At 57.7% G+C, this 57,671-nt stretch carries 45 protein-coding genes and 3 pseudogenes (1 of these 48 running past the window's edge); 14 read left to right on the forward strand and 34 right to left on the reverse strand.

Annotated elements, in window-relative coordinates; all coding sequences use genetic code 11:
* Positions 1–128: 128 nt before the first annotated feature.
* From ACRQ1B_RS23495 to gmd, 15 genes and pseudogenes are all read right to left on the reverse strand, one after another.
* Positions 129–744 (reverse strand): annotated as a pseudogene (locus ACRQ1B_RS23495) (IS5 family transposase); the annotation flags it as partial.
* 187 nt (positions 745–931) lie between these two features.
* Positions 932–2,785, reverse strand: coding sequence for a hypothetical protein (locus tag ACRQ1B_RS23500; RefSeq protein WP_432296562.1), 1,854 nt, complete (start codon positions 2,783–2,785; stop codon positions 932–934).
* Between the two features lie 144 nt (positions 2,786–2,929).
* On the reverse strand, positions 2,930–4,771 hold the full coding sequence (locus ACRQ1B_RS23505; RefSeq protein ID WP_432296563.1) for a hypothetical protein: 1,842 nt from the start codon (positions 4,769–4,771) through the stop codon (positions 2,930–2,932).
* Positions 4,772–4,799: 28 nt separating this feature from the next.
* Entirely contained in the window at positions 4,800–5,669 is an 870-nt protein-coding gene (locus ACRQ1B_RS23510; RefSeq protein WP_432296564.1) for a glycosyltransferase, read from the reverse strand.
* 59 nt (positions 5,670–5,728) lie between these two features.
* Positions 5,729–6,637, reverse strand: a complete 909-nt coding sequence (locus ACRQ1B_RS23515) for a glycosyltransferase family 2 protein (RefSeq protein ID WP_432296565.1) — start codon at positions 6,635–6,637, stop codon at positions 5,729–5,731.
* A complete protein-coding gene (locus ACRQ1B_RS23520; RefSeq protein ID WP_432296566.1) occupies positions 6,630–8,018 on the reverse strand; it encodes an ABC transporter ATP-binding protein in 1,389 nt (462 codons plus the stop codon). The genes ACRQ1B_RS23515 and ACRQ1B_RS23520 overlap by 8 nt, the downstream gene beginning before the upstream one ends.
* Complete coding sequence (locus tag ACRQ1B_RS23525) at positions 8,008–8,808, reverse strand: ABC transporter permease (protein WP_432296567.1); 801 nt, start codon at positions 8,806–8,808, stop codon at positions 8,008–8,010. Before ACRQ1B_RS23525 ends, ACRQ1B_RS23520 begins: the two co-directional genes overlap by 11 nt.
* Positions 8,809–8,841: 33 nt before the next feature.
* Entirely contained in the window at positions 8,842–9,987 is a 1,146-nt protein-coding gene (locus tag ACRQ1B_RS23530; RefSeq protein ID WP_432296568.1) for a glycosyltransferase family 4 protein, read from the reverse strand.
* Positions 9,966–10,850 (reverse strand): NAD-dependent epimerase/dehydratase family protein, encoded by an 885-nt coding sequence (locus ACRQ1B_RS23535; protein WP_432296569.1) that lies wholly within the window; start codon positions 10,848–10,850, stop codon positions 9,966–9,968. Before ACRQ1B_RS23535 ends, ACRQ1B_RS23530 begins: the two co-directional genes overlap by 22 nt.
* 2 nt (positions 10,851–10,852) lie before the next feature.
* A complete protein-coding gene (locus ACRQ1B_RS23540; protein ID WP_432296797.1) occupies positions 10,853–11,575 on the reverse strand; it encodes a class I SAM-dependent methyltransferase in 723 nt (240 codons plus the stop codon).
* A gap of 66 nt (positions 11,576–11,641) precedes the next feature.
* Positions 11,642–11,965, reverse strand: a pseudogene (locus ACRQ1B_RS23545) (acyltransferase); the annotation flags it as partial.
* Between the two features lie 951 nt (positions 11,966–12,916).
* Positions 12,917–13,294 (reverse strand): annotated as a pseudogene (locus tag ACRQ1B_RS23550) (glycosyltransferase family 2 protein); the annotation flags it as partial.
* A 170-nt stretch (positions 13,295–13,464) separates the two neighbouring features.
* Entirely contained in the window at positions 13,465–14,235 is a 771-nt protein-coding gene (locus ACRQ1B_RS23555; RefSeq protein WP_432296570.1) for a glycosyltransferase family 2 protein, read from the reverse strand.
* Positions 14,222–15,157 (reverse strand): GDP-L-fucose synthase, encoded by a 936-nt coding sequence (gene fcl, locus ACRQ1B_RS23560; protein WP_432296571.1) that lies wholly within the window; start codon positions 15,155–15,157, stop codon positions 14,222–14,224. Before fcl ends, ACRQ1B_RS23555 begins: the two co-directional genes overlap by 14 nt.
* Before the next feature lie 3 nt (positions 15,158–15,160).
* Positions 15,161–16,243 carry a GDP-mannose 4,6-dehydratase gene (gene gmd / locus ACRQ1B_RS23565; RefSeq protein ID WP_432296572.1) on the reverse strand — a complete coding sequence of 361 codons (1,083 nt, stop codon included), beginning with the start codon at positions 16,241–16,243 and terminating at the stop codon, positions 15,161–15,163.
* Positions 16,244–16,813: 570 nt separating this feature from the next.
* On the opposite strand from gmd, the gene ACRQ1B_RS23570 reads away from it, so the two are divergent.
* Genes ACRQ1B_RS23570 through ACRQ1B_RS23585 form a run of 4 tightly spaced genes read left to right on the forward strand, consistent with a single transcriptional unit; the run spans position 16,814 to position 21,235 of the window.
* Complete coding sequence (locus ACRQ1B_RS23570; RefSeq protein WP_112728581.1) at positions 16,814–17,728, forward strand: ABC transporter permease; 915 nt, start codon at positions 16,814–16,816, stop codon at positions 17,726–17,728.
* Positions 17,729–17,740: 12 nt separating this feature from the next.
* Positions 17,741–18,664, forward strand: a complete 924-nt coding sequence (locus ACRQ1B_RS23575) for an ABC transporter permease (protein ID WP_432296573.1) — start codon at positions 17,741–17,743, stop codon at positions 18,662–18,664.
* Complete coding sequence (locus tag ACRQ1B_RS23580; RefSeq protein WP_432296574.1) at positions 18,657–20,291, forward strand: ABC transporter ATP-binding protein; 1,635 nt, start codon at positions 18,657–18,659, stop codon at positions 20,289–20,291. The genes ACRQ1B_RS23575 and ACRQ1B_RS23580 overlap by 8 nt, the downstream gene beginning before the upstream one ends.
* The gene (locus tag ACRQ1B_RS23585; RefSeq protein WP_432296575.1) at positions 20,288–21,235 is read left to right on the forward strand and encodes a 2-hydroxyacid dehydrogenase; all 948 of its coding nucleotides are present in this window, start codon (positions 20,288–20,290) and stop codon (positions 21,233–21,235) included. Before ACRQ1B_RS23580 ends, ACRQ1B_RS23585 begins: the two co-directional genes overlap by 4 nt.
* Before the next feature lie 193 nt (positions 21,236–21,428).
* Here the strand turns inward: ACRQ1B_RS23585 and ACRQ1B_RS23590 are convergent, their stop codons facing one another.
* Entirely contained in the window at positions 21,429–22,148 is a 720-nt protein-coding gene (locus ACRQ1B_RS23590) for a GntR family transcriptional regulator (RefSeq protein ID WP_306833369.1), read from the reverse strand.
* Between the two features lie 178 nt (positions 22,149–22,326).
* Here ACRQ1B_RS23590 and ACRQ1B_RS23595 point away from each other — a divergent pair, with 178 nt between their 5' ends.
* The 6 genes from ACRQ1B_RS23595 to ACRQ1B_RS23620 all read left to right on the forward strand — a co-directional run bounded on the left by ACRQ1B_RS23595 (position 22,327) and on the right by ACRQ1B_RS23620 (position 30,278).
* Positions 22,327–23,517 (forward strand): L-talarate/galactarate dehydratase, encoded by a 1,191-nt coding sequence (locus tag ACRQ1B_RS23595; RefSeq protein ID WP_432296576.1) that lies wholly within the window; start codon positions 22,327–22,329, stop codon positions 23,515–23,517.
* A gap of 125 nt (positions 23,518–23,642) precedes the next feature.
* Positions 23,643–25,160: an aldehyde dehydrogenase (NADP(+)) gene (locus tag ACRQ1B_RS23600; RefSeq protein ID WP_432296577.1), complete on the forward strand. Its 1,518-nt coding sequence runs from the start codon at positions 23,643–23,645 to the stop codon at positions 25,158–25,160.
* Between the two features lie 24 nt (positions 25,161–25,184).
* Complete coding sequence (locus tag ACRQ1B_RS23605; protein WP_432296578.1) at positions 25,185–26,090, forward strand: 5-dehydro-4-deoxyglucarate dehydratase; 906 nt, start codon at positions 25,185–25,187, stop codon at positions 26,088–26,090.
* Positions 26,091–26,283: 193 nt separating this feature from the next.
* A complete protein-coding gene (locus ACRQ1B_RS23610) occupies positions 26,284–27,804 on the forward strand; it encodes an ABC transporter substrate-binding protein (protein WP_432296579.1) in 1,521 nt (506 codons plus the stop codon).
* A 74-nt stretch (positions 27,805–27,878) separates the two neighbouring features.
* Positions 27,879–28,934: an Ldh family oxidoreductase gene (locus ACRQ1B_RS23615; protein ID WP_432296580.1), complete on the forward strand. Its 1,056-nt coding sequence runs from the start codon at positions 27,879–27,881 to the stop codon at positions 28,932–28,934.
* A gap of 204 nt (positions 28,935–29,138) precedes the next feature.
* Positions 29,139–30,278 carry a polysaccharide biosynthesis/export family protein gene (locus ACRQ1B_RS23620; RefSeq protein ID WP_432296581.1) on the forward strand — a complete coding sequence of 380 codons (1,140 nt, stop codon included), beginning with the start codon at positions 29,139–29,141 and terminating at the stop codon, positions 30,276–30,278.
* A gap of 24 nt (positions 30,279–30,302) precedes the next feature.
* Here ACRQ1B_RS23620 and ACRQ1B_RS23625 read toward each other — a convergent pair whose 3' ends face one another.
* The 14 genes from ACRQ1B_RS23625 to tssA all read right to left on the reverse strand — a co-directional run bounded on the left by ACRQ1B_RS23625 (position 30,303) and on the right by tssA (position 49,173).
* Positions 30,303–31,199, reverse strand: coding sequence for a serine/threonine-protein kinase (locus ACRQ1B_RS23625; RefSeq protein ID WP_432296582.1), 897 nt, complete (start codon positions 31,197–31,199; stop codon positions 30,303–30,305).
* Positions 31,189–32,661, reverse strand: coding sequence for a type VI secretion system-associated protein TagF (gene tagF / locus ACRQ1B_RS23630; protein WP_432296583.1), 1,473 nt, complete (start codon positions 32,659–32,661; stop codon positions 31,189–31,191). The genes ACRQ1B_RS23625 and tagF overlap by 11 nt, the downstream gene beginning before the upstream one ends.
* Positions 32,662–32,672: 11 nt before the next feature.
* Positions 32,673–36,164 (reverse strand): type VI secretion system membrane subunit TssM, encoded by a 3,492-nt coding sequence (gene tssM, locus ACRQ1B_RS23635; RefSeq protein WP_432296584.1) that lies wholly within the window; start codon positions 36,162–36,164, stop codon positions 32,673–32,675.
* Positions 36,161–37,693 carry a type VI secretion system protein TssL, long form gene (tssL, locus tag ACRQ1B_RS23640; protein ID WP_432296585.1) on the reverse strand — a complete coding sequence of 511 codons (1,533 nt, stop codon included), beginning with the start codon at positions 37,691–37,693 and terminating at the stop codon, positions 36,161–36,163. The genes tssM and tssL overlap by 4 nt, the downstream gene beginning before the upstream one ends.
* On the reverse strand, positions 37,690–39,030 hold the full coding sequence (gene tssK, locus ACRQ1B_RS23645; RefSeq protein ID WP_432296586.1) for a type VI secretion system baseplate subunit TssK: 1,341 nt from the start codon (positions 39,028–39,030) through the stop codon (positions 37,690–37,692). Before tssK ends, tssL begins: the two co-directional genes overlap by 4 nt.
* A complete protein-coding gene (locus tag ACRQ1B_RS23650) occupies positions 39,020–40,240 on the reverse strand; it encodes an FHA domain-containing protein (protein ID WP_432296587.1) in 1,221 nt (406 codons plus the stop codon). The genes tssK and ACRQ1B_RS23650 overlap by 11 nt, the downstream gene beginning before the upstream one ends.
* Positions 40,230–41,288, reverse strand: coding sequence for a type VI secretion system baseplate subunit TssG (gene tssG, locus ACRQ1B_RS23655; RefSeq protein ID WP_432296588.1), 1,059 nt, complete (start codon positions 41,286–41,288; stop codon positions 40,230–40,232). The genes ACRQ1B_RS23650 and tssG overlap by 11 nt, the downstream gene beginning before the upstream one ends.
* A 23-nt stretch (positions 41,289–41,311) precedes the next feature.
* Positions 41,312–43,093 (reverse strand): type VI secretion system baseplate subunit TssF, encoded by a 1,782-nt coding sequence (tssF, locus tag ACRQ1B_RS23660; protein ID WP_432296589.1) that lies wholly within the window; start codon positions 43,091–43,093, stop codon positions 41,312–41,314.
* Positions 43,086–43,595: a type VI secretion system baseplate subunit TssE gene (tssE, locus tag ACRQ1B_RS23665; RefSeq protein WP_432296590.1), complete on the reverse strand. Its 510-nt coding sequence runs from the start codon at positions 43,593–43,595 to the stop codon at positions 43,086–43,088. Before tssE ends, tssF begins: the two co-directional genes overlap by 8 nt.
* The gene (locus ACRQ1B_RS23670) at positions 43,588–44,415 is read right to left on the reverse strand and encodes a type VI secretion system accessory protein TagJ (protein WP_432296591.1); all 828 of its coding nucleotides are present in this window, start codon (positions 44,413–44,415) and stop codon (positions 43,588–43,590) included. The genes tssE and ACRQ1B_RS23670 overlap by 8 nt, the downstream gene beginning before the upstream one ends.
* Positions 44,412–45,803: a type VI secretion system contractile sheath large subunit gene (gene tssC, locus ACRQ1B_RS23675; RefSeq protein WP_432296592.1), complete on the reverse strand. Its 1,392-nt coding sequence runs from the start codon at positions 45,801–45,803 to the stop codon at positions 44,412–44,414. Before tssC (ACRQ1B_RS23675) ends, ACRQ1B_RS23670 begins: the two co-directional genes overlap by 4 nt.
* A 77-nt stretch (positions 45,804–45,880) precedes the next feature.
* Positions 45,881–47,362: a type VI secretion system contractile sheath large subunit gene (gene tssC, locus ACRQ1B_RS23680; protein WP_432296593.1), complete on the reverse strand. Its 1,482-nt coding sequence runs from the start codon at positions 47,360–47,362 to the stop codon at positions 45,881–45,883.
* A gap of 129 nt (positions 47,363–47,491) precedes the next feature.
* Positions 47,492–48,013 (reverse strand): type VI secretion system contractile sheath small subunit, encoded by a 522-nt coding sequence (gene tssB / locus ACRQ1B_RS23685; RefSeq protein ID WP_432296594.1) that lies wholly within the window; start codon positions 48,011–48,013, stop codon positions 47,492–47,494.
* 89 nt (positions 48,014–48,102) lie between these two features.
* Positions 48,103–49,173, reverse strand: a complete 1,071-nt coding sequence (tssA, locus tag ACRQ1B_RS23690; RefSeq protein ID WP_432296595.1) for a type VI secretion system protein TssA — start codon at positions 49,171–49,173, stop codon at positions 48,103–48,105.
* Between the two features lie 233 nt (positions 49,174–49,406).
* On the opposite strand from tssA, the gene tssH reads away from it, so the two are divergent.
* The 4 genes from tssH to ACRQ1B_RS23710 all read left to right on the forward strand — a co-directional run bounded on the left by tssH (position 49,407) and on the right by ACRQ1B_RS23710 (position 54,260).
* Positions 49,407–52,190 carry a type VI secretion system ATPase TssH gene (gene tssH, locus ACRQ1B_RS23695; protein ID WP_432296596.1) on the forward strand — a complete coding sequence of 928 codons (2,784 nt, stop codon included), beginning with the start codon at positions 49,407–49,409 and terminating at the stop codon, positions 52,188–52,190.
* Positions 52,191–52,229: 39 nt separating this feature from the next.
* Complete coding sequence (locus ACRQ1B_RS23700; RefSeq protein ID WP_112727612.1) at positions 52,230–52,706, forward strand: Hcp family type VI secretion system effector; 477 nt, start codon at positions 52,230–52,232, stop codon at positions 52,704–52,706.
* A gap of 87 nt (positions 52,707–52,793) precedes the next feature.
* Positions 52,794–53,387 (forward strand): hypothetical protein, encoded by a 594-nt coding sequence (locus ACRQ1B_RS23705; RefSeq protein ID WP_432296597.1) that lies wholly within the window; start codon positions 52,794–52,796, stop codon positions 53,385–53,387.
* Between the two features lie 216 nt (positions 53,388–53,603).
* A complete protein-coding gene (locus ACRQ1B_RS23710) occupies positions 53,604–54,260 on the forward strand; it encodes a peroxiredoxin (protein ID WP_432296598.1) in 657 nt (218 codons plus the stop codon).
* A 222-nt stretch (positions 54,261–54,482) separates the two neighbouring features.
* On the opposite strand, the gene lplAB is transcribed toward ACRQ1B_RS23710, so the two are convergent.
* The 4 genes from lplAB to ACRQ1B_RS23730 form a co-directional block, all read right to left on the reverse strand.
* Positions 54,483–55,532, reverse strand: coding sequence for a lipoate-protein ligase LplAB (gene lplAB / locus ACRQ1B_RS23715; RefSeq protein ID WP_432296599.1), 1,050 nt, complete (start codon positions 55,530–55,532; stop codon positions 54,483–54,485).
* Between the two features lie 37 nt (positions 55,533–55,569).
* A complete protein-coding gene (locus ACRQ1B_RS23720) occupies positions 55,570–56,406 on the reverse strand; it encodes a MetQ/NlpA family ABC transporter substrate-binding protein (protein WP_432296600.1) in 837 nt (278 codons plus the stop codon).
* Between the two features lie 135 nt (positions 56,407–56,541).
* On the reverse strand, positions 56,542–57,450 hold the full coding sequence (locus tag ACRQ1B_RS23725) for an ABC transporter ATP-binding protein (protein WP_432296601.1): 909 nt from the start codon (positions 57,448–57,450) through the stop codon (positions 56,542–56,544).
* Positions 57,447–57,671 carry the final stretch of an ABC transporter ATP-binding protein gene (locus tag ACRQ1B_RS23730; protein ID WP_432296602.1) on the reverse strand. Its footprint extends 579 nt past the window's final position, so only the last 225 of its 804 coding nucleotides appear in the window; the start codon falls outside the window, past its right edge; it ends in the stop codon at positions 57,447–57,449. Before ACRQ1B_RS23730 ends, ACRQ1B_RS23725 begins: the two co-directional genes overlap by 4 nt.

Here is a 57,671-nt window from a genome sequence, read left to right on the forward strand (position 1 = left end):
GCCGACGCCCTCGCCAACATTGCGGACACACCGATCAGCAGGCTGGAGCAATTGCTGCCGTGGAACTGGACACCCAAGACGCTGAGTGCTCAGGCGGCCTGACCTGCGGCCTCCGCCGGATGCTTACCCCAGGGGCTGAAGCTGAATGTCTGCTTTCGATTGGCCTTTGCAGGAATATTCGCCCAGCATTTGCGTTGCTTGGCAAAGTTACGAATGGCATCGGTGTCGTATGCCTTGTCGGCAAGGATCGTCGCGCCGGGCTGCAGGTCGCTCAACAGCTTCTCAGCCATCGGTGCATCGGCGGCTTAGCCAGCGGTGAGTTCCAGCCGAACCGGTCTGCCATCTGCGTCGACAAGAGCATGGATTTTTGTCGTCAGGCCGCCGCGCGAACGTCTCATGCAAGGATCGGCAGAGCCCCCTTTTTAGCGTTGGCACCATGCTGGTGAACCCGGACACAGGAACTGTCGATCATCACGATGTCTCCATCGTAACGCTTTGAACGGCGTCCAGAAGACGATCCCAAACGCCCGCCTTGCGCCAGCGGGAAAACCGATTGTAGAGCGTCGTGCGCGGTCCATAACGCTCCGGCACGTCGCGCCAGGACGATCCGGTTCTGAAGCGCCACAGGATGCCATTGATCACTCCGCGGTCGTCAACACGTTCAATTTCACGGGTATTGGTCGGCAGAAGTGGTGCAATGACGTCCCATTCTTCGTCGCTCAGTTCGTGACGGCGCATGGCAATCTCCTTTCACGGAGATTGAAACACACACAGTCGCCAAGATGACCCCCCTTTATGGGGACACTGCCTAGATGGCCTGTTGAGGTTCCACACCCAGGCGCCTTTTATCAATAAATCGTTTCTAGTCAGCCGTAGGAGAAATGATTAAACCTTGTGAGCTTGCAGTCAACGCACTCCGCTCTATCGTGGTTTAATTCGATCTGCGAAGGTCGATGGTCGTTTTGTAGCCTGCAGGGCCATCAAGGTCGGTCACAAGGCAGTCGGCAGTTCCAGGCTGTTGTCGCAGATCAGTCGTCTCCTCATAGAACGGGCGGATAGGTTGCAGGCTACGCCAGCCTATTTTTTTACCTGTTAAAGCGACTTGGACAAATGTATCCAAGTGTGGATCTTTCAAATTGAGATGAACACCACGGCATTCCGTCAAGGCGGACCCATAAGCAAATATGTCCCAATTGCGCGTAGGCTTGGGCAAATGATGCGAATACGGCGCGGGGTAAAGAACCCCATCAGGGTTGGCTGCTTCGATCGGGCGAGCGATCGCAAAGCCCAGATGAATTGCAAGGAGGAGCATTGCTGTAAGGCGGAATTTTGCTGCGACTTTGAAGATTACAGGCAGTGTCATTAGAACGAAAAGTGCTGGACTTGCCATACCCAGTGCCTTTCCGGCACTCCAGAAGTAACCGTTGAAAAATACGTAGGATGGAATGGCGAAGCAGGCCAACAAGCCAAGGATGATCGGAAGTTTCGTTCTGTTTTTCGCTGCCGCAAGAAAGGCGCAGGACAACAAGCACAGGATGTAAAGGGCTGCAGCGCCCTTCCACAGAAACAATGTGCTCTCATCCAACCCCTTCCACGGCAGAAGATAAGACATTCCGGCCGCTCCCATAAAAAGGTCTATGGGCAAGGACATGTATTGGTAGAAACTGAAAGGCGTCTTCATGACCATGGGAGCGTAGTAATCGACATCGCGCCCGAGAAGTTGGGCATCGTGATAGACGGCCCATTCAAGAAGTGGTTGTTGGGCAAACTTCCCCTGACTGAATAAGAAAGATAGGGTGGCATCGTAGTAAAGTGCTGCAACTCCGGTTGCGAGTATTGCCGGACCCAGGGCCCAGATCGCCGGAAGGATATCCCTCTGCCAGGCGAAATGCGCAAGCGTCGCAACGATACCCGCCACTGCTACAATGCTAACGATTTCGGGGTATATGTAAAATAGGCCCGACAATGACATCCCAAACGCAATCAACAATGAACCGGAAAAATTTCGGCGAGACACGCAGGCACAGCCTAGCGCGAAGGTCATATAGGCTAGCGGCATGCCTGCCATTTGACTCCATGCATTAAGATCCAGAGGATGCTGATAAAGTGGACCCAGTGAAAATATGGCGCCAAGTATAAAAGCGAAAATACCTCGCTTCGGTGCGAGTTGAAGGATCAGGAAAGCAACCGAGCAAGCCATCAACAGCTGAAGAAAAGCCATGTATGGATAATAAGCTTCATTGGCTGTATCAAAGAGAGGCCAATACGAGCTGGCATGTACGATATTCACGCCTGGCCGCATATCAAGAGCGTAGCTGGTGAAGCCGTTCATGTTTCCCTGTGACAACCATTCTCCAACCGGATGCTTGATCTGATCGTAAGTAAACAGGCTGTATGTCGTGGACATCTTCAGATAATTCATCTGGTCCCAGGGATTTACCTGGAGAGAATAGAATTGAGGCCCACCTACCCATTTTGGCGCAATGCCTAGTAAGATCACAGCCATAACCAGCAAGATTGGGGTTGTATTTTTTCGATCAAAAAGTTTGCGAATGTCTTTGAAGGTGCTGATCAGGCAAGTAAGCGCAACTGCAATCGACACCCAGAAACACGCCGTGACGCTGAAGCCATACCTATAAAGCAAGGTAACCATAGTAGCGAGGGTGCCGAATCCGAGTAAAGGAGCTGCATAATGGCGGCCGGTAAGGTCAATGCTTCGAGTAACCACGAAGCCGATGATGAAGCAGGCAGCGAGCAGTCCGGTAATGTATAGGAGATCCAGCACGGTATATCCGTCGAATAAATAAGAGTTTATGATATTGACGCGTCAACGCGCCCATCGTGTAACCCGGTTGTACCAATAGGCGTCGCACAATATAAGCCGAGTCGGCTCGCGGTGGTTGTCATTATTGCGTCCTGCTGAAGCTTGTCATGCCCTGACCCTCTTTACCCGCTGCGTCAGGCATCCCGCGAGCCACGTTGTGGACACGAAAAGCCAAACGATGACAAGTGCAATGGAGACCTGAATAAAAAGCAGCATTCTACCTTGATGCTGAATTTCAACGCTATGCAAGCCTGGTTCCGCAATAAAAACGAGATTCCCATTATACAAGGTCATGACCTTGGCCTGCGCCTGGCCGCGTAGTACTACCTTAGTAAATTTGGAGCTGGCGATATTTGTGATCAACGCGCAAGATTTGTCGCAGCGCACAGTTTGTGGCGCGTTCCATTCTGTAAAGTTGAAATAGATACGATCTCGGTCTTTCAGCGCAGCGTCATCGGCCATCGTGTTGATAAGAGGCATTGAATAAGCGCCAGCGCCGTAGAAAGTCGCTGGATATTGTTCAAAGTTAGATGTCTGCGTCAGGTAATCAGCTTGACGCGCGACTTGGTCTTCCATGGTCATATTGATGTGCGGATAGCCGACATACTGGTCATAAGTGGTTGCGCATTTTTGCATAATGCACAGCATCGAAATAGCGGTACAAACAGCTAAAAATCGAATGTTATAAGATGGTCTACTCTCGTCTTTCGCTCTTAAGGCGACCCCGCAGACCAACAGCATTGCAATGATCAGTGTAAATGTACCAGCAAGCCGATAAATAAACTGAATTGGATGCATGATTTTGGCAACAGGGCTGTCAAGAGCCGTTACCCTAAGCTCGTCGGGTCGTTCTATGTCATATGGAATATCCGGCGGAACGACGCATAATATGAAAAGAACCAGAATAATTAGAAGTGCGGTGATATAATAAATCGCATATTTCTTCCTTGATACATGCAATTTATAGGCGAGGTAGCATGCAGCGATCGCCGACACGATCGGGAAGGGGGCGTCGAGGAAGGGGGTCGAAACGTTTTGCAATCCTTGCGCTATTACGCGTGGATCTGTATAGAATAAGCCGAGCCTACCTCTAAATGAATCAATAGAATAGGGAAAATAAATTAGTATACCGGAAGACTTCATTATGGTGTTTATTGTCAGATCGTCTTTGTATTTTAGCGTCGCGACCACCCAAGGCAGAAGAACCGTGATGACAATTGCAGTTAAAGCTCCCGCATATAAAATCTGCTTTCGGTCTATAACTTTCGCCAGGGCAGGAAATAAAACAACGAGTAACGGTATGCTGAAAAGGGTAAACGTATAGAAAGTTATTGGATGCGAGCCAAGCGATAGTGTCGCCAAGCAGAATCCGAAAACAAGTGCAGATACTCCCAATTTTGTCCGGCTTATGCAGCCATATGCGATGAATGGAATGGCTAGCAGCAGGAATTGGCACGCGAAGAACTCGGTGATCGCGGATCGTGTATAAATGTTTGTCAGTTGATATACAGATGCATTGACGAGCAGAGAGAGAAGTACAGCTGCAGTCAAATTTTGCGTCAACCTAGCAAAAAAAAGGCAATAGGCGACAGCCGGAAGAATGAACAACGCGGCCGCGGTGAAGCGTACTGCATATTCTGCGCCAGTTAGCAGCGCAATCAAAGACATAATGGGGTAAAAGAAAACGCCGTAAAAAATCGGCATTGGTTCCCCAAAATTCTGAATGATATCCATGGTGTTTGGAAACCATCCGTTTTGGGCGAGATACTGCGTATAATAGCCGATGATCCAGACATGGTTTGTCCAGTCAATCGCAAAGGAAGCCCCCCAAAAAAGGGGTGTGACCTGCATGATGATCAAAAAAAATAGGGTTACGGACGCTGCAATGGTAGAGGCAGGGGGCCGCGTTATGCGGCTTGGATATGCTAACCTGTCTGTCGTACCCATACTACCTCTTTATTATGACTCAGATGGATCAGCTTATTCTTCTCATAAGATATGTACTGATTTTATGAAATAAATTGGCTGAGGTGGTGGCAGGCGCCGCGGAACCTATCGTCGGGAATGCATCGCGCATTGTCTCAACAAATTTGCTGTGCATCCTATATTTCTGCATCAGATCAGGTAACGCATCCTGGCCTCCCCATTTTCGGTAAGCATACATTATCTGTTTCGCTTCCGTCATGGTCAAAAAGGGGAAATTCTCTTGAATAACCCGGTATGCCTCGGCCATGATTTCATCCGGATTTGTTGAGGAGAGACCTCCAGTGCCAAAGCGAACAAAAGTCCGCTCGACTTTCAGGCACGGAATGTCCGCCTTGATTGCCCGATGAACCCATTGTGCATCCGCGCAGATGCGATAGTTGAGATCGTAAAATCCGACCTTGTCATAGGTTTCTCGCGACGCAAACATCGAATTATGGCCAAAAGGGATGCCGCTGATCAGTGAGGTCTGACCGTAAGGTTCATCGGCGCGAATGACCCCATCTATCTCGGTCAGGCCTGCAATGATGCCGGATCCTTGCCGCATGTTATCCTTCACGGTAGCAAGTGTTCCTTCGCAATAGACATCATCTGACCCTAGGACGCCAATCATCCTTCCCCGCGACCGCGCGACACCTTTGTTTATGGCGTCATATACACCGCGATCCGGTTCAGAGATTACGTTGATTTTCGCTGTCTTGAAGCTGTGAACTATTGCTAGCGTATTATCAGGTGAGGCGCCATCAATAACAACGATCTCCGTCTCGGCGCCAGATTGTGACAATATCGACTGCAGACACTGGCCGATTACTTTCTCTGATTTGAAAGTCGGAACCACAACCGTGATGTCGAACTCGCTCATACTCATCTCGCCTGATTAAGTGAATTGCGTTGTAATATTGGCCGAGAATATCTGCGCTTTCAGTCGTACCACTTTATCGGCCTACGGTTGATCTGAATATGGCGCGCCAGATATAGAATATGCGGCACTTGAAGCAAAAGCCGCCTTAGGCGGGTGGTATAACGTCTTCGTACCAGTGCCATCTCTTGTTTTCCGACATTAATCGCAGAATGTGTTTTTTGGCTCGCATGGACACGAAATGCGCCTAGGAACTCAGGCAGATGATGGATCTGAGCGCCTGCCGCTTGAAACCGAAGGATGAGATCCCAGTCCATCGCGAACTGGAGGCTCGTGTCTATACCGCCAACTTTGTCCCAGATACGCCGGCGCCAGAAAAGGGTTTCTTGAGGCACATAATCGACGAGATAAGTGACGTTCTCAGCGTGATCTGGCAGTCGCCAATCCCCGACAATGCGATCGTTTTCGTCGATCACCAAGCGATCGCCATAAACAACATCAACTTGTGGATGATCATGGAAGAAATCTGCCACGCGTTGGAGCGTGTTGGGCATCATCAGATCATCTGAATTTAGGTAGCACATTATATCGCCCGATGACCGGCTAAACCCACGTGCTATGGCGTCAGCTTGGCCATGATCCTCTTCATAATATGCTTGGAGACATGTCCAGCCGAACGTCGCGATGATGGTAGCAGTTTCGTCCGTGGAGCAGGCATCTTGGATAATGTACTCTAGGCTCGAATAGTTCTGGCCTACTACGCTGTTTATGGTCGCAGCGATAAAGTGCCCCTGATTGTAAGAGGGGGTGACAACCGAAATCATCGGCTGGTTGTTGCTCGTCTGGGTCGCAGTATGCGCCTCGGGCTGACGGATAAGAGGCCCCTCGTAAAGATGGAAAAGGCCAAGAGAAATCCCAAGCTTTTTCTTGATATAGACAATGATGCGCCGGCGGATGCCAATTTTAGTCATCGGACGAGCCCGGGCCAACCATGGCCAGATAGCAATGGGATGGTATGTCCGACAGCCCATAAAACGGTTGTGCGGTGTACCCGCCGCCATTGCGACCCACTACAGAGAAGCTGAGTGCATTGGTAAGTACGCTATGGCGCGCCGCCGTAGCTTCTAGTTCCAAGGCGGGAATGGAATTGCGCTCCGCATATATTTCGGCTGGAAAGCTGGAGAAACCGAGATCTACGAGATACTCGCCGACTGCGATATCGAGCTTAATGTCGTGAGCGACCCGGATTATGCCATCATTCGCCACAAAATTAGGTACCGCTGAATTCGTTTGGGCTGTGTGACGACCATGGACAATGGTCCCTTTGTCCGTGCGGATCACAAAACCGCCGCAGGGCACACCGATACCAGCCGTCATCCGGTATTCTACGAGGAGCTGCATAGTTTCGCCTTGTCGAAACACATTCTTTGGAACTCCGAATTCGTCTTGGAGACGGGATCGGGTGCATACAGCCTTGCCATCGCCACTCTGCCGTTCCGCATCAACGAGTGAGAAAACGCCATCAGTCGGCCACTGTATTTCTGCAAGAGCGGTGTCGGTTTCGAAGGTCATGGTGGTGGGCACCAAGTTTTCATCATGTTTGCGGCTAAGCTCCGGTGCCGGAACATGCCCCAGTTCGTAATAGCGATTGACCGCTTCGGTTGCATCTCCACAGAACAGTGCCTTGCCGTGATCCAGCAAAAGTGCGCGATCGCAGTAAAAGATGATGTCTTCGGAACTATGTGTGACAAGAATCACCGTTGTTCCGTTGGCTTTCAACTGGTTGAGGCGATCGTAGCATTTTTTGCGAAAAAAGATGTCACCGACGGCCAGCGCTTCATCAATGATGAGGATGTCTGGGTTGATGGCAGTCTGCACCGCGAAGGCCAAGCGGACGAACATGCCGCTCGAATAAGTCATAACAGGTCGGTCGATGAATTCACCGATATCCGCGAATTTTTCGATTTCCGGCATGGCTTGGGTGATTTCTGTCGCCGACAGCCCAAGTATCTGTGCGTTAAGACGCGCATTTTCTCGCCCTGTGAATTCAGGGTTAAAGCCGGCTCCAAGCTCGAGCATGGCACCGACGCGTCCACGCACCTCGATTTGTCCCGAAGTCGGAGGGACGATGCCGGAGATGACCTGAAGCAAGGTTGATTTGCCGCTGCCATTTCGGCCGATAATGCCAAAAAATTCGCCGCGCCGGATTTCAAGATCTAGCGGCTCGAGCGCAGCGAAGCTGGAGTGATTTGACAACCTGAACATGGCGCTGCGAAGTCGAGCGGCACTGCTGTTGTACAAGTTATAGGTTTTCGAAACTGCCCGAGCTTCAATCGCAATTTCAGAGAACATCCGCAAAGCCTATTCTGAGCCGCTGAAAAAATGCATAGCCCGCAAACATGATGAAAAGCGATATAAAACAGTAAGTTATCAGGGAGAAGAAATCGATCGAACCACCAAAAAGCATAGACCGGATTGTTTCCACCGGAATTGTCAAAGGATTTATCGCCATCAGGAATCGGAATTGCTCAGGCACAATCTCTTTCGGATAACATATAGGGGCGGTGAAAAGGATGATGGTGCTCAGGAATGGCATGATCTGATTGACGTCGCGAAAATATACGCCGAGAGCAGCGATGAACCAGCCGATGCCTAAGCACATGCAAAAAAGCGCTGTCATCGGCACAACAATGCCGACTGTAATCGCCGGAAGATAGCTCTGCCAAAAAAGAGTAAGCATTGCGATTAGCGCAAACGCGATGGCAGCCAGTACGAGTGCGCTTAGCACAACGACCACGGGCAGAAGTGCAAGGGGAAAAACGACCTTCTTCACGTAGGATGTGTTCCCAGTGATGACTGCTGGGCAGCGTATTAATGTCTCAGCAAGCACCGCGTATATCGATAGACCAGTGAACAGGATCAAGCCGACTGGCACTGCGTTGTCGGAAAAACTCGCATCATGCCACCGAACTCTCATCACCACTTGGAACACAAATGAATAGACTAGCAGCATGCAAATCGGCTGTAATATCAACCACAGAAAGCTGAACGCCGACTGACGGAAACGCATAGTGATATCGCGATGTACAAGACTGTAAATCAGTCCGCGGTAACGCCCTGCTTGTGCAAGTAAAGTGATCACTGTGCTCTCCTGATCGATGCATACACGTGCATATCAGCTACCTGTTCTTACGTGGTCGACGATACTCAAAAACGTATCAGCAAATACGCGGCGATGGGCCTCGTAGTCGATTTTCACATTTTTGGCTGCGCCACTGCGGAGGCGTCTTTTAAGGGCTTGGGCAAGGTCAGAGGCATCATGTGGATCAAAGAAATCCGCGTTCTGCTGAAGCTGTTCGCGGTGAACGCCGAGATCTGACGCCAGTACGAATTGCGACTTCGACTTTGCTTCTTCTATGACAGTGGACCAGCCTTCGAACAATGACGGCTGCAGCAACGCCAGAGCAGTTTCTATGAGCGCGTATTGGTCCTCTTTACTTATAAAACCAAGAAAACGGATTTGCTGTTCGAGGCCAAGCGCCGCCACACGGGCCTTAAGGTTGTTGACATGTTCAGGGTCACGGCGATCAAGTTCTTTACCGGAAAAGGCTACTGTTACCGCGACACCTTCCTGCGCCAGTTGATGGACTGCGTCGATGACGATTTTGTGGTTCTTATGGATCCAGAACTGGTTGGGGCAGTAAAAGAATGCCTGCGGTATTTCAAGCCGCTGCAGAACCTCGTGCGGATTTTGACTTACTGGCGCTGGTGCGACAGCGAATGGCATGACATGCTTGGTATTTCGAGAACCAGGATAATATCGCTCGAAATCGGCTAGGGCATTCTGACTGCTAAAGAGGATGTGCTCGAAATTATCGATATAATACTGGTGCTGTGCGGCACGGTATTTCAACTCCTCTTCTGAAAACAGATTGGGCAGGGCCCTTTCCTGCAAGTCCGGTATCCAGCATATCGTTCGTGCCCTCTCTTTTGTGTCGATTGGAAAAGGAAAGATCGCGTCGAAAGCGGGCTTGGGTTTCAAAAAAGAGGGTAAAAGTTTCGACATCAGTCTCAGGCGCCTGGAAAGGCCACCGTCGACGCCGTTCATCATAAGCGAAGAAATCCACTTGATCCGTTTGTATCCTGAGGTTTCCACGATGAATTCAAACGAATTCTGGCTATGGCTGAGGATCATCACATCGGGTTGACGATCATCGGCTAGAAGCGACAGCGATGCGACCAAATTGGAAATATAATAGTTGCCGCCGGTCCAACCCTCGTCATAATTGAAAGGAATAATTATCCGTGTTCTTTTTGCCATTGAGCGGTGGTCCTTACTCCGGTTTCGATCGTGGTCTGGATCTTAAACCCAAGACTTTCTAGCGATCCGATGTCCGCTCGCCAACAGTCCGGATCGCCTTCCCTCTTCTGACCCACAAAACTAATTTTCTTGTCTCCGCCTAGGCTATCTGTCAGAAGCGACACAATTTCGCGTACGGAAACAGCGATGCCGCTACCGACATTGATGGCTTCACCAGCAAAGGCTGCGTTTTGAACGATGGTGAGAATCGCCTCACACAAATCGCTGATGTAAATGAAGTCGCGTGTTTCCTCGCCGGTGCCGAACAATTCGATTTCTGGCTGTTGTTTCCATTTCCTAAATGTGTCCCAAAGCAACTGCTTGCGCAGGCCCGGTCCGTAGGTGGAAAAAATCCGCAATGAAACCGTCTTCGTTCCGTAGAGTTTCGTGAACTGGCGGCAAAATTGTTCAGCCGCCAGCTTGTGAAAACCATAGGGAGACAGCGGGTTGAGAGCCGCCGTTTCACTTATGGGCAGAATAGTAGGATTCCCGTAGACCGCCGCACTCGAAAGATGCACGAAACGCGTATTTGGACTTGCGCGATTGATCGCGGAAAGCATCTCGTACACATCGACCGAATTGCGAGAAAAATCATTGAGAGGGTCAGCAAACGAATTTTGTACGTGCGCCGCGCCTGAACAATTGACGCACACATCTGGCTGTTCAGTCTCAAACATCTCGGCGATGTGCCGGGACCGCACAGAGACATCGGCATTTCCGTCGGTGCCAGACAAGTTATAGCAAACAACGGCTCCAAAGCGTTGCGCAGCGGAAGCCAGATGTGAACCGATGAAACCTCGCGAGCCGACGATCAGTATTTTCACGATTATTGCTCCGGCGATTTGAGCGCGATGAACGTGTAGGGTCGCCCTGCAATATCTCTTTCACTCAATGTCTCTATATCCGCAAGTTTGTGAGGCTCGTAATTGATCGGGCTGTCGGCAAACTTCAATGTTTTCGTGAGTTGCAGACCACTTTTTTCGATGAAGTCCTCATATTCATCGACGCGATACGCATTTTCCCCGCCGTAAAATTTTTGAAGTGGGTGACCTGCTAGAAAAAGCTGCTTGTCTTCTTCATCGAATATGACGTGTTCCCGTACGAAAAGGGCCATGCCGCCGGGCTTCAGAAGATTTGCGATATTGTTCAGGGCCAGATAGGGGTCAGCGAAATGGTGCAGCGCCTGACGGCAAAGAACTACATCGTACTTCTCATCGGAAGAGTAGGTCAGAATGTCAGCTTGAGCCCACCGCAAGCGTTCCTTAATCGTCTGATCAATACGCGTTCCCGCTTCCGCCATGGCCACGATCGCCTCGATGCCGCCAATATTGCTGTTTCCCGGCTCGATGGCCATGGCTTGGTGGCCAGCTATTGCAAATGCGGCCGCGCAGACGCCGTTGCCGGCGCCAACGTCAAACAGGTCGACAGGCCTTTGGTAACGAGCGTCAATCAGTGCCGATATTTCGCGGAATTCTTCGGATGCAATGTATTTCTCAAGCGATACGCCGTGGTCCTTGAATATATAGCTTTCTCTTAGTGTCGCATCCATCGCCGGGTCGCCGTGAATGGCAGCTAGCGTTTCTTCCCAATTCCATTTCTGGCGGGGGACATAGGAAATAAAGCGTGCGGGATTGCCACCAACCACCGTAAAGGGTGCAACATCCTTGGTAACGACGGATTTTGCCGCAACCACTGCACCTTCGCCAATTGTTACGCCCTTCATGATACTGACGCCAAAGCCAACCCAAGCCCGGTCTTCAATCCGGACAGGGGCACTGGTTACATTCTGCCAATCTTTGAATATGCCCTGTCTACCGGCCTCTACACCAGCCAGCCAGTCATATGCATCGCCGGCCCTTAGTTCGGGGTCGAGCGGATGAGAATTGTTGTCTACAATTGTGACATCCCAGGAAATGAGAACCTGATTTCCAATATGGATACCGTCAGGCTGTGTGCAAATCATCGTGGTGCCGTGGCCGACCGAGCTGTAGTCGCCAATAGTGACTGTTCCCACGCCGCGTTCGAATACATACACACCACCTACGTGACTATGATTGCCTACAAGAAGGTAATCACGGTCTTCTGGGCTAACTCTGACCTCCACGCGAGTATGCTCTAGCCGTGTGCCAATGCCGACTCGATAATAAGATCGCTGCAGATGACCCGTTGCTATAACCTGCTTGATGTCTCGGCCTGCCGAGTGGAGCTTGCTAGACAGCCTACGCACTATGGTAGCTAAGCGCCGGACAACTGCGTGCCGAATGCGGCGGCGCCCTTCGCGGGAGCCAAGTGACTTCCCGACAATTTTCAGACGATCGGAAGATGGCGATATCGGATTTAGCTCTTCTCCAGCAACAGCCTTACGCGCAAACTCAAGCAAGGACGGATATTCCAATTGCTCTAGCAGAGCCATTTCTTCCACGCGGATATCCTTGCCAAGGTCCGTCATGAACTTTTTGCGAAACGGTTCCGGAACATGAGCCTCATAAAAATTGAGTGGCGATATATAGCCTGCAGTCACATTCGCAAATTCGTTAAATTTACCGAAGCGTTCTAGCAGCTCTATAGAAATGCGACGAATGCTTAAAAAATCGAACGCTTTTCGATCATTTAGCTGCGTGGTTGAGCCTGAGCGCTGAAAGTAAGCGTAAGAGATGGAGGGAGCGATAAAAACATTCTCTGCCACAAGCATCAGATGGATCGCGAAAGGGTGGTCTTCATAAAAAAGACCTTCAGCGAAGACGATTCCTTCTTTTAGGAGCAGATCCCGTCGGCATACCAGCCTCCACGGTGGGGCTGTCCAGCAAGACACGCTCGCAAACAGATTTTGATCCAGAGACGGGCGGCAAATCTGGCCGACGAACTGCTGGTTCACGGTGGAGACCGGTCTGGTTTGTCCATCCTCGGTGACCGTGGCAAAATTCAAGACAACAACGTCAGGCAAGTGTTTGGCTATGATACTGCCTATACGGGCAGTAGCACCGCTGAAAAGCCAGTCGTCACTGTCTACAAACCAGATGTAATCACCTTTGGCGAGCGCGATGCCGGAGTTGCGAGCCGCGCCCTGACCACGGTTTTCTTGATTGACAATTCTGATGACCGGATATCGGGCTGCCAGCCGCTCGGCGGTCGCAAGCGAATCGTCTGTCGATCCGTCATTGATTATGATGATCTCATACGAACTGGCGTTGTTTTCGATGATCGAAGTCACGCATTTTTCAAGAAGATGACCGGTATTATATACCGGCACAATAAAAGAAAAATTCATCTTTGTTTCGCCTCGGATGAGATTTTTGACGATATGTTTGCCGCTTTAACTATCTTTTGTGCAATGGCTGGCCACGAAAACGACGACAACTGATTTGCCGCGCAACCTTGTAGGCGGGGCGTGTGGCTTCATGAAGCGCATTGATTTTTTAACTCCGCCAGATATCAGACTCAGTGACGCATCTTATTTAGAAGCGTTTTGTACCAAACCGCGTAAGGCTGGGCGAGCCACCACTTTAATGGCACGCTCCCGTGATGTCTGCGAACGGTTTCTATGGCCTCTCTATAGTGTCGCTGTCTGAATGTGCTTGTCTTGGTCTCTTCATGAATTCGGTTGACCGCCACGAATTTATCAATGTACGTCAGGGGGGCTATCCGTCTGAAAAGGCGCCACCACAAGTCATAGTCCATTGTCATATGCAGTTTGCCATCTAGTCCATTCACGGCCTCCCACGCACTTCTCCGCATCAAAGTAGCGGGTTGTGAGATAATGCAGCGAACTGCAAGCCTTCGTTCTGAGAATGGCTCGGTCCAAACCGGCGTTTGTTGGCGGGTTCTCTCGATGTAATTCCAGGCTTTGCCGTAAACAGCAGGTGTTTGTGGATTGCTCTTAAGGGCGGCTAACAGGTGTGGGAGTCCATTCGGCAGGAGCCAATCGTCACTGTTCAACCAGCTTACAAACGGCGCTTTGCCGCGGGCAATGCCCTCATTGATTGCCGCAGCCTGCCCCTCATCACGGTGGCTGCGCCAGCCTGCAAGCCGGTGCTCCCATCGCTTTATGACATCGACAGAATTATCCGTGGAACCGCCATCCATAACGAAAACTTCCAAGGGCAAGTTCTGTTCGAATATCGAACGCAGCGCGCAATCGAGAAAGGCTCCCTGATTAAAAGAGGGAACCGCGATGGTCACAATCGGATCGTTCGAGTCAGTTTGCTGCATAACGGGTTCTGAAGTCCGCGTACGACTTCGCGATGCCATCCCTCAGCCCGGTTTTCGCGCTCCAGCCCATCTCACGCATCCGGCTCACATCCAGAAGCTTGCGCGGTGTACCATCGGGCTTTGAACTGTCGTAGGTTATGGTTCCCTCGAAACCAATCACGTCCATGACTGTTTCGGCAAGCTGCCGGATGGTTATGTCCTCACCCGTGCCGACATTCACAAGGCCTTCGTCAAAATCATTTTCCATCAAAAACACGCAAGCTTCTGCCATGTCATCGACATAGAGAAATTCACGCATCGGATTGCCTGATCCCCAAACCACCAAATCAGCATCGCCTCGCTGTTTTGCGTCATGGGCTTTGCGAATGAGCGCAGGCAGGACGTGGCTTTTGTTGAGGTCATAATTATCGCTTGGTCCGTACAGATTTGTCGGCATCGCCGACGCATATCTTCTGCCGTATTGGCGATTATAATTCTCACACAGCTTGATGCCCGCAATCTTGGCAATTGCGTAGGGTTCATTGGTTTGCTCAAGCAAGCCGGTCAAAAGATATTCTTCCTTGATCGGTTGCGGGCAATCGCGAGGGTAAATGCAACTTGAGCCAAGAAACAGCATGCGTTCGACATTTGCCTGATGGGCAGCGTGGACAACATTCGCCTCAATCATGAGATTTTGATAGATGAAGTCCGCCCGCAAGGTGTCGTTTGCGTGAATTCCGCCAACCTTGGCAGCGGCCATGAATATAAAATCAGGTCGCTGTTCCTGGATGAAATCCGTAACCGCTTGCTGGTTGACGAGGTCAAGCTCGGCATGCGTCCGGGTAACGATATTATTGTAGCCTGATTTTTGCAGGCTACGCAGAATGGCGGCACCCACCATCCCGCGGTGTCCTGCCACAAAGATTTTACCATCCTTGTTCATGGCTTACTCATGAAAATCGTAGGCAGAGAAGCCGTGGCGTTTGACGAGTTCATCGCGTTGTGCCGACTTCAGGTCCTCGCGCATCATTTCTTCAACGAGTTCTTCGAAGGTAACCTTTGGAACCCAGCCAAGCTTTTCCTTCGCCTTGGATGGATCGCCGAGCAATGTCTCCACCTCGGTCGGGCGGAAATAGCGAGGGTCGACGGAGACGATGCATTTCCCATCAGCATCGTAGCCCTTTTCATCCACACCCTCACCGCGCCAGTCTATCGCCATATCGATTTCGCGGGCGGCCGCGTTGACAAAGTCGCGAACGCTGTATTGCACACCAGTTGCAATAACAAAGTCTTCCGGCTGTTCTTGCTGCAGCATCAGCCACTGCATCTCGACATAATCCTTGGCATGACCCCAGTCGCGGCGGGCATCGAGATTCCCGAGATAAAGACAATCTTGCAGCCCAAGCTTGATACGGGCAAGAGCGCGAGTGATTTTTCGGGTTACGAATGTCTCGCCGCGGACAGGGCTTTCATGATTAAAAAGAATACCGTTGCAGGCGTAGATTCCATAGGCTTCGCGATAGTTCACCGTAATCCAGTAAGCATAAAGTTTAGCCACCGCATAAGGCGAGCGTGGATAGAAAGGTGTAGTCTCGCGCTGCGGAATTTCCTGGACGAGGCCATAAAGTTCAGAGGTCGACGCTTGGTAAAACCGTGTCTTTTTTTCGAGGCCCAAGATACGGATGGCCTCCAGAATTCTCAACGCGCCCAGCGCATCGGAGTTAGCCGTATATTCCGGCTCCTCAAAAGAAACGGCGACATGAGACTGTGCTGCAAGATTGTAAATTTCGTCAGGCTGAACCTGCTGAATGATCCGAACCAGACTCGAAGAGTCGGTCATGTCGCCATAATGGAGAACCAAATGGCGGTTCTTTTCATGTGGATCTTGATAGAGATGGTCGATTCGGTTGGTATTAAACAGCGAGGCGCGCCGTTTGATGCCGTGAACCTCATAGCCTTTATCGAGAAGAAGTTCAGCCAGATACGAGCCGTCTTGGCCCGTGATACCAGTGATTAGCGCGCGTTTCATACAAAGCCTTCTTGAAGTCATTGTTTTATAGGGTGCCTTTTAACGAGGCCTTAGCGACTTGTAAATGAACCCAAGCAAGGCAGTTGCAACTTATGCCTGCCTGACAGCCAACTGCCTCCAGCGCTGCGCGCGAGTTGCAAGTTTGTCAATTTTAAGCGCGTCGTCACTCTGGCGCACAAGCGACATTGTCTGAGCTATCCGTAAAAGCTGCTCTCGCCGATCGAGACATTACATCCGATGCCTATTGTCAACTCGGGTGCCCCCATGTTGGGTATTGGCCTTGGTGCTTGTGATCTACAGACCTGGGTGCTTATCGGGTTAGCGGGAGCCGCACCTGGAAGTTGCTGCGGTTGTTGGCTCCAGCCGGTGTTTGGGTCAACCCCTATCACATTTGACAATTTTCAGAAAAAACAGTTCACAAAAATTCTAGATGCACTAATATTTCAGTTGAGGCTTCTGCTGAGCAAAACGGGCGTGTCGGTCACTGGAGGGTGACAGGCCAAGCTTATGTCGGCGGAAAAATGGAAACCGGGTGTCAAAACCCGCATGCAATCACCCGGGAGGAGTGGCATGAAGAGTTTCATCGGCAAACGAGCGATAGCCAGTGGTGTATCCCTCGTCGTGCTCATCGTGATCGTGTTTTTCCTGTCGCGGCTGACGGGTGATCCCACCAATCTTTACCTGCCCATCGATGCCACGCAGGAAATGCGTGACCAGTTCCGGCAAATGCACGGGTTCAACGATCCGTTGATCGTGCAGTTCGGCCGTTACGTCATGGATCTGGTGCAGGGCAATTTCGGCAATTCTCTGCGGCAGGCGCGTCCGGCCATGGATGTCGTGCTGGAAGCCTTCACCTGGACGCTCTGGCTGGCGGTCATCACCATGGTGCTCGTCACCATCGCCGCCATCGTCATCGGCTCGCTGGCGGCATTTCGCGTCGGCGGCGTATTCGATCGCATCGCCACCTTCTTTTCACTGATCGGCGCCGCTGCCCCGGATTTCTGGGTGGCGATCGTTGCCATCGTCATCTTTGCGGTCAACCTGCATGTGCTGCCGACCTCCGGCACCGGCAGTGTCTGGCATTGGGTGCTGCCGGTCGGCGTGCTGTTCATCCGTCCCTTCGGCTTGATTTTGCAGGTAGTGCGCGGCTCGATGATCAGTGTGCTCTCCTCGGCTTATGTGAAAACGGCAAGGGCCAAGGGCGTGCAATCCCGCTCGATCATTTTCGTGCATGGTCTGCGCAATGCCATGCTGCCGGTGATCACCGTTATCGGCGATCAGGCCGCCGCCATCCTCAACGGCGCCGTTGTGGTCGAAACCGTCTTCGGTTTTCCGGGCATCGGCAAGCTGATGATCGATTCCATTCTTCTTCGCGATTTCGCCGTCGTGCTGGCCGTCATCATGGTCTCTGCACTGGCGATTTTTATCATGAACCTGTTGATCGACCTTGCTTATGCGCTGCTCGATCCCCGTATCCGGTATTGAGCGATGACGACGATGACAGACACCCAAATCCTCGCCGCGCCGAAAAAATCGAACGGGCCGTTCGCCCGCTGGTTCGCCATGCTGTGGGCCGACAAGTTCGCTTTTTTCGCCGCTCTTTTTCTGCTGATCGTCGTGCTGTGTGCGCTGTTCGGCCCGCTTCTGATGGATGCAATCGCCACCAAGCAGAACCTGCGCGGTCGCAACGCGCCACCGTTCGATATCACCCGCGGCTGGCTTTACGTTCTCGGCGCCGATGCACTCGGGCGGCCGCTGCTGGCCCGCGTGGTCGTTGCCGCGCAAAACACCATGCTGGTGGCGGCCGCTGCCGTGCTCGCTTCGTCGGTCGTCGGCACGGCGCTCGGACTGATTGCCGGTTACAGCCGGGCATCCGCGGCGCAGTGGATCATGCGGCTTGGCGATGTCATCATGTCGTTCCCGTCGCTGCTTCTGGCGGTGATCGTGCTCTACATGCTGGAACCGTCGGTGGCCAATATCGTGCTGGTTCTCGCCATCACCCGCATCCCGATTTACCTGCGCACGACCCGCGCCGAAGTGCTGGAAGTGCGCGAGCGCATGTTCGTGCAGGCCGCCAAGGTGATGGGCGCCTCACATTGGCGAATCGTCTTCTGTCACATCCTGCCGGTCATCTTCCCGACACTGGTGACGATCGCGACGCTCGATTTCGCCTTCGTCATGCTGGCGGAATCCTCGCTCTCGTTTCTGGGCATCGGCATTCAGGCGCCCGAAATCACCTGGGGTCTGATGGTGGCGCAGGGACGGCCTTATCTCACCAATGCGTGGTGGCTGTCCTTTTGGCCGGGTCTGGCGATCATCTTGACCACACTCTCGCTCAATCTTCTGTCCAACTGGCTGCGCATCGCGCTCGATCCGACGCAGCGCTGGCGCCTTGAAATGGGAGGTCGCAAAAATGGCTGAACATCTGCTTGAAGTCCGTGACCTTTCGGTCGAATTCCACACCGCCGCCGGCACTGTGAAGGCCGTGCAGAATGTCAGCTGGCATCTGGATCGCGGCGAAACGCTGGCCATTCTTGGTGAAAGCGGGTCCGGCAAATCCGTGTCGGCTTCGGCGATCATGAACCTGATCGACATGCCGCCCGGAAAAATAACCAGCGGCACCATCCTCTTCAACGGTCGCGACATGCTGAAGATGACGGCGGAGGAGAGGCGGGCGATCAATGGCGCAAAAATCGCCATGATCTTTCAGGATCCGCTCGCCCATCTCAACCCGGTCTATCCGGTTGGCTGGCAGATTGCCGAGATGATGACCACGCATGGCAAACCCGGAGCGGACGCTGCCGCGCGGGCGCTGGAGCTTCTGAAACGCGTCGGCATTCCCGAGCCGGAAGCTGCGATGAAAAAATATCCGTTCCAGTTTTCCGGCGGCCAGCGGCAGCGCCTGATGATCGCCATGGCGATTGCCTGCAAGCCGGACATTCTCATCGCCGACGAACCGACAACGGCACTGGATGTGACCGTGCAGGCGCAGGTTCTGGCGCTGCTGGAGGAGTTGCAGCGCGAGACCGGCATGGGGTTGCTGCTCATCACTCACGATCTCGGCGTCGTTGCCGAAATCGCCGACCGGGTGGTGGTGATGAATTCCGGTCATATCGTCGAGACCGGCAATGCCGCCGAGGTTTATCGCAACCCGCAACATGCCTACACCAAGAAGCTGATCGATGCCGCGCCCGGCAAGGGCGATATGCCGGCCGAGCGTGACCGGCAGGGCGAACCGCTTCTGAAGGCGGTTGGGCTGAAAAAGACCTATGGCGCTTTCCATGCCCTGAAGGGCGTGAATTTTTCGATCATGCCCGGCGAAACTGTCGCCGTGGTGGGCGAAAGCGGCTCTGGAAAATCGACCCTGGCGCGCGCGATCGTGCGGCTTGACGATCCGCAGGAGGGTCAGGTTTTTTACCGCGGCAACGATCTTCTGGCGATGTCACCCAGGGAGATCTTTGGGCTGCGCCGTGATCTGCAGATGGTGTTTCAGGATCCGACGCAATCGCTCAATCCGCGCATGAGCGTGTTCCGGCTGATCTCCGAGGCCTGGGTCATTCACCCCGACATCCTGCCCAAGGCAAAATGGAAGGAGCGGGTGGCCGAGCTTCTGGTCAAGGTGGGGCTGAAACCGGATATGGCGGAGCGTTATCCGCATCAGTTTTCCGGCGGCCAGCGCCAGCGTATCGCCATTGCCCGCGCGCTTGCCATGGAACCGAAACTGATCGTCTGCGACGAGGCGGTCTCGGCGCTCGATGTTTCCATTCAGGCGCAGGTGATTGCGCTTCTGGACGGCTTGCGCCGCGAGTTCGGCCTGTCCTATCTTTTCATCGCGCACGACCTGCCGGTGGTTCGCGACTTCGCCGATCGGGTCATCGTCATGAAGGCGGGCGAGATCGTCGAGGAAGGCACCGTCCGGCAGATTTTTGATGCGCCGCGCCATCCCTATACGCAGGCGCTGCTGGCCGCGAGCCTCGATCCAGACCCCGAGGTTCAGGCCGCCCGCCGCAGCGCCCGTCTCAGCAATGAAGGATTAGTCCCCGCATGAAACCCGATGTTCTTGTCGCCTATCCCCTCCGCAGCCAACAGATGGCCATGCTGGCGGAACGCTACACGCTGCACCGTCTGGATCTCGCCAAGGGCGAGGAGCGCGAGGCTGTCTTTGCTAAGGCCAGTCCTGTCTGCACTGCGATGGTGGTGAATGGCCATGTCACGGTGGATGAGGCATTTCTGTCGAAACTGCCGGCGCTGAAACTCGCCTCCTGTTCGTCTGCCGGTTATGACCAGATGGATGTCGATGCCATGACCCGGCGCGGCATCATGCTCACCAACACGTCGGAAGTGCTGCTGAACGATGTTGCCGACATGGCGCTGCTGCTGATGCTGGCGGCGCGGCGGCGACTACCGCAGGGGGATACCTATGTGCGGTCCGGTGAATGGGGCAAAAAGGGCATGATGCCGCTCACCACCTCCACTTTCGGCAAGAAGGCCGGTATTGTCGGGCTGGGTCAGATCGGCCTTGCCATTGCCAGGCGCTGCGAGGCGGTGGGCCTGACGATCGGTTATCACACCCGCAGCCCGAAACCGGGCAATGATTACACCTATTTCGACGATCCGGTAAAACTGGCGGAATGGGCGGATGTGCTGATCGCGGCAACACCGGGCGGCCCGGCAACCGAAGGCCTGATTTCGGCGGATGTGCTGGATGCGCTCGGCCCATCCGGCAGTTTCGTGAACATTGCCCGTGGCACGGTGGTGGATGAACCGGCCCTGATTAAGGCGCTGGAAGAGGAGCGCATCGCCTCTGCCGGTCTCGATGTCTATCTCAACGAACCGAACCCCGATCCGCGTTTCGCAAAGCTCGATAATGTCGTGCTTTACCCGCACCATGCCAGCGGCACGGAAGAAACGCGTGAACGGATGGCACAGCTGGCTGTCGATAATCTGGATGCGTTTTTTGCGGGCAGGCCTTTGCTGACGCCGGTGAATTGATAGGTGGCGGCATCGACCCTTCTCCCCGTTCTACGGGGAGAAGGTGCCGGCAGGCGGATGAGGGGCAGATGCCTTATAGTCGACGTCTGTGGCTGCCCCTCATCCCCTCGCTGTCGCTCCGGACCTTCTCCCCGCAAGCGGAGAGAAGAGGCAATCGGCACCGTCTCGTGTGCCATGTTGGATGAGCGTCACTTCAAATAAAATAATGCGGAAATTCTTTTCTCATGTCTTCCACCTTGGCCACCGTGCGGCTGAGGTGTTCGCGGATCGCCTCAACCGCTGCCCGTTCGTCACGGGCGGCAATCGCTTCGACAATCGCCTGATGGCCGTCGAGAATGCTGACGATCTTGCCCGTTTCCGGCAGGTGCAGACGGCGGATGCGTTCCAGATGGCCGGAGCGTTCGCGCACCAGCTGGTGCAGGTTGCTGCGCTTGACGCCGGCAAACAGGGTTTGGTGGAAAAGCTCGTCCAGTTCCTGAAAAATGGTGATCTGTTCGGGATCGTCGGCCACCGCCCGCTGCATCTTGATGATCGAGCGGGCGCGGGTGATGATCGCCGGATCAAGCTCGGGATCAGCGGCAAGGCGGCGGCAAACCTCGGTCTCCAGCGCCACGCGTAAAAAATGGGCTTCGTAGATCTGCAGCACGTCGATGCGGGTGACGACCGTGCGCGACTGTGGGTAGATGCGCACCAGCCCTTCCTGCTTGAGGAGCTGCAGTGCCTCGCGGATCGGCGTCTGGCTGACCTCGTAGGTCTCGGTCAGTTCGCCGCGCGACAATGTCGTGTCCGGCGGCAGCTGTATGGTGATGATACGCTTGCGCAGGTCGTCATAAACGCGCTGCACCGTGCCGCCGACGGCAACGGGAAAGCCGGGTGCTGGAAGGCCAAAGGTCGCGGCAAGCTGCGAATTCATGGGGCAAATCCTTTTCCGGCATTCATACCGAGGGCGATGCTAATACACAAGAATGCAAAATTGCGATTGATATATGAGTCTAACTGAAATATTAGTTTGAAAAAAGGGTGCTGGCGGTCTTCTGTCTTTGCAACTTTGCGGCAGATGTCCGAACCGGCGAACAGCGGAGGAGGAAGCCATGTTCAATCCCGATAAACGTCTGATCCCTGCCCAGCCTCCCAAGGCTGGCTTTGCTGCCGGCCCGTCCAAACTGGATGCGATCCGCTCGGTCACACTCTCGCTTGCCTATCTGCCGCTGGCGCGTCCGATCAGCGATGCAAAAGTGTTGACGGGCCGGCAGAAGCCGCTCACCCAGGTGGCTTTCCTGTTCTGCGAAATCACCACGGAAGCGGGCCATAGCGGCCTCGGTTTCAGTTATTCCAAGCGCGCCGGTGGTCCGGGTCTTTATGCGCATGCCTGCGAAATCGCCGACAATCTCATCGGCGAGGACCCGAACGACAATGCACGCATCTGGGACAAGCTCTGCTGGGCCGGCGCTTCGGTTGGTCGCTCCGGCATTGCCACGCAGGCGATCGCCGCCATCGATATTTGCCTCTGGGATCTGAAGGCCAAGCGTGCCGGCCTGCCGCTGTCGAAACTTCTTGGCGCGCATCGCGATAGTGTCGCCTGTTACAACACGTCCGGCGGTTTCCTGTCGTCGAGCGTCGAGGAAATCCGTGACGCCATCGATCATTCTCTGGCCTCGGGCATTGGCGGCATCAAGATCAAAGTCGGCCAGCCTGACCCGATGGTGGATATCCGCCGTCTCGATGCCATCACCACCCATCTCGATGGCCGCGTGCCGCTGATGGTCGATGCCAACCAGCAATGGGATCGCACCACCGCACTGCGTTTCGGCCGTCTTGTCGAGCCGCTCAATCTCGAATGGATCGAGGAACCGCTCGACGCCTACGATGCCGAGGGCCACGCGGCACTCGCGCGCGAACTGGCAACGCCGATTGCAACAGGCGAAATGCTGGCCAGCGCCGAGGAGCATATGGCGCTGATCCGCGCCGATGCGGTCGATTTCATCCAGCCGGATGCGCCGCGTGTCGGCGGCATAACGCCGTTCATGCGCATCTGCACGCAGGCGGAAGCCAAGCGCATGCGGCTTGCCCCGCATTTTGCCATGGAAATCCATGTCCATCTGGCCGCCGCTTACGCCCATGAGCCATGGGTCGAACATTTCGACTGGCTGGCGCCGCTCTTCAATGAAGAACTGGAAATCAAGGATGGCCGCATGATCGTGCCCGGTCGGCCCGGCCTCGGCTGCAGCCTCACCGGTCAGGCGCGCGACTGGACGGTTGAGACCAAGAGTTTCGGTGGCTGACGGCCGGATTTTTCCAAGGGCGCTGTAGGTGTTTCTTGGCATGGATGAAGGCGCGTCCGCATGTTAGGCCTTCTTCCGCACAATACAGAGGAAACCGAAGCGAACGCTTCGGAAGGAGAGCATTGATGACCTGGACCCCAACGGGCAAACATTTTATCGCCGGCCAGTGGACGCCCGGCCCCTCGACATTCACATCGGAACCCGCACACGGCCCCGCGCATGATTTTGCCGTCGGCACAGTTGATCTCGTCGATCAGGCCTGCCGCGCCGCAGAAGGCGCCTTTGCCGCCTATTCAGCCAAGTCGCGTGAAGAACGCGCCGTCTTCCTCGAAGCCATTGCCGAAGAAATCGACAAGCGCGGCGAAGCCGTGACGCTGATCGGTACGCAGGAAACCGGCCTGCCGGAAGGTCGTCTCAATGGCGAGCGCGGCCGCACCACTGGCCAGCTGAAACTGTTCGCCGACCATATCCGCAAGGGCGCCCATCTCGATGCCCGTTTCGATGCCGCCCAGCCGGATCGCCAGCCGGCGGCCCGTCCGGAAATCCGTCTCGTGCAGCGCCCGATCGGCCCCGTCGCCGTGTTCGGTGCTTCCAACTTCCCGCTGGCCTTCTCCACGGCTGGCGGTGATACGGCTGCCGCGCTCGCCGCTGGTTGCCCGGTTGTCGTCAAGGGCCATTCCGCCCATCCCGGCACCGGCGAAATCATCGCCGAAGCGGTTGCCGCCGCAGTCGAGCGTACCGGCATGCCGGCTGGCGTGTTCAGCCTCATTCAGGGCGGCCGTCGCGATGTCGGTACCGCACTTGTGACCCATCCGGCCATCAAGGCGGTCGGCTTTACCGGCTCGCTTGCCGGTGGTCGCGCCCTGTTCGACCTTTGCGCCCAGCGCCCGGAGCCGATCCCGTTCTTCGGCGAACTCGGCAGCGTCAACCCGATGTTCCTTCTGCCGGCCGCCACCTCGGCGCGCGGTGAAGCGATCGGCACCGGTTGGGCCGGCTCGCTCACCATGGGCGCCGGCCAATTCTGCACCAATCCCGGCATCGCTGTCGTCGTCGCAGGCCCGGAAGCCGATAAATTCGTGGCAGCCGCCAAGGCAGGTCTCGAAAAGGTTGCCGGCCAGACCATGCTGACCGATGGCATCGCCACCGCTTATAAGGAAGGCGTCGAGCGCATGCGCTCCAGCAATGCCGTTTCCCCGGTGCTCTCCACCGAGAGCGAAGGCCGCAATGCCGGCCCGAACCTGTTCGAAACCACAGGCGCGACATGGCTTGCCGATCATGCTCTCGGCGAGGAGGTGTTTGGCCCGCTCGGTCTCGTCGTGCGTGTTGGCTCGGCCGAAGAGATGGTCAATCTGGCGGAAAAATTCGCCGGCCAGCTGACGGCCACCATGCATATGGACGACAGCGATCTCGGCCTCGCGCAGGAACTGCTGCCGGTTCTGGAGCGCAAGGCCGGCCGTGTTCTGGTCAACGGTTTCCCGACCGGTGTCGAGGTGGTGGATTCCATGGTGCACGGCGGCCCGTATCCGGCTTCGACCAATTTCGGCGCCACCAGCGTCGGCACGATGTCGATCCGCCGTTTCCTGCGTCCGGTATCCTACCAGAATTTCCCGGAGGCACTGCTGCCGGCAGATCTGCGCAACTGAAATAAAGCTTAGGAGGAGCCCTTCATGATTGCACCGAACGACCTGCGAGAGATTATCCGCAACGGCCTGTTGTCCTTCCCCGTCACGCCTTTCGACGTGGAAGACAGGTTTGCCGAAAAACCGTTCTCGGCGCATCTCGAATGGCTTTCCTCCTACCCCGTCGCCGGCCTGATCGTGGCCGGCGGCACCGGGGAACTGTTTTCGCTCACCCCCGGTGAAGTCGTGGATGTGGTGAAAACCGCCCGCGCCGTGTCCGGTGATGCACCTGTCATCACCGGTTGCGGTTACGGCACGCGCATCGCCTGCGACATGGCGAAGGAAATTGAGAAGGCTGGCGGTGATGGCATTCTGCTTCTGCCGCATTACCTCACCGAAGCGCCCGCCGATGGCATTGCCGCCCGTGTGCGCGCCGTGTGCAAATCCACGAACATGGGCGTCATCGTTTATAACCGTGGCCAGGCCCGCGTTTCCGCCGAACAACTGGCGCAGCTGGCCGACGAATGCCCCAACCTGATCGGTTTCAAGGATGGTACCGGCGATATCGATACCGTGCGCCGGGTCACCGTCGCGCTCGGCGATCGCCTGTCCTATATCGGCGGCATGCCCACGCATGAGCTTTTTGCACAGGCCTATCGCGGCGCCGGTATGCCGACCTATTCGTCCGCCGTCTTCAACTTCGTACCGGAAACCGCGCTGAAATTCCACGCGGCCTTTACCGCCGGCGATGACGCCACCTGCGAACAGCTGCTGCGAGATTTCTATTATCCATTCGCCCGCATCCGTGACCGCAAGGCGGGGTATGCCGTTTCGGCCATCAAGGCCGGTGTCCGTCTTCGCGGTTTTGATGCCGGCCCGGTGCGTGCACCGCTGGTCGATCTGACCGAGGAAGAGGTCGAGATGATGCGCGAGCTGATCGCCTCGGCGAACTGAGTTTTCGAACTGCCGGGCGGGTTCGTTACCCGCTCGGCGCCTGCTTCGGGCGTATTGCACAATACGCTCATGCATTAGTGTTTATGTGCCGTAATCGGGTTTGCCGGCGAAGAGGAGCCGCCTGCTGACCACCTTAAAAAAGGGAATGCCATTCACTGCAAACCGCGCGTCATGCGCATGGGAGGAGACTGACATGAAATCCAAGATCGCAACTGCCTGCCTGTCCACGGCCCTGATCGCCCTGGCCTGTATCCCCGCCTTGGCGCAGGACGCCAAGAAGAACGTCACCGTCGTGCTGGCCGAAACCGTCGATGTCGTCGAGCCCTGCATGGCCGCCCGTCAGGATGTCGGCCGCGTCATCTCGCAGAATGTCAACGAGATGCTGGTGGAGTTCGATTACGCCAACAGCGAACTGAAGCCGCGCCTTGCCACCGAATGGAAACAGGTCGATGACGACACCTGGGAATTCAAGCTGCGGCCGAATGTGAAATGGCATGACGGCAAGCCCTTCACCGCCAAGGATGTGCAATTCACGCTGGAGCGTAACAAGAACAAGAAGATCACCTGCGAAGTCGGCGGCAAATATCTCGGCGGCACGGAGTTTTCCTTCGAAAGCCCGGATGCCAACACCATCCGCATCACCACCAAGCCGGCCCAGCCGATCCTGCCGCTGCTGATGACCGTCATCCCGATGGAATCCGCCGAGGCGACCCCTGCGGATGAATATACCCGCAAGCCCATCGGCACCGGACCTTACACGTTTGACCAGTGGACGGTCGGCCAGAATATCGTGCTGAAGCGCAATCCGAATTACTGGGGTGAACAGCCGCAGGTGGAGCAGGCGACCTATCTGTTCCGTTCCGACAGTGCTGTTGCCGCCGCAATGGTGGAAGCCGGGGAAGCGGATATCGTGCCGGCCGTTGCCGTGCAGGATGCCACCAACAAGGAAACCGATTTCGCCTATCCGAACTCGGAAACCACGTCTTTGCGCATCGATACACGCGAGGCGCCAACCAATGACCGGCGTATCCGCGAGGCGATGAACCTTGCCATCGACCGTCAGGCCATGCTCGGCACGCTGTTCCCGGCCGAAGCCAAGATTGCTACCCATCTCGTGGTGCCGACCACGATCGGCTATAACCCGGATATCCCCGCCTGGCCTTATGACCCTGAAAAAGCCAAGGAACTTGTTGAGGCAGCCAAGGCTGATGGCGTACCGGTCGACCGCGAAATCCGCATCATCGGCCGTAACGGGCAATATCCGAATGCGACCGAGACGATGGAAGCCATCATGGCGATGCTTCAGGAGGTCGGTCTCAACGTCAAACTCGACATGTATGACGTTTCCGTCTGGAACGGCTATTTCGTCGCCCCCTTCGTCAAGGATTCCGGCCCGACGCTCACCCAGTCGCAGCATGACAATGCCACTGGTGATCCCGTCTTCACCGCGTTCGTCAAATACGCCTCCGGTGGCTCGCATTCGATGGTGCGTGATCCGGCTGTCGACGAGATGATCGCCAAGGCGACCGCTGCCACCGGCGACGAGCGTACAAAACTCTGGAAAGAACTGTTTTCCAAGGTCAACACGGATATCATCGCCGATATCCCGATGTTCCACATGGTTGGTTTTACCCGCGTGTCCAAGCGCCTGGATTTCAAGCCGACGATTGCCACGAACTCGGAACTGCAGCTTTCGCAGATCCGCTTCAAGTGATCCCGACCTGAATGAACCGGGCCGCACCGCATGTGCGGCCCGCACCCATTTCCCCACAGATGATGGATGTAAAGATGCCGTTGATCGAACGCGCTGCCTTGACCGATTTTGCCCAAAACATGCTGACCCGCGCCGGCATGGAAGCCGACAAGGCAAAAGCCACCGCTGCCATTCTCGTGGAAGGCGACATGATCGGCCATGAGACGCACGGCGTCAGCCTTCTGCATTGGTACATAGAAGCGCTGGAAGACGGCTCTCTGGCGAAGTCCGGGCACTACGAAGTGGTCAATGATCGTGGCGCCGCCTTTGTCTGGGACGGAAAATCATTGCCGGGCGCGTGGCTGTTGTCCGAAGCGTTGGATCAGGCCTGCGAGCGTGTCGGACAATATGGCGTGGTCACGGCCGCGATCCGCAACTGTCACCATACATGTGCGCTCTCCGCTTTCATGCGACAGGTGACCGAGCGCGGACTGATCGTGCAGATCTCGGTGTCGCACCCAGCCGCAAGCCGCGTCGCACCCTATGGCGGTACAAAACCGCTCTTGACCCCAAATCCCATGGCGGCCGGTTTCCCTACGTCTTCTGATCCGATCCTGATCGATGTTTCCGCCTCGATCACCACGACGACGATGACGCAGACGCTGGCGAAGGCTGGCCAGAAATTTCCTGAGGCGTGGGCGCTGACAGCGTCGGGCGAACCGACCGACGATCCGCGTGAGGTGACGGAGCATGGCGGCACGATGATGCCGCTGGGTGGACAGCTGAAGGGCCACAAGGGTTTTGGTCTTGCGTTGATCGTCGAACTGCTGGGGCAGGGGCTTTCCGGCAAGGGACGCGCCAATGCGCCGGCCGGCGTCTTTTCGCAAAGCGCGTTTCTACAGATCATCGATCCGGCATTTTTCGCGGGACTGGATGCCTTCACCACGCAATCGGATTTTCTGGCCGATCAATGCCGCAGCAATCCGCCGGCGGCATGGAACAACGGCCCGGTGCGTATGCCGGGTGACAGCGCTGCACGCAAACGTCGTGCTGCGCTCGAAAAGGGTGTTTCGGTGGGTGATGTCGCCTGGGAAAAACTGGGTCGCGATGCTGAGTGTCTGGGCGTCGCCATTCCATCAGTATTTGCTTGAAAACATTCCGGAAAACGGATGGTCGATCGAGAATAGGGTAAAACTATTGCGGCTTTTACCCTGCTTATCCTGATGCGCGTTGCGGATAAGTCACAGCCCCGGCCGCGAAACGGTCACAATTGGTTTTTTCCCGCTTGAAGTGTTGCCGCGTCGAACCTCGCTGATACTTATCGTTGAACCGATTCTTTTATTCAAGGATACGTGATGCGGAAGCTTGCGCCCTTCGTTGTTCTAGCCCTTTTGAGTGCATGCGCCAGTCCTTCCGATGGCCCGGGCGCGGGTGCCTTTTACAATACTGTCGATCCCGTGACCAAAGAGCGCGTGCCCGTCACCCGTCTTGCGGATGCTCCGATGGCGCCGCCGATCACGCAGCCCGTTTCCTATGCGCCGACCGATCTCGGTCTGGCCGGCATGCGTTCGGGTGGTTATGCCGATCAGCGCCTGCGTCGCGGCGATGTCATCGAGGTCACCATTCTTGATACCGGTGAAGAGGGCATGTTCTCCTCCACCCAGAGCAAGACGCTCAACCTCGGTAAGTTCACGGTCGATTCTGCCGGCACGGTGACGCTGCCCTTCGTCGGCCGCCAGCGTGTGCTGGAATCCTCGCCGGAAGCGCTGCAGTCGCGTATCGTCAACGGCCTCAAGGGGTCCGCCGTCAATCCGCAGGCCGTCGTTACCGTCGTCGATAAGCCGTCCACCGGCTTCACCGTCAATGGCGACGTCCGTTCCGCCGGTCGCTTCCCGCTGACGGCCCGCAAGGAACGTGTGCTGGATGCCATCGCGCTTGCCGGCGGTTCGTCCTCGGCGCCGGGTTCTGCGACCGTCACGCTCATCCGCGGCGGCCAGCAGGCCAGCGCGCCGATCCAGCGTCTGATGAACGACAATGCCCAGAACGTCTACGTTCTGCCGGAAGACCAGATTTTTGTCGGCAAGGATTCGCCGACCTTCACCGCTTTCGGCGCTTTCAAGAGCGTTGGTGAATTCGAATTCGAACCGGGCAAACTGACGCTGGCACAGGCATTCGGCCGCGCCGGTGGTCTGCTGGACGATCGCGCCAACGCCCGCAACGTTTACCTGCTGCGCAACGAAACGGTTTACAAGCCGCTGCCGAGCGCTGCTGAAAAGCAGAAGCTGGTCACCACCTACAGCGTTGCAAACAAGCCGGCCGTTTACCGCATCGACATGAAGGACATTTCCAACTTGGCGTTGATGCAGCGTTTCCAGATGGCTAAGGGTGACATGCTTTATGCCACCAATGCCGGCATGGTCGATTTCGCAAAACTCTTCACCATCTACCAGAAGAGCGTAGCAACAGCCGCAGCACCGCTGCCGGGCGCCAACTGATCAGCTTTTTTAGCTGAGTGACTTTTAAAAGCCGCCGAGCATCTGCAAGGCGGCTTTTGCATGTTCGGGTCGGTCCTGCGGCAACGGCTGCGAAAGGCGACCGGCAAGGGCGTGAAGGTCGATCGCATCAGCATCGCCACAATTGCGCAGCATCAGAGACAGGATACGGCCGACTGCAAACAGATCGGCCCGGTGGTCTATCGCCACGCCATCCTTCTGCTCCGGGGCTGCAAAATCCGGATGACCGGCAAAGGAAATATCGAGATTTCGATGAGCCTCGCCGCAACGCAGTGCGATGCCGAAATCGGCTATTCGCAAGCTTTCAAGCGACGGCTCTGCGAACAGGATGTTGCCGGGCGAAAGGTCGCAATGCACGATGCCGCGATCATGGATGACCGACAGCCCTTCCAAAATAGCTGCCATGATCCGGCGGACGTCGTCGAGCGAGTTTGAGGTCGAGTCAAAGCGATCCGCGAGATTGTTTTCGCACCATTCCAGCACAAGCGCGGGGCGACCGTCGTCCAGTCGCAGGAGGGTCTGCGTCTGGACGATGTTCATATGACGTAACGACAGACCGATTTCCGCTTCCTGCAGCAGCAATTGCCGCGCAATCGGGTCGTCTGCATGGTCGGGATGCAGGGTCTTGATGGCATGCAAGGAGCCAAGATCGCGATGTCGGGTGCGAAAAATGTCCGTGGAACGGCTGCTGGCCAACCGCTCTTCGATCACGAACGTATTGGCGATGATCTCGACCGGTGCGTCACGCATGCGGCTTTCACCGCGATCGAGCGCGTCGCGCACGCGATCGATAAGCATGCGACGATCCTCATCGCTGCGTTGGCCGGCACCGTCCTGCGCGAGGCTCTGCCACAGGCTGGCAAAGCGGTCTTTTATCTCTCCGAAATCCGGATCACCGGCCATTGCCATCCTTCACGTCGATCACGACGGCGCTGAGGTTTTCGCGGCAATTGGCGATCAGGCCTTCCTGAATCAGCGTGTTGGCGATGTCGTCGATATCGCCGGACAGCAGGATTTCGGCGATGTTGCGCTCCGGTATCACGCGCGACAGTGGATGGCTGCAGAGAAGAAAACGATCGCCGGTCTGTAGCTCATCCATAATGACTTCCGGCGAAAGCTGTCCCGACAGACCGATGGCGCGTGCGAGGGAGCGGCGAAGACCAACCGACACATGGTCGCGTGTGAGGCAGCGCATCATGCCATCACGCAGCAGGTAGGCTCGCGCGTCGCCGGCCCAGATCAGCGCAAAACGATCTTCGACCACCCCAAGCGAAACGAGGCTGGCGCTCGGCGGCTTGCGCCCCCAGGAACCGCCCGTCGATTGCAGGACGCCATTGGCACGACCGAGCTTGCCTTTCATTTCCTGAACAAGGCTCTCGATCGTGTCTTGCGGCGCAGTATCCGCCAGCATGGCGATGGTCTGGCGGCTTGCCTCCACGGCCTCGTTGCCGTCACCGACCCCATCGGCCACTGCAAACAGGAAGGGCGTATGCTGGGCCAGAATCTCGTCGGCATTCAGGCTGAGGCGCGTGCCGGCATGGGTCGCCTTGTCGTGCCGCAGGCGAAAATTTCGGGGTGCTGCAACAGGGTGAGGCGCAGGCTTATGGCTTGGCTCATGGACAGGTTCGGGTTCGATCCTGTTGATGTTGGCGGCGGCAGGCGGTTGCGGCTGAAGCGACGCGACCTCCGGCTCCACCATTGCTTCCGCAACCGGCTCTGGCTGGGGAGGTCCCGATGCCTCCATGCCGGCCATCAGCAGTTCCAGAAAATCGGTCGGCTGCGGTGCTCCGCCGCTGCGGAACCCCTTGTTCTGGCGGTCAGCGGGGTCAAAGCGCCACCAGAGCGTATCCGGCCGTTGAGGTTGGCCGGCGCGCTGTTCGAAATGCTGGTCGGACGGGCGCAAGTGTCGAAGGCGCTTCAGGCTGGCGGTAAAGGTGTCGAGATCGAAATCGCGGCGGGAAGCGGTCTCGGCCAGAGCCTCCAACGCCAGAAACCATGTTTCGTCCAGGCAGAGTTTTCGCGTGTCGCCGGTAAATTCGTGCAATTGCGCGGTGATGACCAGCGGAAAACTGCGCCCCACCCGGTCACGGCTGGGCACGATGACGCCGGCGACCGTGACCGGCCCCCAGACGCCACGCTCGGCGACGAAACGCCATGCCGGCATGTTGCGAAAAATCTGCTCCCAGTTTTCGCCGGCATGATGATGCGCCTTGGCGATGCCGGCCTGCAGCCAGGCATCGAGCGCATCCTGAACCGAGCGGCGAAGGCCGGTCGAGACAAAATCGCCATGGCTTGGAAGCTTGCCGAAAAAGCCGATCCGGTCGGCCTCCATACTGACAGGATCGAGAGCGGAACGTGGCGGCATGATCGGCGTCCTCAGAACTGTGTCGGGCATGAAAACGCGTTCAGCGCCTCCAGCCGGAACGGGTTGAGCACGGAGCCGAACTGCACTTCGAACTCGGCGGTTTTGCCTGCCTGCGTGAAGCGGGCGCGGAACAGGTCGTCACCTTCGGAGGTCACGTTTGCGCTGTCGAACAGCCGGAAAGGCGACCAGTCGCCATTCTCGGTAATCGCCTGCTGCCAGCCACCGGGCTGGAAGGCGATGCGCGACAGGTTGCTGGCATCCGTCGAGGGCCATGCGATCGATTTCGCCTGCACCGGGCCGTGGAAATAGACGAGACGTTCCGCCTCGATTTCCAGCATGACGGCATTGGCATTGTCCGACAGCGAGACCGGCTTGACGTTGATGGCGATGGACGGGCTTTCGCTGCCTGCCGGGAAGAAGGCGCGGTGGATCTTGTCGGCATTTTCGAACTGGGCAATCGCCTCGCTCGGAATGCTGGCCGCGCCAAACGTGCCCTTCCAGCCCCATGGCGACGAACTGGTGTCGACAAAGGCGGAAAGCCGGGCATCGAAGAAGCTCTTGAACAGGCCTTTCGGGCCGAACAGACGCACGAAATCGGTCATTGCCACATCGCGCGGCGATTCCCGCTCGAACGGATAACGGCCGGTGACGACGTTCGAGCAATAGCTCGCACCTTCGGCCGCCCAAGCATCGTTGATGCGGGCGCGCGCCGATTTGACCGCAAGCGAGCCGACGTCGGCGGCGACGCCGGCCATCCAGGCATCGACCGGATTGGGCAGGCGGCGGGCCTGCTGCAACAGGTCCTGATTGGCATCGGTCAACTGGCTGTCGACGTCAAAGACCTTGGCGACTTCCGCCGATGAGGTCGTGGCGCGGAACAGCTGGTCGGCAACCTTTTGCAGGGCCGGCTGAAGCTGGCCGATCTGCGATTTCGGGCCATCGGCAGGCTGACCGCCGGTCACCGCAGCAGCGGCGCCGTCAGTCGGCTCCGCCAGCGCTTCGCGAAGTCCGGAATAAGGATCCGGCGCATTCGTGACCCCGGCCAGTGCCGTGGACGATACGGCGCTGCTTGTCGCTGCCGAGGCGATTTCGGTGCCGGCATTGCGCAGGTCTGTATTTTCCACAATCGACCGTGCGAGCATTTCGACCGGGGTAACCGGCTTTGTCGCCAGCGTCTTGGTTGTCTCTGCCGCATCGTTGATGGTCTGCGAGGGTTTCACCCGCATATCGGTCAGAACGGTGGACCAGCGTTTTTCGAAATTGTCGAAATAGAGCTGCATTGTCGACTGCGTGATCGCCTCGATCGTGCTGCCCGCCGGGTTTTCCTCGTTGCGGACCCAGGTTTCCTCGATGGCGGTGCGAGCGGCATCCGACACTTTCGGCAGGACGACGCTGCGATAACCATTGCTGGAAAACAGGCCGGGAATGCCTTCACGAAGCGGCGCGCCGGAACTGCGCTCGAAGGCCTGTTCACCGACCGGACCAAGCGAGGTGCCCGGGTTCCAGGCGGGCAGCGCGCGCGCTGCCCGATAGTCGTTGAGGATATCGTAGGCGCGGTTGGCAAGGCTTTGGGAGCGGATCGTTTCGCGCGCCTTGGCGATCAGGTAGGGATCGAGGCCGATCGGCGGCAGCGTGCCGCGTGCCATGGCAGCCGCATGTGCATTCAGCGATCTGCGGGCGTTGGCACGACCATCGCCGGGATAAAGCGCATTGAACATGTCCTGCGTTTCAAGCTCGATGAATTCGCGGTCCATCGATCCGAGCCCGCCCAGCATGCCGTAGAGCTTGAGGGCGTTGAAGGTTTTTGCCACATCGCTAGTGTCGGCCATGTCCTTCTGCAACTGCACGAGAATGCGCGGCAGAAGCAGCGCATTCAGCGCACGCTGATAGGCATCGCGATGGCGGCCGGTTACCTTGTCTTCCTGATCGAGGCCAAAACTGACGGGCCAGACACGATCCCTGGAAAAATCGCCGGTGACTGCCGCCAGATTGTCCAGCGCCGGCATGATGCGCAGGAAATCCGCATCGGCGACATCGCGCACATTGATGCCCTGTGCGAGTTTCTCATAGGCATCGATATGTTCTTCGGCGGCGATGAGCGCTGCTTTGTTCTGGAAATAGGTGACCGTCCAGCTTGTCAGCACCACGGCGAGTACCAAGACGGCAGCGGCATAAGCGGCGCGGCGGAATAGCAGCTGTCGGCCGGAAAGACGACGATCACGCGAAACCAGAGAGGCTTCGTCGAAGATGACATCCTTGAAGAGGCGCGAGAGGAAATAGCTGCGGCGTGCACGGGCGGAGGTTGAAACCGCCGTCTCGTTGACCTGCGTGCCGGAGGCGAAATAGATACCGCGCAGCAGCGGCGGCTCCACCAGCTTCGAGCCGGTGCACAGTTCGCTCATCACATCGTGCAGGCGTTCCTTCAGCGCCGCCAGTTCCGCCGGGAAACGGAAAATGCGGCCACGCAATTCGGCATTCGGCTCCTGCTGCAGGCGTTCGATCAGCATAGAGCCGACACGTTCCTGCAGAAGCGTGAATTCCTCGGTGAACCGATCGGGAAGATCGATCGTCTTGTAGCTCTCGTCGAGGCCAAAGGTCGTGCCCCAGGCCTGTTCGCGGTCGGACTTGTTGAAGCCGTCGAAGAACTCGACGAAACCGGTCAGGAGGTCGGCCTTGGTCAGAACCAGATAGACCGGCACGCGCGCCTGCAGCTTTTCGTCCAGTTCGGACAGGCGCTGGCGGATGACGCGGATTTCCTCGCGCTGTGCTTCCGGATCACGGGTCAGCAGATCGCCGATCGAAAGCGTGACCAGCGCGCCGTTGATCGGCTGCGAGCGGCGGTATTTGCGCAAAAGACCGAGAAAACCTTCCCAGCCGGCCTTTGCCGAGCCGTTGAGGTCGTCCTGCGTCGTGTAACGGCCGGCCGTATCGATCAGGATCGCTTCGTCGGTGAACCACCAGTTGCAGTTACGCGTACCACCGATACCCTGCACGGAATTGCTGCCCAGCGCATCGCCGAGTGGGAATTTCAGGCCGGAATTGGTCAGCGCCGTCGTTTTGCCGGAGCCGGGGGCACCGAAAATGACGTACCAGGGAAGCTCGTAGATATAACCGAACCGCTTCTTGCTGACGCGGCGCAGAAGCTGCAGCGCCTCCTTCAGGCGGTTATGGATGTCGTTGACCTCAGCCTGCTGGCTGGCGGCGGCTTCCGATTCCGCATCGCGCTCGATGCCGTCGACAAGCTGCTTGTCGCGACGACGGTCGCGAATGACCGAATAGATCAGATAGGCCAGCCAGGCGGCGATGATGACGCCGATCAGGATGATGCGGTTGGTGGGGGTCGCCAGCGGCTTGAAGTCGCCGAAGGCGGCCAGATAGCCATAGAACCAGATGACGATGCAGATCGCCGCCACCCAGATGACCGAGATGAACCTCCGTCCGACAAGGCCCGCATAGGCCTCGACATAGGAACGGAGCGTGTAAAACATGCCAATCGGGTTCATGGCGAATGGCCCTCTACTGCCGGGTTGGCCGGCATATTTCGAATATCAACTTCAAGAGGCGGCGAGGTGGCGCCCGCGCCGGTCAACTCTTCCTCTGGGTCGGCCAGAACGAGAATTTCCGTGCGCCGGTTCTTTTCACGCCCTTCCGGCGTGGCATTGCTGGCGATCGGATCCGCCTCGCCACGACCTTCGGCGATGATGGCGCCGGGGCCGGTGAAGGCGGCCAGGATGTCGGCCACGGATTTGGCGCGCGCCTGCGACAGATGCCAGTTCGACGGGAACTGGATGGTTTTGATCGGCACATTGTCGGTATAACCGACAACAACCGCGCGGAAATTCTCCTGCGCCAGCGCCCCGCCGATACGCGAGATCAGCAGCTTGAACTCGTCGCTGACCTCGGCGCTGCCGACATCGAAAAGACCGGCATTGTTGATGCGCACCAGAACACGGTTCTTGGCGGTCTCCCGCAACGACACGAGGTTCTGTTCGACTTCCGGCTGCAGGAACCGCATGAAGTTTTCAAGTTTTGTCGGCTTCGCCGGCACCAGTTGTGGCTTGACCGGCGGCTCCGTGATCTTGGCAATGATCTCCGGCTCGGCCTCTTTCGGTGGAGGATTGATGAGAATGCTGGGCGCGTCAGCTGGCGAAAGTTGCGCCAGTTGCTGAAAAGTATTGTCCGACGCGTTGTTCAGCGAGAAGGTGAAAAACAGGTAGCCAAGCGCAAACACCAGCGCGAGCAGCGACAGAAGCGTCCACAGCGCCACGGCGGTTCTGAGCGGCTTGTGTTTTGCCGAAACACCTTTCCAGTGTGGCGAAAGCTCGCGTTCGAAGACGCCATATTGGCCAAGCAGCGTCTTGTAGAGGCTGTCACGGATACGGCCGAGTTCGAGATTGCCGCGCGCAGACACGCGTGTGCGGCCCTCGAAGGCAAGCGACAGCGACAGGTAAATCAGCAGCAGCAGGTCCTTGTTGGCACCCGGGCTCTGATGGAAATGGTCAAGCAGATCGAAAACGCGGTCGCCGCCCGTCACATCCATATGGAACGTGGAAACGAGGCCGGAACGCGCCCAGCCGGCGCGCACGCCCCAGGGCTTGCTCAGCACCACATCATCCACGGTCGCGCAGATAATGTAATGGGCGGCACGCGCCCGTTCCGGGCTGATGCGGGAACCGGCGAGATCACGCTCGTAACGGCCAACCGCTTCCACTGCCACGCGGCGCAGCTGTTCCATATCCGGCTGTTCGTCGGTGTAACGCAGCGCATGCGCGAGGTTCAGCAGCGGTGCGGCGGAGCGCACCAGCGTCGGCACTTCCTCACCGCCGAAGCGGAAATCGCGCACCAGCGTTTCCACCGACCAGCCGCCTTTCGGCAGCGGTTTCGGCGCAAGGTCGTCGATGCCGGGCGTGTCGAGCACGTCGTCCAGCATTTCCGCCATGCGTGCGGCGGATTGTTTTTTCTTGATGCCGTCTTCGGTCAGTTCGACGACGGTCGGCAGGCTCTGCCATTTCGATGCGGGTTCGTTGGTCATTCTCTAAGGGCCCACATTTCCATTTCGAGACCAGGGAAATCACCTGCAAGATGCAGGGCGATGGCGCCCGAGGTTTCAAGCTGCTTCCAGAGCGGATTTTTGGTGTCGAGTTCGAAATAGATCGTGCCGGAACGGTAAGGCAGCTGGCGCGGCAGAACCGGCAGCGGACGCACCGGAATGCCCGGCAGCGCGACGTTGACCAGTTCGGCGATACGCTCGACCGGGCCGACCTTGATCTGCGACGGCAGTTTGCGGCGGACATCTTCCGCCGACATTTCAGCACGCACGGCGAGCACAAAACCGGCATCCTTGAGCAGCGAACGGTCGTTGATCGTGCCGACGCGTACGCCATGACGACGTTCGGCAAGCTCGATCGAAACGGCCGCCTGTTCCAGAACCGAGGACAGCGAGGCGCGCAGGTCTTCGTAGACGGCGGCAAACGTCGCCTTCAGGTCGTCGTGGCGGTAGGGCGGGAAATCGGTCGCCCGCTTGCGCTCGGTGGTGAAGGTGGCGAGTTCTCCGGCCAGCTGGATGCAGGTCTCGTAAAAATCGATCGGGTGGATGCGCGTTGCATTGGCCGCAATATGCTTCAGCATCGGGTCGGCGCGGTTGAGGATCTGCAACAGAAAATAGTCGCCGACTTCGGCCGTGCCGCGAATGGTCGGGTCGCCGATACGCTCGGCAATCGCCTCGGCGCGGTGGCGCACGATGCCGAGCAGTTCGGTCATCAGCTCGGAAAGCCTTGGCTCGGCGGCGCAGTTGAGGCTGGGGGCGATGAAATCCGGATCGAGAATGACGGCGCGGTCGGAGCGGACTTCGATGACGCGGGCAAGGCCGATCAGCTCGTAACCGGCAAGGTCGTCACCTGTCTTCAGGTAACGCAGGCTCAAGCGGCTGACATCGATCGGTGCCATGAAATCGGTTTCGACATTGGCGTCCGGCGCTTCGTAATTGGACGCGGTCATGCGCACGCTGTTGAAACGGGCGCCACCGTTCAGCGCCACATCCGGCTTGCCCGGCTGGCGGGCCGGAAGCGCCAGATAGATGATGGCGTTCTTGACGCTTTCATCGAGATCGACGGCCGGCGGCAGGTCGGTATCGAGCGGCGCTTCGAAAGGCGTGCCGTCCGGCAGGATGCCGCGCAGATTGGCGAGCGCGAACTGGCCGATGGCGAGCGCGCTGCGGTCGATGCCGATTTCAGCCACGCCCCACGGATAGGCGGAAAGGCCGCGCGTCGTGGTGCGCACCAGCCTTTCCGTCCAGCGGTCCGCCTGCTGGAAATGCTGGACGCGAAGGAACATGCCTTCGCTCCAGGCGACCCGGTTCTCATTTCTCATCGTTCAGGTCTTCTCTCTCTGCTTTCGGCAGGTTCGCCATGCGGTTCCCGTCTTGCGTTCGCATCATGGCGTCGCGGAAAACGTCCTGAACCGACAGCGTCCTGCCGTCTTTTTCGAATTGATTTTTGTAAGACTGCCAGTAGTCGCGGCCGCGCAGGAAACCGAAGGAGGCCATCGAACCTGCCGCATCGATGCGGGATTCGATGATGCGTGGCTCCATTTCCTGGGCAACGTGATGCACGAGATTTTCCAGCGCCGCCTGCAGCTTGGCTTGGCGGCTCGCCAGTTCCTCGATACGGGTCACCAGCGTATCGGCATTGCTGCTGTTGAAGAAATCCTGCTCGATTTCCGGTGCCGGTAAATCCAGACCGAACGTGGCAAAACTCGCCTCCAGCGCATCTTCCAAGCGCTGCAGGAGCGGGTTGAGTTTTGCTTCGATATCGACATTGCGAGCCGGTGCGACAACGGGCTGCACCGGTGCCTTCACGGGCTCGATATCAGGCTGTGGCGCATTGTCGTTGACGGTCTGCAACGCCTCGGTCGGACGCGCCTTGGCAACCGGAATCGTCACATGCGTTGCCGAATTGTGCTCGAGATAATTGCCGTATTCCGAATGATCCGGTTTGTCGGCGTCAAAATTCCAGTCATCGGGCAGGAGATTGCCGGAAGGTTTGATTTCCGGCGGGCCGTTCCAGCCGATATCGACATTGCGCGAGGGCGAGGGGCCTTCCTTTTTCACGATCGGCTCCAGCCAGTCCTCGGACATCTTGTTGCCGAGAACGCCGGTCGCGGTGCGGCCGCCCGGCGCAATATCGGCCAGAATGGCGGAAATGGTCAGCGGTTCGTCACTGATCGCGTAAGAACTGTCCGGATCGTCGACATCCTGATGCGCCTCACCGGTAATGATGACCGAGAAGGCGATGGGGCCGACTTCCAGCCGCGACTGATCGGACAGCCGCGCCGTTTCACCTTCATGCACCACCACGCCATCGACCCGCGAACCGTTGGCGCTCTGGTCACGCAGCACGAAACCGCGGGCATCACGCTCGATCGTGCAATGCAGTTTCGAGATCGAACGCTGGTCCTCCGGCAATTGCCAGTCGCAATCGGGCGAACGGCCAAGCGTGCGCTTGCCCTGCTCAAAGAACCATTTTGTCCGGCTGGCCGGCAAGGCGCTGGCGCCGGTGATGGCTTTCAGTTCAAGCCGCATGTTCGCCTCCTAAAACCGCTGCCGGCCGGGGCTCGACGATCACGGCATCGTCGCTGTCTTTCGCGGCCGGCGCGACGCGCGCCCAACTGTTCCAGCCCAGTCGTGGCTGATCACCGGAACCGGCGGCATCACCCTGTCCAAGCTGGCAGAACGGCACGTCTTCTTTCTTGAGGATGACCTGAATGTCGAAATCGAGCGCGGAGCCGACATAAAGCCGTGTCAGCGCAAACAATTCGGTGATGTTGCGGCCGCCCGGCGTCAGCGACAGGTAGTCGCGATAGGCGAGCGGGCCGACGATGACGCGAAAGCCGCCGCTGAAATCATGGATGGCGGAGCCGGCGGATGCGTTGACGCCAAGCTGGACGCCTTGCGGTGCGCCCATCTTGCTGCGTTCCTGAATGGGGATGGTCAGCCATCGGGGGCGGAACAGTTCGATCTCCACCGGCAGGCCGCTGAATTCGCTGAGCATGGCGCGCAGATTGGCGGGGTTGCGGTTGCGCGATGCGAAAAAGCCGGAAAAGCGCAGCACGACATCCTCGTCGATGCCGCTGGTTTCCTTCAGCTTGCGGGTGCCGAAGCCGGTCAGCGCAAACAGCGTGGTGATAAAGCCGTTATCTTCACGGCGCTGGCCCCAGCGCAGGCGGCGCGCGATGCGGTATTTTTCGGAAGCATCGGCAAAAAGCTCTGCCATGCGTGCGCTGAACAAGTCGAAAAAGGCCGCCAGCCCCTTCGACTTGTTCCGCTCCTCGCGCATGATCAGTTCGTTATAGTTGGCCGGCATCGAGCCGAGCGGCCCGGTCAGCCCGGCGAGCGCACTGCGGATAGAGGCGCGTGCGCCTTTCTGACGAAAACCGCTGACGGCCAGCGGTGCCGGCGAAACACCCATATGCGAGGCGATCTCCAGCTCGCCGCTCGTCTCACCCGTACCGGCAGCCGTCTGCGCGACGCGGAAAGCCGTTACCGCATCGAAGCGGCCGGGGTCGCGTTCGAGCAGGTCGACAAGCGTGTCGCGTGGTGCGTCGGGTTGACGAAGCGTCGAGAGATCCATGGGGTGAAACGCAGTCCTTTCTTTCAGAGCAATGGGCGTTCGGCCGCGCGGGCCGGCCAGTGGGCAATCGGTTTCGACTGGCCCTTCATGGAAATGGTCAGCCGGGTGAAACTGTTGACGGATGTGTAGAGGCTGAAGAACCGGTCGAGCACGGCGCCGAACAGATAGGCGGACGGGCGGTCGATCGCCGCCGGATCGAATTCCAGCGCAATTTCGGTTCCCGGCACCATGCCGCCGCTGCCGAGCCGCGCTGTCGAGCTTTCGGCGCGGATCTTGATCAGCGCATCAACCAACTGCTTGGTTTCCGGGCTGTCGCGGAAGGCATACAGCGACAGAACATCCTTCAGCGCTGCACCCTCATTGTCGAACAGCGACAGGTGGTTGAGCAGAAGATGCGAAACGAGGCGCCAGTTGCGGCCGTCCTGATCGTTCATGCGCACGGACGGCGTCGGCGGCATCAGCGCTTCCACGCCCGAAACCGCTTCATGGCCCGATGCCAGCTGCAGGAACGGATGGCCGCCGCCAAACGGCAGCTGTTCCGGCAGTTCGCGGTTGAGGCACAGCGTATCGACACCGGCCACCGCATCGATCGGGCCGGCAAAACGACGGTCGCGATCGACAAAGGCGATGTCCATGTCGCTTGTGCCGTCTTCCTCGTCAAACCGGCGATAGGCCTGCCAATAGGCGGTGCTGTTTCCGGCACGCTGGCTGCGTCCGAAAAACGGCTGGCAATGTTCTTCCTGCCCGCGAGAACCGGTGAGAAGAACCCGCTCGACCGAATAGATTTCGCGGGTCTTCTGGCGTCTGGCATCCGGCAGAAGCCGATATTCGGTACGAGTCCCATCGACCGTAATCGGCTCGCAGGTCTGCCGGAAGAGGTTGACCACAGGGGTCGCATTCAAGACGAAATCGCGGGCGGACACCGTGCGCTCGAGTTTTGCGTCGGTTTCCTTGAGATAGATGAAAATCTCCAGCGCCTGATCCTTCCAGGCGCTCAAACCCTCGATATCGAGGAACAGATATTTTTGCGGCAGGGCGAAAAATTCGGTCAGAAGCCGGTAGCCGATAAAGCTCGGTGCCGGGTAGGGAAGCATGGCTTCCTTCTCGTCAAACCCGACAGGCTTCAGGTGGCGCGCCGGCAGAAAAACCGGGTTGCGATCATCGCCATGACGCGCAAGGGCGATGCCGATCGTGTGGTTGGCGAGCAGTTCATAGATCGCCACCGCCTGGCTCCAGGCCGATGGGATGTGCAGGCGCAGGCGATCGACACCCAGCTCGCCGAACGGCTTTCTGGCATCGAGCGTGCGCAGCGACAGACGCAGGCACCCGGCAACGCCATTATAGGGCGAGAGCGGCGCATTGATCGGCTGGCCCTGAAGTGTCGCGCCGGTGATCTCGATCGGCGCCATTTCCACATCCTGCGTGGTGCGGAAACGGCAGGATTCGCCGCCGATCGGCTCGGCCAGAATTTCCGTATGGCGCGGCACGGTCTGCACCGAAGCCAGCGTATCGCTCGGGTTGAAGCGCACGATGCTCATCGACGGCAGCGGTGCCAGATAATGCGGGTAGAGCGTTTCGAGAAGACCGTCGGTCAGTTCAGGAAACTCGTCATCGAGTTTCTGGCGCACACGTGCGGCCGAAAAGGCAAAGCTCTGGATCAGGCGCTCGACATGCGGATCGTCGGCGACATCGCCGGTCATGCGCAGGCGGCCGGCAATTTTTGGAAAGGCGTCGGCGAAACGCGCGGCGCGCTTGCGCAGCGCTCCGAGTTCCTCGTTGTACCGATGCAGAAAACCGTCAGCCATTGGCCGCCTCCACGAGGAAACGCTGGGTCGACGGGTCGATGGTGGATTCGAAACTGATCGGCGGCATGCCTTCATGCAGGCGGAAGGTCGCCTGAATGCGCATACGCAGCGCGCGCTCGGTCATCGTCCGGCTTTTCAGGATCGTCACGCGCACATCCGACAGCCGTGTTTCGAACATGGAAATCCGGCGCTCGATCATGCGGGCAAGCGCAAGCTTGGCCTCATCCGTCACCAGATTGGCCGAGACCATGCCGTCGAGGCCGTAGCTCACCAGCGCATCCTTCAGCTCCGTCAGTTCCGAAGGCGGCGCGGAGGGGCAACGACGGGTGTTCAGCAGTGACTCCAGGTCACGACGGATCGCTTCCCGCATCTGGCGGGTCTGGTCGGTCACGCTTGCCGGCGGGTCGAAGTCGCGATCGGGCGCGTCGTCGATCAACCGGTCCAGAATGGACCGAGAGAGAACGCGATCACGCGGCCGATAGCGCTCCAGCGGGTCAACCATGCGCAACCTCGCGGGCAGCTTCAGCCGTTGCCGTTTCCAGGCTTTCCGTGTCGTGGAAGGAGGCAAGATCGTCACCGGCAAGGAACGAACGCTGGCCACGGCCGGTGGTGATGCCAGTCGGCTCCTCCACCCATTCCGTTTCGCGGCCCAGTCGCAGGCGGTCATCCGCACCCGTGCCGTGATAGATGGCAGGCAGCAGAACGGGGGCCACGGCACCGTCGATCAGCGACAGTTCGGCGCGGCGGAAGGCGAGATCGCGCGGGCGGGCAATCGGCTCGATCGTCAGTTCGGCGATCTTGGCGAAATCGATCCACAAATAGGCACCGCCAGTCATGATCACTTCCAGCGCATGCGGCGTGCGGTCGTCGAGATCGCGGAAATCGTCGATGCGCTTGCCGTTCAGCAGGATCGCGCGTTCGCCGCGCAGCTCTTCGAGGTGCTGCAGTTCGGCAACCGCTTCGTCGCCATTGCCTTCGCGGTGGGCGATGCCGACCTTGACGGCCAGCTTGTCGAGTTCGCTTGGGCCTTGCGGAAATTCCGGCACGGCGCCGGTCTCATACCAGGCATTGCGGGCAGCCATGCCACGCAACTCGTTGCGCAAAAGCGCAAAGCCCATCGTCGCATCCGGCGCGAAAGTCACGGCAAGGCCGCACTGGTTGTCGGCACGTTCGTAATCGCCGGCCAGAACCAGCAGGTCGATATAGAGATTGCGGGCCTCCTGATCGGAGGGTTTTGCTTTCAGGTGCGCCTTGGCTGCATCGAGTGCCTCATCAAAAGCGTTTTCGCTGAGCAGGCGGGCGATGCTTTCGGACAGCGTCATGCGGACATCCTTCTGGGTTGCGAACCTTCATTCGCGGAAGCGGTACGGCTGCCACTCATCGTTTCGGCGATGAGGTGGAAGCTGGTGGAAACGTCGTCGAGCTGGAAATGCGGCTGCAGACGAACGGTACAGGAGAACGTGCCCGGCTTGCCGGGGATTTCGGCAACGGTAATGCCGGCGGAGCGCAGCGGAAAACGCGTGCGCAAAGCCAGATCGGCATCGTCATTGCCGAGCGTATAAGCGGTCAGCCAATCTTCCAGCTTCCGCTCGATCGAACGGGCATCGGACAGCTGGCCGATCTCGTCACGCATGATCACCTTGAGGTAATGCGAGAAACGCGAGGCGCAGAGCACATATTGCAGCATGGCAGCGATGCGGGCGTTCTGACGGGCGTTTTCGTTGGAATAATGCTGCGGCGCGTGCATCGACTGGTTGGAATTGAAGATGGCCGAGGCCGAGAGGTAGGTCGTCGCAACCGGCACGATGCCGAGATCGCAGAACTGTTGTTCCTGGCCGGTCGTAAGGCGGATTTCCACCGGTGCCTGCGCCGACAGGCCCTCGCTCTCTGTGCCGAAATCGTAAGGTGCGAGTTCCGATGTGCTCAGCATGCCGCCATCGATCGTATCCTGCGTGACGCCGCGGATATCGGCGAACCAGCCGCTGTCGATGAAATTGCGGATGACGACGGTGGCGAAAGCAAAAGCGGCATTGCCCCACAGAAGCGAACTGCCATCCTCCGCAATCTCCTCTCGGAACGGAAAACGGTCATCGCGGTGGCGGGCGAAGGGTTCGAACGGCGCGCGCATAAGGATGCGCGGCGCCACGAGGCCGAGGAAACGGGAATCGTCGCGTGCCCGCAATCCGTTCCAGCGGATACGGGTCGGGTCGCTTGCCAGCCAGGAAAAATCCTGAATACGGCCGAGTTCCTGAAAATCCTCAAGGCCAAGAGCACCGGCTGACGCGCCGGCCACGAAGGGACAAAAGGCGGCGGCTGCCACCATGCCGAGCTGCGTCAGCGTGCTGACCGGATCGCCGCCCTTCGGTTCCTCGTGGGAAAACTGGTAATCGCCGATCAGCAGGCCATAAGGCTCGCCGCCCGGCATGCCGAATTCGCGACTGTAGATCAGTTCGAACAGATGGCTCTGATCGAAATCCGAGGCGCGTTCCATGCTGCGCGCCAGTTCCTTCCAGCTCAGGCTCAAGAGCTTGATCTTGACGTCGCCGCCACGGGTGGATTCGCGCACGAGCATGGCAATGCCGCGCCACCGTGCCTCCATCGCCTGAAAATCAGGGTGGTGCAGGATCGCGTTGACCTGGACGTTCAGCGCCTCGTCTATCAACGAGATCAACTGGTCCGCCCGGCGCCGCCATTCTGTGCTGGAACCCATGGTCATTATGTTTTGCCGAAATATCGAATGAAAAAAGGAGAGAACGCGCGGCGAAATCCGCCGCGCGTGTTGTCAAATCAGGACTTGGACGGAATGCGGGCGACCATGCGCAGCGAGGTCGTCAGTTCTTCCATCTGCAGCCATGGACGCATCCAGGCCACCGCATTGTAGGAACCAGGGCGGCCCGGAATTTCCTGCACGGTCACCTTGGCGTCGCGCAGCGGATATTTCGCACGCGATTCTTCGCCGGCATCGTCATTTGCGTTGACGTAGTTGGAGATCCAGCGGTTCAGCCAGTTCTGGCAATCTTCCGCTTCCATGAAGGAGCCGATCTTGTCGCGACCCATGACCTTCAGGTAGTGGGCGAAACGCGACGTGGCCATCATGTAGGGCAGACGGGCCGAAACAGCGGCGTTGGCCGTTGCTTCCGGACGATCGTAGATCTTTGGCTTGTGGGCGGTCTGGGCACCGAAGAACACGGCATAGTCTGTGTTCTTGTAGTGGCACAGCGGCAGGAAGCCGAGCTTGCCGAGTTCAGCATCGCGACGGTCGGTAATGCCGACTTCGGTCGGGCATTTCAGGTCGAGATCGCCGTCATCGCTGGCGAAAACGTGCATCGGCAGGTTTTCGACCTTGCCGCCGTTTTCCGCACCGCGGATGGCCGTGCACCAGCCGCTCTTGGCGAACGCGTCGGTGAGGCGCGTACCCATCACATAGGCTGCGTTCATCCAGCAATAGTTTTCGTGCGGTAGTTCACCCGACTGCGAGCCGCCGGTTTCATCATAGTTGAAATCGTCGATCGGGTTGGTTTTCGGGCCGTAGGGCATGCGCGAGAGAACACGCGGCATGGCCAGCGTCACGAAACGCGAGTCGTCGCTGTCGCGCAGGCCGCGCCACTTGGCGTATTCGACGGTCTCGAAAATCTTCTCGAGATCGCGCGGCTTGGAAAGCTCGCGGAAATCGTCAAAGCCGAACATGCGCGGGCTGGCGGCCGAGATGAACGGCGCGAAAGCCGCTGCCGCGATCATCGAAACGCCCTGCAGCGTCTGCACGTCGTCGAACGAGTTGTCGAACTCGTAATCGCCGATGATGGCGCCCATCGGCTCACCGCCCGGCGTGCCGAATTCGTCTTCGTAGATCGACTTGAACAGGCGCGACTGGTCGAATTCCACGGCCTTGGACAGGTCGCGGCTGATGTCGCGCTTGGAGGCGTTCAGAACGCGGATCTTCAGGTTGACGCTGGTCTCGGAATTTTTGACCAGATAGTTCAGCCCGCGCCAGGTGCCTTCGAGCTTGACGAATTCCGGCGCCTGCATGATGGCGGCAAGCTGGGTGGAAATCGTTTTGTCGAGTTCGGCGATCGCGTTGTTCAGCGTGATCGTCAGGTTGCGGTCATAGGTGACCGTGCCCTTGAGGGCCTGGTCGGTCAGCGTGCGAAGCAGATCCTGCGCACGGTTCGGTTCGGTCTGGCGAGTGGCCGCGACGACCTGGGAAAGGAGGTTCTGCTCCTCGGCGAAACCGGCCTCTTCCTTCCTTTGCACTTGCGTGTCAGCGCTCATGTCTCAAATCCTTTTTTATGAGCAGCGCGTCGGAAAAGCTGTTCCGGGGCAGGCGATACTCAAAACAAACAGACGGGCATTTTCTGATGCGCGACCGGCGTTTCACCAGTTGTCGCGCACCGCCGGCACTCAGTTGACGGGACCTTTTTCTTCCTTCTTGTCGCCGCCAAGCTGGGCGACGAGCTGGGAGAGATCGGCCTTGTTCTGCAGAATGTCTTCGAGCAGGCGTTCCAGTTCTTCCGAACGGTCGGCCTTGCTCATCAGGTCGCGCAGCTCGTTGCGGGCATCGAGCAGGGCTTTGAGCGCCGGAACCTGGTTGACGATCGAGCCGGGTTCGAAATCTTCCATGCTTTCGAACTTCAGCGAAACCGGCAGCTGTGTGCCGTCACCCTGCAGCGTGTTGTCTACCGACATGGTCAGGCCCGGCGTCATGCGGCGCATCACGTCGTCGAAGTTGTCGCGGTCGATCTGCACGAATTTGCGTTCGCCGAACGGCTTCAGCGGCTGGGTGGGGTTGCCGGAAAAATCGCCGAGAACGCCAACGACGAAGGGAAGCTCCTTCACCACCATGGCGCCTTCGGTTTCCACTTCGTACTTGATGTGGACGCGAGGCTTGCGAACCCGCTCCAGCTTTTCATGTACACTTGCCATCAAAAGTCTCCTTCATGCCATCGGCAAAATTACGAATTCAGATTGTTGCGTAAGCCAATCGGACAAGGCCCGATTGCAATAAAAACTTGTCAGCCTCCCCTGTTTTCGGTGGAGGGTTGAATGCCGGCCGCCGTCAGCACCGCGTGACGCGCATGCTGCTCGGGCAAAAGCTCGGCAAGAAGTTCGGAAAAATCCATGCGCCCGCGACGCACCAGCGTCTCGATCGACATGGAGATGGGGGAATGCGGCTCGGTGCGACGGAAATAGCGCGAGACCGCGATCAGAAGCTCGAAAGCTTCTTCGCGGGAGCGAATGCTGTCGGCCGTCACCGGGCGCGTGCGGGCCTGATCTTCTGCAGGTGCTGCCGCCACGGCGTTCGTCTGTTCGGTTTCCGGTGCTGTTTCAATGGCTTGCACCACTTCCGGCTCACTGATGCCGGCCAGAACGCGGATCGCGGAAGCGGCCTCTTGCAACACATTGCGTGTATTAGAACTTGGTGGAGCCTGCCTGCCGCAGCGTTCGTCAAGTATTTCTACCATACGGTCAAAAGCTGAAATGCACTCCATGAGAACGTGCAAATGCGCTGACATATTCGCGACACCGGCTTCCAGCGCCGCCTGCTGCAGATCTTCGCGACGGTCGTCTTCGCCGGGACGCTGGCCGAGCTGGAAATCCCACAGCGAAAACTGTGCGAATTTTCCCCCCGGGATCAACGAACTCAAACGAATAGCCTGGATGATCGTGCCTTCGGAGCCGACACCATTCAAACCGGCAAAGGGGCTGAAGCGCTCCTCGAAATCCTCGTCGCCGATCGAGTGAAGGTCGTCGAAATGGTTTTCCAAAAGCGACACGATGGACTGGTAGACATCACGCAGGCCTTCGAAGCCGCGCAGTCGCACCTGGGCTTCTGCAACCCATGCTAATACTTCTACATCTTTACTCTCTGAAGTAAGAATCTGCAATCCAAGGTTGCTTACGTCCTGCCAGATAGGTGACAAGCCAATATTTTCACCCGGCGTTATTCCTCGTTCTGCAGCTCTCGCGGCATTACGGGCATCCTTAATTCTATAGTATATTGGACGCGCAGAAGTACTTTCCCTGACGTTTTCTCCGCAGGGACGCATTTCATCAAGTGGATCCACGATCTGGCGCACATTCACGCGACGATTATCTCCGTTTATATAAGGTATTTCGTAACTAAGGCTATAATGTTGGGCGATATAACGTCTTGTCAACCTCAGACAAGAGGTGTCAATTTTATGACGAAGACACGAGATACTTTTTCGAAAAATAGGGGATTTTTACGACTGGACAAGGTGGTTTGATCGCCCTAGTTGTCGCCGGACATCTCGAGAAGAGCACCGTAAAGCCAACAGCAAACAGGACTTGCCTGATGTCGCATATCGATCTCAACCGTCTGATCAGAACGCTTGAGCCTAATTTGCGTGTCGGTCTTGAGACAGCGGCATCGCTTGCCGCGCGTCACCAGCATGCCGCCGTAGACATTGCCCATTGGTTGCGCGCGCTCCTCGATCAGCCGGCCTTTTCCGCCGTGTTCGAAGAGCTTGACGTCGCGTCCGAAGCTTTGCGCACTGAACTCGATGCCTCAATCGCCGATATACGCCGGGAAGACGGTGCTGCACTTGCGCTTTCACAGAATTTGCTGTCGCTTGCACGCGAAGCATGGCTTTCTGCTTCGCTGCAGTCCGGCCGTTCCATCGTTATTCTTGCCGATATTCTGTCGGCCCTGAATGCTGACCAGTCGCTGCGTGTCGCTGCACGCGGTATCGCGCCGTCGCTGCGTTCGCTTAACCGGGCGAAACTCGATGGTCTGCTGGAAAAGGCGCAAGGCGAAACCGGCGGCCAGTCGGAGCCGGCGTTGAATGCGCCGGCTTCTGCGTCCCAGGGCAATGAATTTCTGCGTCTTTATACCCGCGACATGACCGAGGATGCCCGTTCGGGCAAGATCGATCCGGTCATCGGCCGCGATGGCGAATTGCGTCAGGTCGTCGATATCCTGATGCGCCGTCGTCAGAACAATCCGATCCTCGTCGGCGAAGCCGGCGTCGGCAAAACCGCTGTGGCCGAAGCTTTTGCCCTTGAAATCGTTGCCGGAAACGTGCCGGAGCGGTTGAAAGACGTCAAGCTTCTGCTGCTCGATCTCAGTCTCTTGCAGGCAGGCGCTGGCGTGAAGGGCGAGTTCGAACGTCGTCTTCATGGTGTCGTCGATGCCGTCAAGGCGTCCGACAATCCAATCATCCTGTTCATCGACGAGGCGCATGGCCTGATCGGTGCCGGCGGGCAGGCGGGCAATGGCGATGCCGCCAACATTTTGAAGCCGGCGCTGGCGCGTGGCGAGCTGCGGACGATCGCGGCGACCACCTGGAGCGAATACAAGCGTTATATCGAAAAGGATGCGGCGCTCACCCGTCGTTTCCAGACGGTTCTCGTCAACGAACCGGATGAAAAGACGGCCGTTCGCATGCTGCGTGGCGTGGCCGGAAACCTGAAGCTTCACCACAAGGTCCGCATTCGCGATGAGGCGATCGTTGCAGCAGTGCAGCTTTCGGCCCGTTACCTGCCGGCGCGCCAGTTGCCGGACAAGGCGATCAGCATTCTCGATACGGCTGCGGCCGCTGTCGCATTGGCACGCCAGACCGTGCCGGAAGCACTGAAGAACCTCAAAAGCGAAAGCGACATGCTGGAGGCGGAAGCCAACTGGCTGGAAGCCGAACCGCAGAACGAAGAGACATCCGCGCGTCTCACGGAAATCCGCGCCGAGCGCGAGGATATCGCCCGCGAAATCGAGGCGTTGACCGGAAAATACGACAAGGAAATGCAGCTGGCCCGCGAAGCGGACCGCCTTGAGGAGGCATTCTCTGAGGACAGTGCCATTGCTCCGCTCTCGGCAGATGACGCCGCGACGGATGGTGCCGCCAATGTCGCGCCGTTCCCATCGCAAGCCATGACGCCGGAAAGTGCCCGTGCAGCTCTCGTGTCTGCCGAGCGTAGCCTTGCTGCCGCTGCCGGCGACGCGCCGCTCATTCCGCGCGTGGTCGATCGTGATGTCGTCGCTACCATCATTGCCCGCTGGACCGGCATTCCTGTTGGCAAGCTGCTGACGGATCAGGTCGAAACGGTGAAAACGCTGGATGCGCGTCTGAAAGAGCGCGTGCTCGGCCAGGATGCCGCCATCGACCGGATCGCCGCCGCCATGCGCGCTGCCCGCGCGGGCTTGAACGATCCGCGCCGTCCGCCTGCCGTTTTCCTGCTGGTCGGCATGTCCGGCACCGGCAAGACCGAAACTGCACTGACGCTTGCCGACATGTTTTATGGCGGTAGCCAGCATCTTACCACGATCAACATGTCGGAGTTCAAGGAGGAGCATAAGATTTCCATGCTTCTCGGCTCTCCGGCCGGTTATGTCGGTTACGGCGAAGGCGGCGTTCTGACCGAAGCCGTTCGTCGCCGTCCTTATGGCGTGCTGCTGCTCGATGAGATCGACAAGGCGCATCCGGGTGTTCAGGAAATTTTCTATCAGGTGTTCGACAAGGGAACGCTGCGCGACGGCGAAGGCCGCGACATCGATTTCAAGAACACCACGATTTTCATGACGGCCAATACCGGCTCGGAACTGCTGGCCTCGCTGGCGGCGGATCCCGATACGATGCCGGAAGGTGAGGCACTGGAGCAATTGCTGCTGCCGGAATTGCAGAAGCATTTCAAGCCGGCTTTCGTCGGTCGAACCACGGTTCTGCCCTTCATGCCGCTGACGGCCGAAACGCTGTCGGGCATTATCGATATTCAGATCGATCGTATCCGCCAACGCGTGACCGGTACTTACGGCGCCGGTGTGACGCTGTCTGCGGAAGCGCGGGAGGCATTGGTTTCGCGTGCGAAAAGCAGCGAAATGGGTGCGCGCGCCATCGAGGTGATGATCGCCCGCGATCTTCTGCCGGTGCTGTCTACATTTTTCCTCGATGTCATCACCGAGGGTCGCAAGATCAGGAATATTATTATCAATTTTGACGGCCAGCACTTTGGCATCGATGCCGAGGACGCAAAGCCGCAACAGGAATTCGCTGCGCCGGACGGGGGTCGGGGTCGGCGGGCGGATGAAGAAGCCGGGGGACGCAAGCGCGCCCCAGGACGATCGCGAAAGGCAACGACGCCTTAAACGCAACTAGACCTTAGACCTTTAAACAGGAGTGATAGCATGCCGATTTATCTCCAGATCGACGGTATCCAGGGTGACGCAACGCACGAACAGCACCGCAAGTGGATGGACATCGAAGCCATTCACTGGAACGTGTCGCGTAACCTGAACACTGCAGCCGGTTCGGCCGCAAACCGCGAAGCTTCCGAGCCGACCATTTCGGAAGTCATCCTCACCAAGGTCAGCGATTCCTCGTCGACCAAGCTGTTCCAGGAAGCGTGCTCGGGCCGTAACGGCAAGCGCGCCACCATCCACCTGGTCACGACCGGTAACCCGGGCGAAACCTACATCGAATATCTGCTGACCAACACGCTGATCGCCAGCTATTCGATCGACTCGAACGGCGACCGTCCGGTCGAAACCATCAAGCTGAACTTCACCAAGCTTGAAGTGAAGTACACCCCGTTCGACGAACAGCAGAACCCGCAGTCGCCGATGATCGCTTCTTACGATCTCGCGACCACCAAGGCTGCCTAAGTCTTTTATCCAAAGCTGGCGTCGGCGGTTTCCGCCGGCGCCTTCCCACGCTCTGTCCTGATCTTCAGATTTTGAAGGAATCTTCCAATGAGCACTTCGGATATCGATAAGGTAGCATTGACGGACTACAATCTGATCATCGAGGAAGTCTCCGACGAGAGCGTTTTCGGGATGATCTCTCCGACCCAGAAGGTCAAAGGCGTCAAGGTGGTTACCTCCGCCCATCTTCAGGTCGTTCGTCGCGTCTATACGCTGACGGTCGGCGAGGACGTTTATTTCAAGGGCCAGAAAATCCAGGGCATGCCCGGCGCACGGGAATTGCTGTCGGAGTTTCTCGAACCCGGCAAACAGATTACAACGCGGCCGAACGGCAAGATCGGCATTCTCAATCGTTATGTCGGCAAGAAGAACATTTTTACCGGCAGCGTTGCTCAGAAATACAAGGGTTCGGTGACCATACCGTTCCTGCGCCAGTATGGCGAAGATCCGGCACCGACACGGCTGCTGCATGGCAATCCATCCGTGACCTTTCTGCAGAAGGGCCAGGAAAACCCGATGGCGGCCGCCTATTACAATACGCGCACGCACAAGCTCGAGCTTCTGCATTATTTCGAGCGTCACAAGCTGCTCGACAATTTCAAGGCGCATTTTGCCGGTGCGACGCTGGCCCCGACGGGCTGATCGCAACTTCGGTTCGGCATCAATATTGATAGGAGCGCATTTCGGTTTCGAAATGCGCTTTCGTCGTTTAAACCATTTGCGGACGACGAAAAATATCTCGCGATTTCATGGCGGTTGGCGCGCGTTTATTTTCCGCCGATCGCGGTATTGAGAACGTGCGAACTCCTTTCCAAACCGGTTTTGCGATCTATTTGTCTGCAAAACAGGAGAACCGAGATGAGCCTACGCATCAACGATATCGCACCGGATTTTCAGGCCGATACCAGCCAGGGACCGATCTCCTTCCATGAGTGGATCGGCGATAACTGGGCCGTGCTGTTCTCGCATCCGAAAAACTTTACGCCGGTCTGCACCACAGAGCTCGGCACCATGGCCGGCCTTGAAGGCGAGTTCCAGAAGCGCGGCGTAAAAATCATCGGCATATCGGTCGATCCGGTCGAAAGTCATGCCAAGTGGAAAGGCGATATCCGCACCGCCACCGGTTATGATGTCGAATACCCGCTGATCGGCGACAAGGATCTCAAGGTCGCCAAGCTTTACGACATGCTGCCGGCGGGTGTCGGTGAGACCTCGGAAGGCCGCACGCCGGCCGACAATGCCACGGTTCGCTCTGTCTTCGTCATCGGCCCGGACAAGAAGATCAAGCTGGTCCTCACCTATCCGATGACGACGGGCCGCAATTTCGATGAGATTTTGCGTGCCATCGACAGTATCCAGCTGACGGCCAAACATCAGGTGGCGACACCGGCCAACTGGAAACAGGGTGATGACGTCATCATCACCGCCGCAGTGTCGAACGAAGACGCCATCCAGCGCTTTGGTTCGTTCGATACTGTTCTGCCGTACCTGCGCAAGACCAAGCAGCCAGCCTGATCGAGCAAGCGTGGAGCGAGGGTATGCGCTCGCTCGTTTGATGCGAGCTCCCACGGAAATTTTCGTCATCCTCGGGCTCGTCCCGAGGATCTGATCACGTCAATGATATCAGCTGGCAGAAGGTCCTCGGCTCAAGGCCGAGGATGACGACGGAGAGGTATGCAACCTTCGTCATCTGTTTCGCACAGGTAGTTTGGCGAGAGCTTTTGCCCTCGCTGCCCCTCACGGAATATGCCGCAACCATTCCTCTGTCGAAAACTTTTCCGCCGCCAGCTTTTCCGCCGCGGCATATTCTTCCGGCGTAATCACACCCGGCGTGCCGCCGTTCAGCGACACAAACGTCTCCTTCATTCGGCGAATGATTTCCTCACGAGGCAGACCCGTCTGGCTGCGCAGCGGATCGACGCGTTTGACGGCGCTGGTCGTGCCTTTGTCGGACAGTTTTTCACGACCGATACGCAGCACCTGCACCATCTTTTGAGCATCCATGTCATAGGACATGGTGACGTGATGCAGCACGGCGCCGGACGAGAACCGTTTCTGCGCCGCGCCGCCGATTTTGCCCTTCGAGCTCGAGATGTCGTTGAGCGGCTTGTAGAAGGCGTCGATGCCAAGCTCGTTTAGCGCCTTCAGAACCCAGTCGTCGAGAAAGGCATAGGAATCGGCAAAACTCATGTCGCGCACCAGTTCCACCGGTGCATAGAGCGAATAGGTTACGGCGCTGCCCGGTTCGACGAACATCGCGCCACCGCCGGTGACACGCCGCACGGTCTCTACGCCAAACTGCTTGGCTGCTTCCAGATCCACTTCGTTGCGCAGCGATTGAAAGCCGCCGATGATGATGGCAGGACGTTCCCATTCCCAGAAGCGCAGGCAGGGGCCACGGCGACCAGCCGCCACTTCGCGGGCCAGCACCTCGTCCAGCGCCAGATGCATGGCCGGGCGCTGTGGCGGCGCCTCGATAATCTGCCATTCGTAATCGCGCCATGTGCCGGTCACGCCGAGCGCGCGGCGCACGGCAATCGCCACTGCTTCCGGGCTGAAACCGATCATTTCCGCGCCGGGGCGCAATTTGGTGCGGATGGCGGTGGTGATATCCTCAACCTTGACGGCGACGGACAGGCCTTCGAGCGCGCCTGAAATATCGGCCAGAGCTTCCGCCGGCTCGAGAAAGAAATCGCCGGATACCTGCACGTTGGAAAGCCGGCCGTCGGCCGTGTCGAAATCGACCACGACGAGCTTGCCGCCCTGGACCTTGTATTCACCATGCATGGCGTTTTTCCTGTTCAAATGCACTGTGACCGTTCCGTCAGGGAAACGAAACCATCGACCCGTAAAGCGACCGCAGCTTTTCCTTAACGGCTGGCGAATTGCGATAAATCTCGACAAAACGTCGCAGCCTTTTGTCGTTACGCATATCGGGACGCGTCACGAACTGGAAGGCATAGATCGGGTCGTTTTCGAAAATCAGCCCGGAAGAGGCGTCGAGACCGGCAAGCTTCGCAAAGGTCGGATAGGTGGCGGCCGCATCCACGTCATCCAACGCGCGGGCAATCTGCGGGCCGTCGAGCAGGGTGATCTTCAGTGGCTTGATCCATTTTACCACGTCCTCCAGCGTCGCATTGGTGCCGACGCCGGGTTTCAGTTCGATGAGCTTGGCCTGCTGCAGGAGGAGCAGCGAACGGGCGGTGTTGACGGCATCGCCGGAAAAAACGATCTGCGCATTGTCCGGCAGTTCGGCCAGCGTTTTTACCTTCTTGGAATAGAGGCCAAAAGGCGTGCTGAAAGCCGGTGCGATGGCAACGAGATCATTGCCGGTGTTGGCATTGGTGAATTCGAGGTACGGAATGTGCTGAAACAGGTTTGCATCAGCCTCACGGTCGGCCACGGCGCGGTTCGGCGTGTTCCAGTCGTTGAACTCGATTAGCTCGACCTTCAGGCCCTCGGCTTCCGCCTCTTCGGCTGCAATCTCTGCCGCCTGGTTGGAAATGCTGGTGGCGAGCGCGATGCGCAGCGGTTTTGTCTCCTGCGTATGGGCAGCAGATGCTGTCACAGTGATGGTAAGCGCGGTCAGCAACCCGGCGAAGAACGCGCTGAGACGGCCAGCTGCTGCTGATGCTGATGGATAAGAGGTCTTCGATGCCATTGCCATTCTCGCTCCCGTAACGACAGGAAACGGGTTTGCCAAGGCCCCGTCTCACGTTCGCGAGTGGCTTTCTACGAGACAGAACAAAAGTCAACCTGATTTATCAAGTTTGGCTTTTGTCAGGCTATAGTGTGCTCAGGCTTTTGCCGTCAATCGTGCGAAATGGCGCGGCGAGACTTCGATCAGGTCGCCATCCGTCCGGGCGGAAAGGCTTCGCACCGCGTCCACATGGTCAGGCCGCATGTCGCTGCCGCCATCGTCGAAACGCATATCCGGGTCCGGCACGGCCGATAAAAGCAGGCGGGTGTAAGGGTGCTGCGGATTGTCGATCACCTCGGCCGTCGCGCCCCATTCGACGATCTGCCCGGCATACATCACGGCAATATCCTCGGCCACGAAACGCGCAGTGGCGATATCGTGGGTGATATAAAGCATGGCGAGGTTCATCTCGCGCTTCATGTCGTTCAACAGGTTCAAGACGCCAAGCCGCACAGACACGTCGAGCATCGAGGTCGGCTCGTCGGCCACGATGACCTCCGGCTTCACCGCCAGTGCGCGTGCGATGTTGACACGCTGGCGCTGGCCGCCGGAAAGCTCGTGCGGGTATTTTGGCGCGATGATGTCCGGGTCGAGTTTCACCCGTTCCAGCAGTTCGCGGATCGCGGCATCGATGTCGCGGCCGCCAAGCTCCGGCCGATGCAGTTTAAGTGGCCGTTTGAGATGATACGCAATCGTCTGCGCCGGGTTGAGCGAGGCGAACGGATCCTGAAAGATCATCTGCACCGAACGCCGGTAGGCGGCGATGTCCTTCGCCCCGGCCTTCTCCATCGGCTGGCCCTTGAACAGAACACGCCCGGCATTGGGCAGATATTCCAGCATCGCCATGCGTGCGCATGTGGTCTTGCCGCTGCCGGATTCGCCTACCAGTGCCAGCGCCCGGCCGGACTTGAGCGTCAGCGAGATGTTGCGGGCGGCGTGAACGGTGGCCGCACCATGGCCAAATGTCTTGGTGGCATTGTCGAGTGCCAGAATGATCTCGCTCATGCCAGCACACCTCCATGCAGCGACGGAAAGGATGCCCAGAGCTTTTTGGTGTAGTCGTGCTGCGGCGTTTTATAGATCGCTTCGGCCGTGTTCTGCTCCACCAGCTTGCCGCCAAGCATGATGCCGATGCGATCGCAGAACTGCACCATCAGCCCGAGATCATGGGTGATGAACAGCACGGAAAAACCGAGCTGTTTTCTCAGTTCATTGATGCGCTGCAG

It is taken from the genome of Endobacterium panacihumi, from assembly GCF_050847465.1.
In the GTDB taxonomy this organism is placed as follows: domain Bacteria; phylum Pseudomonadota; class Alphaproteobacteria; order Rhizobiales; family Rhizobiaceae; genus Neorhizobium; species Neorhizobium panacihumi.

What these genes read in the sequence shown, in the direction of transcription:
- tssK (WP_432296586.1), bottom strand. Translation starts at nt 39,030, where the DNA reads ATGAGAAATGAGAACCGGGTCGCCTGGAGCGAAGGCATGTTCCTTCGC.
- tssF (WP_432296589.1), bottom strand. Translation starts at nt 43,093, where the DNA reads ATGGCTGACGGTTTTCTGCATCGGTACAACGAGGAACTCGGAGCGCTG.
- tssL (WP_432296585.1), bottom strand. Translation starts at nt 37,693, where the DNA reads ATGACCAACGAACCCGCATCGAAATGGCAGAGCCTGCCGACCGTCGTC.
- tssC (WP_432296593.1), bottom strand. Translation starts at nt 47,362, where the DNA reads ATGAGCGCTGACACGCAAGTGCAAAGGAAGGAAGAGGCCGGTTTCGCC.
- tagF (WP_432296583.1), bottom strand. Translation starts at nt 32,661, where the DNA reads ATGCCGCCACGTTCCGCTCTCGATCCTGTCAGTATGGAGGCCGACCGG.
- ACRQ1B_RS23555 (WP_432296570.1), bottom strand. Translation starts at nt 14,235, where the DNA reads ATGCAGCAAACTGACTCGAACGATCCGATTGTGACCATCGCGGTTCCC.
- ACRQ1B_RS23540 (WP_432296797.1), bottom strand. Translation starts at nt 11,575, where the DNA reads ATGGATGCGACACTAAGAGAAAGCTATATATTCAAGGACCACGGCGTA.
- ACRQ1B_RS23510 (WP_432296564.1), bottom strand. Translation starts at nt 5,669, where the DNA reads ATGAGCGAGTTCGACATCACGGTTGTGGTTCCGACTTTCAAATCAGAG.
- ACRQ1B_RS23605 (WP_432296578.1), top strand. Translation starts at nt 25,185, where the DNA reads ATGATTGCACCGAACGACCTGCGAGAGATTATCCGCAACGGCCTGTTG.
- ACRQ1B_RS23615 (WP_432296580.1), top strand. Translation starts at nt 27,879, where the DNA reads ATGCCGTTGATCGAACGCGCTGCCTTGACCGATTTTGCCCAAAACATG.
- ACRQ1B_RS23585 (WP_432296575.1), top strand. Translation starts at nt 20,288, where the DNA reads ATGAAACCCGATGTTCTTGTCGCCTATCCCCTCCGCAGCCAACAGATG.
- tssE (WP_432296590.1), bottom strand. Translation starts at nt 43,595, where the DNA reads ATGGTTGACCCGCTGGAGCGCTATCGGCCGCGTGATCGCGTTCTCTCT.
- ACRQ1B_RS23580 (WP_432296574.1), top strand. Translation starts at nt 18,657, where the DNA reads ATGGCTGAACATCTGCTTGAAGTCCGTGACCTTTCGGTCGAATTCCAC.
- ACRQ1B_RS23705 (WP_432296597.1), top strand. Translation starts at nt 52,794, where the DNA reads ATGAGCACTTCGGATATCGATAAGGTAGCATTGACGGACTACAATCTG.
- ACRQ1B_RS23720 (WP_432296600.1), bottom strand. Translation starts at nt 56,406, where the DNA reads ATGGCATCGAAGACCTCTTATCCATCAGCATCAGCAGCAGCTGGCCGT.
- ACRQ1B_RS23620 (WP_432296581.1), top strand. Translation starts at nt 29,139, where the DNA reads ATGCGGAAGCTTGCGCCCTTCGTTGTTCTAGCCCTTTTGAGTGCATGC.
- ACRQ1B_RS23505 (WP_432296563.1), bottom strand. Translation starts at nt 4,771, where the DNA reads ATGGGTACGACAGACAGGTTAGCATATCCAAGCCGCATAACGCGGCCC.
- tssB (WP_432296594.1), bottom strand. Translation starts at nt 48,013, where the DNA reads ATGGCAAGTGTACATGAAAAGCTGGAGCGGGTTCGCAAGCCTCGCGTC.
- ACRQ1B_RS23600 (WP_432296577.1), top strand. Translation starts at nt 23,643, where the DNA reads ATGACCTGGACCCCAACGGGCAAACATTTTATCGCCGGCCAGTGGACG.
- tssC (WP_432296592.1), bottom strand. Translation starts at nt 45,803, where the DNA reads ATGGGTTCCAGCACAGAATGGCGGCGCCGGGCGGACCAGTTGATCTCG.
- ACRQ1B_RS23610 (WP_432296579.1), top strand. Translation starts at nt 26,284, where the DNA reads ATGAAATCCAAGATCGCAACTGCCTGCCTGTCCACGGCCCTGATCGCC.
- fcl (WP_432296571.1), bottom strand. Translation starts at nt 15,157, where the DNA reads ATGAACAAGGATGGTAAAATCTTTGTGGCAGGACACCGCGGGATGGTG.
- ACRQ1B_RS23670 (WP_432296591.1), bottom strand. Translation starts at nt 44,415, where the DNA reads ATGACGCTGTCCGAAAGCATCGCCCGCCTGCTCAGCGAAAACGCTTTT.
- ACRQ1B_RS23725 (WP_432296601.1), bottom strand. Translation starts at nt 57,450, where the DNA reads ATGAGCGAGATCATTCTGGCACTCGACAATGCCACCAAGACATTTGGC.
- ACRQ1B_RS23575 (WP_432296573.1), top strand. Translation starts at nt 17,741, where the DNA reads ATGACAGACACCCAAATCCTCGCCGCGCCGAAAAAATCGAACGGGCCG.
- ACRQ1B_RS23570 (WP_112728581.1), top strand. Translation starts at nt 16,814, where the DNA reads ATGAAGAGTTTCATCGGCAAACGAGCGATAGCCAGTGGTGTATCCCTC.
- tssM (WP_432296584.1), bottom strand. Translation starts at nt 36,164, where the DNA reads ATGAACCCGATTGGCATGTTTTACACGCTCCGTTCCTATGTCGAGGCC.
- ACRQ1B_RS23530 (WP_432296568.1), bottom strand. Translation starts at nt 9,987, where the DNA reads ATGGCAAAAAGAACACGGATAATTATTCCTTTCAATTATGACGAGGGT.
- ACRQ1B_RS23650 (WP_432296587.1), bottom strand. Translation starts at nt 40,240, where the DNA reads ATGCGGCTTGAACTGAAAGCCATCACCGGCGCCAGCGCCTTGCCGGCC.
- tssG (WP_432296588.1), bottom strand. Translation starts at nt 41,288, where the DNA reads ATGGATCTCTCGACGCTTCGTCAACCCGACGCACCACGCGACACGCTT.
- gmd (WP_432296572.1), bottom strand. Translation starts at nt 16,243, where the DNA reads ATGAAACGCGCGCTAATCACTGGTATCACGGGCCAAGACGGCTCGTAT.
- ACRQ1B_RS23595 (WP_432296576.1), top strand. Translation starts at nt 22,327, where the DNA reads ATGTTCAATCCCGATAAACGTCTGATCCCTGCCCAGCCTCCCAAGGCT.
- lplAB (WP_432296599.1), bottom strand. Translation starts at nt 55,532, where the DNA reads ATGCATGGTGAATACAAGGTCCAGGGCGGCAAGCTCGTCGTGGTCGAT.
- ACRQ1B_RS23520 (WP_432296566.1), bottom strand. Translation starts at nt 8,018, where the DNA reads ATGTTCTCTGAAATTGCGATTGAAGCTCGGGCAGTTTCGAAAACCTAT.
- ACRQ1B_RS23515 (WP_432296565.1), bottom strand. Translation starts at nt 6,637, where the DNA reads ATGACTAAAATTGGCATCCGCCGGCGCATCATTGTCTATATCAAGAAA.
- ACRQ1B_RS23700 (WP_112727612.1), top strand. Translation starts at nt 52,230, where the DNA reads ATGCCGATTTATCTCCAGATCGACGGTATCCAGGGTGACGCAACGCAC.
- ACRQ1B_RS23625 (WP_432296582.1), bottom strand. Translation starts at nt 31,199, where the DNA reads ATGGCCGGTGATCCGGATTTCGGAGAGATAAAAGACCGCTTTGCCAGC.
- ACRQ1B_RS23590 (WP_306833369.1), bottom strand. Translation starts at nt 22,148, where the DNA reads ATGAATTCGCAGCTTGCCGCGACCTTTGGCCTTCCAGCACCCGGCTTT.
- tssH (WP_432296596.1), top strand. Translation starts at nt 49,407, where the DNA reads ATGTCGCATATCGATCTCAACCGTCTGATCAGAACGCTTGAGCCTAAT.
- ACRQ1B_RS23710 (WP_432296598.1), top strand. Translation starts at nt 53,604, where the DNA reads ATGAGCCTACGCATCAACGATATCGCACCGGATTTTCAGGCCGATACC.